Genomic DNA, 57,671 nt, shown 5'->3' on the forward strand with positions numbered 1-57,671 from the left:
TTTGTATTTTGGTCATGGTACTGACAATGCGTGGGATGAAGCGACGAGCCTCGTTATGCAGGCGTTGCATTTACCTCATCCCATTTTTGAGCAGGCGGGTGAAAATGTTCTAAACTCCCGTTTAACGAAAAGTGAACGGGAAAAAATTGCCGAGCTTGTATTAAAGCGTGTTCAAACCCGCATGCCATTGCCTTATATTACTAACGAAGCATGGTTCTGCGGTATGCCATTTTATGTAGATGAGCGCGTGCTTATACCCCGTTCGCCATTTGCTGAACTTATTCAAAATGAATTTGCCCCCTTTGTTGAGTCAACACCCGCCAATATTCTAGATATGTGTACGGGCGGTGCGTGTATTGCTATCGCGCTTGCTCATGCTTATCCAGAGGCCCAGGTGGATGCCGTAGATATCAGCACGGATGCGTTAGAAGTCGCAGACATCAATATTCAGGAGCATGGGCTAAGTCACCGCGTGTACCCCATTCAATCAGATTTGTTTTCAAGCTTAGCTGGGCAAAAGTACGACCTCATCGTGACTAACCCGCCTTATGTAGATGCAGAAGACATGGCTGACTTGCCAGAAGAATATCATCACGAGCCAGAGCTGGCCCTAGCCGCAGGCGATGACGGTTTAGATCTCGTTGATATAATGCTTAAAGAGGCGCCAACCTATCTTAACGACGGCGGCTGGCTATTTGTAGAGGTAGGCAACAGCGAAGTTCACATGAGTGAAAGGTTCTCGGGTTTGGAAGTCATTTGGCTTGAGTTTGAAAACGGCGGTTCAGGTATCTTCGCCGTGCGCAAAGACACACTCGTACAGTATTTTAGTAGTAAGGATTGATAGTTAATTATGTCAGGTAACAGCTTCGGAAAACTTTTCACTGTAACCACGTTTGGCGAAAGCCACGGCATCGCCATTGGTGGCGTGGTAGATGGTTGCCCTCCAGGACTCGAAATTACAGAAGAAGACTTGCAGGTTGATTTAGACCGACGCAAGCCAGGCACTTCTCGCTATACCACAGCGCGAAGAGAAGACGACGAAGTACAAATTCTATCTGGCGTATTTGAAGGCAAGACTACAGGCACTAGTATTGGTTTGTTGATTAAAAATAAAGATCAGCGAAGCCAAGATTACGGCAATATTAAAGACCGCTTTCGCCCAGGTCATGCTGATTACACCTACGATCAAAAATACGGTAGCCGTGACTATCGCGGTGGTGGTCGCTCGTCAGCCCGCGAAACAGCTATTCGCGTAGCTGCTGGCGGTATCGCGAAGAAGTACCTGAAAGAAGTGCATGGTATCGAGGTGTTGGGGTATTTGTCTCAGCTTGGTCCTGTTACGGTAGATAAGGTCGATCACAGCGTTACCAATACCAACCCGTTTTTCTGCCCAGATGAGTCTAAGCTAGATGCGCTGGACGAATACATGCGCGACCTGAAAAAGTCTGGCGACAGTATTGGCGCAAAAGTTTCAGTTGTGGCGAAGAACGTGCCAGTTGGCCTTGGCGAGCCTGTGTTCGATAGGTTAGATGCTGAAATTGCCCACGCCATGATGGGGATTAACGCGGTGAAAGGCGTTGAAATTGGCGATGGTTTTGATGTTATCAATCAAAAAGGCAGTGAACACCGCGATACGCTAACCCCTGAAGGGTTTTCGTCAAACCATGCAGGCGGCGTATTAGGCGGCATTTCTACCGGCCAGGATATTGAAGTGCACATGGCACTTAAACCGACCTCGAGCATTTCGGTACCGGGTAAAACTATCAATAAAGACAATGAAGAGATTGATATTGTTACCAAAGGTCGTCACGACCCTTGTGTGGGTATTCGCGCTGTACCCATTGCAGAAGCCATGCTTGCGCTGGTATTAATGGATCACTTGTTACGCCACCGCGCACAAAATACAGGTGTGCTATCGACGACTAAGCCAATTGCGGGTCAGGCATAGCGTTTTTTAATTACCACTAAGCTTAATCGTATTATCTACGCGATTTGGTAAAACGCGCAGCATTACCTTCGTGTTGCGCTAAATATTCTCACTATTCGCCACTGCCCGTTTTGCGCTAGTGGCGTTTTTGCATATGGAGATGTGAATTGTCACCTAATGGTCAAAACGAAGCAAGAAGCGCTGAGACAGGCGCAGCAAGCAGTAAAACTGCGCTCTTTATCCTTGCTATTACCTACTGGCTTTATTTCGGGCAACTTGGCGTATTAGTGCCTTACTTGGGGATCTTCCTTGATGGGCGGGGCTTTTCTTCTGCCGAAATTGGTGAGCTTTTTGCCGTTATTACGCTTGCTCGTATCTTAGGTCCTGGCTTGTGGGCAGGCGTTGCCGACAAAACCGGCAATGCCATAGGCGTTATGCGTTTAGGCTGCTTTCTTACAGTACTCACTTTCAGTTCGGTATTTTACTTCACCAGTTTCTGGGGGCTTACCCTAGCTTTTGGCTTAATGATGATGTTTTGGACCGCGGTATTGCCTCAACTTGAAGTCATTACCATGAACACGGTGGCGAAAACCAAGGCTACCTACGGCCAAATAAGGCTGTGGGGAAGCGTTGGTTTTATTTGTATGACGGTAGGGGTAGGGAAGGCCCTCGATATTTTTTCTACCGATACCCCCGTACATGCCAGTGTTGGTGTACTCGCACTCTTATTTATAAGTACTTTGTTTATACGCGCACCGAAAGAGGCTGCGCCTGAAGTCTCTGCCGCGGGCAGCATTTGGAGATACGCTAAGCAGAAGCCTTTCGCCATTTTCATTTTTGCTTCTGCGTGTTTGCAAATTAGCTTTGGTGCGTACTACGGCTTTTTTGCGCTTTACATGCGCGACCTTGAATACAGCGGCCAGCAAACCGGTATCTTCATTGCGCTAGGGGTACTCGCCGAAGTGGGAATATTTCTTATTGCCAGAAGATTGATTAGTCAATTTGGCGTATGGAATCTCTTGTTTGTGAGCATTGCGCTCACAGGGCTTCGCTGGTACGTGATGGCGGCATTTGCAGATACCTTTATGGTGATTGTGCTAAGTCAGCTCATTCACGCTTTAAGCTTTGGCTTAACCCATGCGGTATCGGTGCACTTTATTCACCAGTTCTTGCCGAAGGCGTATCATAGCAGAGGGCAAGCCGTGTATATAAGTGTAGCGTTCGGGCTGGGCGGTGCGTTTGGCAATTACATGGCTGGGCAACAATGGCAGCAAGGAACAAACGCCTATGAAACCTTTTTCACCGCAGCGGTTTTCGCTATTGTGGGCGCGTTATCTCTGTTGCTGTGTTCCAAAAAGGACATGGACGAGTCCAAAGCGGTTTAACAGCTATTGAAAAAAAGTAAACCGCAGGCTCAAGCCTGCGGTGTGCGTTTACACTCCGATATTACGTCAACGCCGTCATCACCATTGTCTTGTTCAAGACGTACATCGAACTTCCAAAGCCTGTGTAAATGACGCATTACTTCATCTTTCGAGTCGCCTAGCGGAACACCGCGCTGTGGAATGTAGCGAAGAGTTAGCGACCGGTCGCCTCTAACATCCACATTGTGTACCTGTATATTTGGCTCTAAATTGCTCAGGTTGTATTGTGCCGAAAGTTTTTCTTTAATGGTTTGATAGCCTAATTCATCGTGAATAGCACTTACGCTGATAAAGGGTTGGGAGGTGTCGTCTTCCAGTGAAAAAAGCTTGAAATCACGAATCACTTTTGGCGATAAAAACTGGCTGATAAAGCTTTCGTCTTTAAAGTTTTCCATGGCGAAATGCACGGTTTCCAGCCAGTCTTTACCCGCAATACTCGGTAGATATTTATAATCTTCTTCCGTGGGTGACTGACATACGCGCTTGATATCCATAAACATCGAGAAACCAAGGGCGTAAGGGTTGATGCCTGAATAATAAGGGCTATTGTATTCAGGCTGCATAACCACACTGGAATGGCTGTGTAAAAACTCCATCATAAAGCGGTCGCTTACTAAACCTTCATCATACATCTGGTTTAAAATATGATAGTGCCAAAAACAGGCCCAGCCTTCGTTCATTACCTGGGTTTGTTTCTGCGGATAAAAATACTGTGAAACTTTGCGCACAATACGCACAATTTCACGCTGCCAAGGCTCTAGAAGTGGCGCGTTTTTTTCAATGAAATAAAGCAGGTTTTCTTGCGGCTCTTGAGGAAAACGAATTTTTTCTTTGTGTTGACTGTGCGGGCTATTAGGCAGTGTGCGCCATAGTTCGTTCACCTGGGATTGAAGGTAGGCTTCGCGTTCTTCCTGCCTGTTCTTCTCTTCTTGCAATGAAATCTTTTGCGGGCGTTTGTAGCGGTCAACGCCGTAATTCATCAGTGCATGGCAGGAGTCGAGCATATTTTCTACGTCTTCATAGCCGTACTTTTGCTCGCATTTAGCAATATAGTTTTTAGCAAATACTAAGTAATCGATAATAGAGCTGGCGTCAGTCCATGTCTCAAATAGATAGTTGCCTTTGAAAAACGAATTGTGTCCATAGCATGCGTGGGCCATGACTAAGGCTTGCATGGTAATGGTGTTCTCTTCCATTAAATAGGCAATGCAGGGGTCAGAGTTAATGACTATTTCGTATGCAAGCCCCATCTGCCCGCGACGGTATTGCTGCTCGGTTTGAATAAACTTTTTACCAAAGCTCCAGTGGGTATAGTTAAGCGGCATGCCTATGCTGGCGTAGGCATCCATCATTTGCTCGGCGGTAATGACCTCAATTTGATTGGGGTAGGTATCAAGCTTGAACTTTTTAGCGATGCGATCGATGTGTTCCTCATATTCTTCGATAAGCGGAAATGTCCAGTCGGGGCCGTCGCTCAACAAATGTCGTTGTGATGATTCAGGTTTGCCATTTTCTTTTGCAATTGCATCTGCGGTCATATTAGGCTCCTTGCAGCGCATCTTGTTCCGAGCGTTTGAATAGCTCTCTGAACACAGGGTAGATGTCAGCCTGCGATTGTATGTGCTTACATACAAAGTTGTCGTGAGTAGCGGCAACTTTTTCGTATTCACGCCACAAACTTTGGTGCTGCCTTTCGGTTATTTCGATATAAGCGTAATAGCGAGTGGCAGGTAATAGTTTGGCGGTAAGTAAATCGCGACACTGGGGCGAGTCATCAGACCAGTTATCACCGTCAGACGCCTGTGCTGCGTAAATATTCCAATTTCCATCGCTGTAGCGCTCACGAACCACTTCGTCCATCAGTTTCAACGCACTTGAAACAATGGTGCCGCCGGTTTCTTGCGAGTAGAAAAACTCTTGTTCATCTACCTCCTTCGCTTGCGTGTGGTGGCGGATATAGACCACATCTACGTTTTCATAAGTACGGGTTAAAAATAAATACAGCAGAATGTAGAACCGCTTTGCCATTTCTTTAGTGGCTTGGTCCATAGAGCCCGAGACATCCATTAAACAAAACATCACAGCTTTACTAGAGGGAAGTGGGCGTTTGTCATAGTTTTTGAAGCGTAGATCAAAGGTGTCGATGAAGGACACCTGCGCAATTTTTGCTTTTAATACATCAATTTCTTCTTCTAGCGCTTTTATCGCTAACGTATTGTCGTGCTTATCATCAATAAGTTGCGCCAGTTTTTCTTCAAGCTCTCTAAGCTTTCTTTTATCGCTGCCGCTAAGCGCAATGCGTCTTGCCACTGAACCTTTGAGCGAGCGTACAATATCTAAATTACTTGGCACGCCATCAGTTTGATAACCCGCGCGGTAGGTTTCATACTGCGTGACTTTATCAAATTGGTTTTTCTTCAAATTAGGTAGCGCTAAGTCTTCAAAAAGAAGATCTAAATATTCATCTTTAGAAATGGAAAAAACAAACTCGTCCTGACCTTCTTCTTCGTTACTGGCATCGCCTTCACCACCACCTTGCCCTTTGCCACCAGGCGGCCTGTCAATTTTATCCCCAGCAATAAACTGGTCATTGCCAGGGTGTACAATATCTCTGCTGCCACCGCGGCCGGTATGGAAAATAGGCTCAGAAATATCCCTGGCTGGAATGCTAATCTTTTCGCCAGAATCTAGATCGGTTACAGAACGTTTACCCACAGCATCAGATACCGCGCGTTTTATCTGCTGTTTATAGCGTTTAATAAAACGTTGGCGGTTTACCGTGCTCTTGCCTTTGCTATTAAGCCTTCGGTCAATAAAATGCGCCATACACACCTGCTTGTCTTGTTGTGAACTACAAATACCAGTGCTGAAGCGCGTACGTCTAGCGCTAAGACGCTTTACGTACGCGAAGGTACCATTCACAAAGCAGTCGAACTTGCTTTTGCGTATAGCCTTTTTCGGTCATACGGTTTACGAAGTCGTCATGCTTTTTCTGCTCTTCTGCAGAACCTTTGGTGTTAAACGAAATCACCGGCAATAAGTCTTCCGTATTTGAGAACATTTTTTTCTCAATGACGGTGCGCAGTTTTTCATAACTTGTCCACGCAGGGTTTTTGCCTGCATTATTCGCACGTGCCCGAAGCACAAAGTTTACTATTTCGTTACGGAAGTCTTTGGGGTTGCTAATACCGGCGGGCTTCTCGGTTTTCTCTAACTCTGCATTTAGCGATGCTCTGTCAAACAGCTGCCCGGTTTCGGGGTCGCGATACTCTTGGTCCTGAATCCAGAAATCGGCATACGTCACATAGCGGTCAAACAGATTTTGCCCATATTCAGAATACGACTCTAAATAAGCCGTTTGAATTTCTTTGCCAATGAATTCCACGTAGCGGGGAATTAGGTAGCCTTTCAAGAACTCTAAATACTTATCCGCGGTTTCTTGAGGGAACTGTTCCCGCTCAATTTGGCGCTCCAACACATAGAACAGATGAACCGGATTCGCTGCTACTTCTTGATGATCGAAGTTAAACACGCGAGATAGAATCTTAAAGGCAAAGCGGGTGGATAACCCTTCCATGCCTTCATCAACACCGGCGTAATCGCGGTATTCTTGATAAGACTTGGCTTTTGGGTCGGTGTCTTTCAGGCTCTCGCCATCGTATACCCGCATTTTTGAGAACAAACTGGAGTTCTCTGGCTCTTTCAAGCGAGATAACACGGTAAACTGTGCTAAGCACTCTAGCGTGTCAGGGGCGCAGGGCGCGCCATTAAGCTCACTGCTATCAAGGAGCTTTTTGTAAATATGAATTTCTTCACTTACCCGCAGGCAGTATGGCACTTTTACAATGTAAACCCGGTCAAGAAATGCCTCGTTATTCTTATTATTCCTAAACGCTTGCCACTCCGACTCATTTGAATGGGCAAGAATTAGTCCATCGAAGGGAAGGGCAGAGAAGCCTTCCGTTGGGTTGTAGTTACCTTCTTGTGTGGCGGTTAATAGTGGATGCAGCACCTTAATCGGCGCTTTAAACATTTCGACAAATTCCATTAACCCCTGATTGGCTTTACACAAAGAACCAGAGTAGCTATAGGCGTCAGGGTCATTTTGTGCATACTGCTCTAAGCGGCGAATGTCCACCTTACCCACTAGCGCCGAAATATCTTGATTGTTCTCGTCCCCAGGCTCGGTTTTCGCTATGCCCACTTGGTCGAGTACTGAAGGATAAACCCGAACAACTTTAAATTGAGTAATATCGCCATTAAATTCATGCAGGCGCTTACGCGCCCACGGTGACATGATGGTTTTTAAATAGCGCTTAGGAATGCCGTATTCTTTTTCTAGAATGTCGCCGTCTTCTTTGACATCAAATAAACAGAAAGGATGGTCGTTTACTGGCGAGCCTTTTAGCATGTAAATAGGTACATGCTGCATCAGTTCTTTTAGTCTCTCGGCTAGCGAGGACTTACCGCCGCCCACAGGGCCGAGTAAATAAAGAATTTGTTTCTTCTCTTCAAGTCCCTGTGCGGCGTGCTTAAGATAAGAAACGATTTGCTCTATGGCTTCTTCCATACCATAAAATTCTGAGAAAGCTGGATAACGAGAAATAACGCGGTTTGAGAAAATGCGGCTTAGTGCCGGGTCGTTGGCAGTGTCTACTAGTTCTGGCTCACCGATAGCCTTTAGCAAACGTTCTGCAGCGTTGGCATAAGCGCTTTGATCTTCCTTACAAATTTCAAGGAACTCCCCAATGGTGAACTCTTCCTGTTTTCGCTCTTCATAGCGACTTTGATAGTGTTCAAAAATACCCATGAATACCCCTTAAATACGGAACCCCGTAATTTCAGCTTAGTCGGTATTTGGGAAAACGATAGTAATTAATGTGTATAGTTTTTAATCTTTTCGTCTAATGAAAATTGCAACTTTAATAAGAATTTAGTGTCACTTAAAAGAATGAACACAACAAAAAAAGCCCCGCTGATATGCGGGGCTTTCGTTCGTATTTTAAACGCGTTATAGAACCTATTAAGTTCTATACTGGGGCGTGAGGCTTACGCAAAATTTTTGCTTGCGAATTCCCAGTTAACCAGTGCCCAGAAGTTTTCTAGGTACTTAGGACGCGCGTTACGGTAATCGATGTAATAAGCGTGTTCCCATAGATCAACAGTAAGTACTGGTGTTAGATCATCGCCAGAAATAGGCGTTTCAGCGTTGCTGGTATTAACGATGTCTAGGCTGCCGTCAGCAGTTTTAACTAGCCATGTCCAGCTTGAACCAAAGTTATTAACTGCTTTGTCGTTAAACGCAGCTTGGAAGTCTGCAAATGAGCCCCATTTCGCGTTAATTGCGTCAGCGAGTTCACCTGTAGGTTCGCCGCCGCCATTCGGGCTTAGGCAATTCCAGTAGAACGTGTGGTTCCACACTTGCGCTGCGTTGTTGAAAACACCGCCTTCAGAAGATTTGATGATTTCTTCTAGGCTTTTGTTTTCCATGTCAGTACCTTCAACTAGGCCGTTTAGCTTAGTTACATAAGTAGCGTGGTGCTTGCCGTAGTGATACTCAAGCGTTTCAGCAGAAATATGTGGTTCTAGTGCATTTTGTTCGTATGGTAATGCTGGTAGTTCAAAAGCCATGACGGTCTCCATGTTGGTTTAGTATTGTAATCTAAAGCACACTTATCTTCGCCTGTTCAATAAGTGCATATCAACCCTTGATTGAATATACCGCTTTAGACGCTAAAGCATATCTTAAATGTGGGGATAAAGTTATATAACTCAATGACAAAAATGTGAATTTTTTTTCAAAACCTATTTTGTCTTGGTAAATAGCCATCCAATGTATTGGTAGATAGCGTTGCAGAGAATGAAAAGATCAATCCGCTGTTCGGTTATTAAATATAAATTTATGATACCCTTCGCCTTGATAAATCATTCATGCATTCCCATCTACTGGGAATACACTTTTGTGCTCAGAGGAATCAAATGGATAATACTGAAAATCAATCAACGCTGGATAGAATCAAGCAGCAAATCGAAGAAAACCCAATTTTGTTGTACATGAAAGGTTCTCCTAAACTACCTAGCTGTGGTTTTTCTTCACAAGCATCACAAGCGTTGATGTCGTGTGGCGAACCCTTTGCGTATGTAGATATTCTTCAAAACCCTGATATTCGCGCTGAACTTCCTAAATACGCGAATTGGCCAACATTCCCACAATTGTGGGTTGAAGGTGAGCTTGTTGGTGGTTGCGATATCATTATTGAAATGTTTCAGCAAAACGAGCTACAGCCGCTTATTAAAGAGACCGCTGAGAAGTTCAAAGAAGAAGAGTAAATCTTCTCGACCTTGCCCGATTTTGGGGATTGTAAATGACGATTAGAAAGCCGGCCTTGTGCCGGTTTTTTTCATTAAAAACCGCGTAAAACCCGCCACATTTATTCCCGTAAAACTATATAGACAGGTCAGAAATCAAAATCCTCTACGGCCTGAAAAAATATATTTATTTTGTAGAAAAAGGTTTGTTTTTTAATATCTTGCGTTCTATAAAAAGGTTCATCTGACCGCAAGTAAGTCAGTGTTGAAGGTATAAAATAACAACTACTCTGAGTACTTTTCTTGTTTGTGAAAAACGCTAAAGGCTTATGTGTGAAACACGCAAAAGGTACTCATAGAGAAACTCCGGGAAACCACCATGAATACAACCTTGTCTTTATTGACTAAAAACGTGCGCGGCGTTCTAGCTGCATCTGCTGCGTTTTCAGTAATGGCTACAGCACCTGTTTATGCGCAAGAAGCAGAAGAAAGTGCAAAAGCTGAAGATTACGAACAAATTGCCGTCGTTGGCTCACGCGCAGCGCCTCGCTCTGTAGCTGACTCAGCGGTTCCAATTGATATTATTTCAGACGAAGAGTTTAAGCAGCAGGGTGCCACCGATATGGTATCTATGATGCAAACTGTTGTGCCGTCTTTTAACGTAAACGACCAGCCAATCAACGATGCATCGACGTTAGTTCGCCCAGCTAATCTTCGCGGTATGGCATCTGATCACACCCTAGTGTTGGTTAACGGTAAGCGTCGTCACCGTTCTGCGGTAATCACTTTCCTAGGTGGTGGTCTTTCTGACGGTGCACAAGGCCCAGATATCTCTGTTATTCCGGCAGCGGCACTTAAGCAGGTAGAAGTTCTTCGTGATGGCGCAGCAGCGCAGTACGGTTCAGATGCCATTGCAGGTGTAATTAACTTCGTACTTAATGACGCGTCAGAAGGCGGCTCCTTTGAAGCCCGTTATGGCTCATACTATGAAGGCGACGGCGACATGATTCAACTTTCTGGTAACGTGGGTCTTCCACTATCAGAAAATGGGTTTATTAACCTATCAGCCGAATACCGTACTGCCGACGATACCTCTCGTAGCATTCAGCGTGACGATGCAGCTGCGCTTATAGCGGCGGGCAACACCTTTGTTGCAGACCCTGCACAAATTTGGGGTTCGCCTGAAATAAAACACGACATTAAGCTTTTTGCTAACGCGGGTGTCGAGCTATCTGATACGTCTGAAGCCTATATTTTCGGTAACTTCGCTGAGCGTGAAGTTGAAGGCGGTTTCTATTATCGTAACCCACACAATCGTGGTGGTGTAAACGACGGCGGTACGAATGAAGATGGCGAGCAGCTACTTCTAGTTGGTGATTTAACTGGCGATATGTCAGGTAATTGTCCAACCGATATCGTAGTAGGCGACAACGTTTTAGAAAATCCTACGTACATAAACCAAGTTGCAAATAACCCAGACTGTTTTGCATTTAACGAAATGCTTCCAGGTGGTTTCACCCCTCGTTTCGGCGGTACGGTTACCGATATGTCTCTTGTTTTTGGTACTAAAGGCGAATTAGAGAACGATATCACGTATGACGTGAGTCTAAACCTTGGTCAAAACGAAGTTGATTTCGCGATTAGCAACACAATCAACCCGTCTTTAGGCCCAGAAACACCGTTCGAGTTTAGCCCTGGTCGTTATACACAATCTGAGCAAACCCTTGATATTGATTTTACCAAACCTTTCGATGTTGGTTTGTATGAGCCGCTATTCGTAGCGACTGGTTTCCAATACCGCAACGAAAGTTATGAGAGTTTTGCAGGTGATACTGCCTCTTATGAAATAGGTCCGCTGGCGACACAAGGCTTTGGCATTGGCTCAAATGGTTTCCCTGGCTTGGCGGCCAATAGCCAAGGTCGTGTGTCCCGCAACAACATCGCGCTTTACATTGATGCAGAAGCCTATATCACAGAAAACTTCATGCTAGCCGGTGCGCTACGTTACGAAGACTTCTCTGATTTTGGCGATACCACGAAAGGTAAAATTGCTTTCCGTTGGCAAGCGCTTGAGAACATCGCGTTCCGCGGTGCGTTCTCAACTGGCTTTAAAGCACCTACGCTTGGTCAAAGTAACGTACGTAACGTAACCACAGCGTTTGGTACGGATGGACAGCTAATCGACCGTGCAACACTACCACCCACTGATCCAGTATCACAGCTTAAAGGTGGTGAGCAGTTAACGCCTGAAGAGTCAGAAAGCATTACGTTTGGTGTGGTAGCAGACTTTGAAAATGGTTTATTCATTACTGCAGATTACTACAACATTGAACTTACTGACCGTATCAGTACTGCATCGGGTATTGCGCTAACTGAAGAAGATATTGCGACGCTTCTCGCGCAAGGTATCAACGATGCGTCTAGCTTCTCTGAGATTAGCTTCTTTACTAACGATTTCGACACCACTACTGAAGGTGTTGACGTTGTAGCGAACTATGCGATGGAAATGATGGGTGGTGAAACTAAGTTCTCACTTGCTTATAACTGGACGTCGACAGAAGTAGACCGTGCGTCGGAGAATATCTCTGACTTCCGTATTCGCATGCTAGAAGATAACCTTCCAGCGGTGCGTTACAGTGCGACGGCGAACCACACAAATGGTGATTGGCGCTTCCTTGCACGCTTGAACTATTACGGTAGCATCTTTGAAGACCACTTAGATTCTGCGCTTCCTATTGATAAAGTAGGTTCAGAATTTACTGTGGACTTAGAAGTGGCTTACAACTTCACTGAAGAGCTCACTGTAACCGTAGGTGCGAAAAACGCCTTTGATGAATACCCAGATGAGAATACACAGTACGCCGGTATTGCAGGTTCGTTGTATCCAACAACCTCACCAATCGGTATCAACGGTGGCTTTTATTATCTAAGAGGTGTTTACACTTTTTAATCGCTAGCACTAGCGAAAAACAACTTTCACAAATGTTTCGAAGTGAAGGGGAGCATTAGCTCCCCTTTTATTTTCTTATTCGAGTATCATTTGCGTGAAAAATGATAAAGAAACAGGCATTATTGATGCCAATGTAAGCAAATCGAAACACACAACTTTTATTATTATGACAAGAAAGTCGACAGTAGCTGAAACCTTTTTAAAATACCGCTCTAAGCTAATGCGCGCGGTAGGTTCTATTGTTGGCGCCGACGACATTGAAGATATAGTCCAAGAAGCTTTTATAAAAAGCTACGAAGCAGAATTAAAACAAGAAATACAATACGAACGGACATATATGCTTAAAACAGCGCGTAACCTAGCGCTGAACCATGTTGCTAAAGCTGAAAATAAAAACAAGCAGCAACTCGATGACATGGATATTTTGCCTTATGAGCTTGTAGGGCACAGTTTAGAAAAAAACGTAGAAAGCAAAGAGCGCTTTATTCATTTTTGCCGAGCGACAGACACGCTGTCAGCTGATGTAAAACGCGTATTTTTGTTGAAAAAAGTATATGGCATGCGACAAAAAGAGATTGCAGAGCTTGTGGGGCTAAGCGAAAGCACCGTAGAGAAGCATGTCGCCAAAGGTTTAATGATGTGCTCTAGATATTTAGCTGAGCTTTCAAAGGACAGTGCATCCCCCCGTGCCACTGCTACCGCGACTAAGGACATAAGCCGTAGTTAACATGAACAATATTCGCCAGTTTTCAAGCAAAGAAGATATCCAAGAGCAAGCTTGCCTTTGGATAAGCCGTCTCGATCGCGGCTTAAAAAGTGAAGAAAAAACAGAATTAGACGCGTGGTTATCCGAAAGTAACGCACACCGGCAGGCGCTGCTTGAAGCCGCAAGCTTGTGGGATGATATGTCGGTGCTGAATGAACTAAGTGGTCTATTCCCTCAACCGACGTCCCGTCAATCAGCGAAAAAACACAGCGTTTCTAAAAGCGCAATGTGGGGGATAGCGGCGACGTTTTTAGTAATGGCAATCGCCGTAGGCGTTGTGGTTCAACGCACATGGTTAGACGCTACTCCTGAGTTTGCAGCGGTAAGTCAAAAAGTACAAACCGGTGTGGGTGAACAGAAAAATGTCACTCTTGCCGATGGTTCAAAAATGCACCTAAATACTAACTCAGTGGTTACAGTGGACTTTTCGTCAGCGGTGAGAAACATTGTGCTGCTTAAGGGCGAGGCGCATTTTGAAGTCGCCCACGATAAAACGCGGCCTTTTTCTGTTACTGCCGGCAACAATACCGTTACTGCAGTGGGTACAGCGTTTAATATGCAGTATGTAGATGATAACGCTTTTGAACTCGTAGTGACCGACGGAAAAGTATTAGTTAAAGATCGTTTTAAAGCTTCAGCATCTAATCAATCGCTGTTCACAAAGCGCCCTGTTGCCGATGAAGGTTTACTTATGTTTGCGGGTGAAAAGGCTAAGGTACAAGGCAAAGTTGAAGCCCGTGAAAGTTTGTCTCAAAACGACATCGATGATGATTTAGCTTGGCAACAAGGCATGATCGTATTTAAAGGAGAGCCTTTAGACGCGGTTCTCGCTGAAATAGGCCGCTATACGCCGGTACGCTTTCATATTTCTGATGAGAGCTTACGCAAACGCCGCGTAGCCGGTTATTTTAAAGTAGGTGACATTGACGGCCTACTATCGGCGTTAAAAAGTAGCTTTAACATCAACTACGAGAAAGTCACCGACACGAGTATTGAGCTTAAACTAGCGGAGAGTTAAAAACTTCTGAAACTTAGGGGCTTTCTCCTATTCCTAGTTGGCATCAAATTATTTAATGTGACAATATAATCAGAATAATAAGCACATCGAATTTAAATCGTGCAACAGAGCAACATTGCAACAAACAGGCAACCTAATAAAGCAATAGAAAAGCTGCATGCTTTTGCATGGCTGGCTTGGTGCTTTTCGCAAAATAGAGGCAAAATAGTGATGTTTCGCTTAGTAAAAGCGCCTCTGCACATTGCGCCTACTTTGTTTTTGCTTCTTACACATGCCCCTCTTGTGTACGCACAAACCACTCAAGTTACAGCCACACAACCACAAACATCAATTAACGAGTTTAGTTTTTCGATTCCTGCGCAAAATGCCAACGAGGCCCTTACGGAGCTTGCAAAACAGGCCAATACCACTTTGTTATTTCCGTTTGATTTAGCTAAAAAAGTGAAAACGAATGCACTTGAAGGCACGTTTACGCTTAACGAAGCCTTGTCTCAACTTTTAAAAGATACGGAACTTGCCGTTGTTGTGGATGAAGCGGGTATGCTGAGTATTCGCTCCCGCTCGTCGTTACTAGCGAAGGCTAACCAGGCGAACAAGGAAGAAAAAGCGTCAGAAGAGGGCAATAATGGCTTGGAAAAAATTGCGGTAGTTGGCACCAGAAATGCGCCGCGAAGTGCAGTAGACTCTCCGGTTCCCCTTGATGTTATTGGTTCGAAGGCGCTGCGTTCGCAAGGGAATAGTGACGTGCTTTCTATGCTTAGCGTGATGGTGCCGTCATTAAATGTTAATGACCAGCCGATTAACGATGCCAGTAGCCTTGTAAGACCTGCGAATTTAAGAGGCATGTCGTCAGATCACACGTTGTTATTACTTAACGGGAAGCGTAGACACCGATCTGCGGTTATTACCTTTCTCGGCGGTGGCCTGTCTGACGGTGCACAAGGGCCTGATATATCAATTATACCTGCTTATGCGTTAAAGCAAGTTGAGGTGCTGCGAGATGGTGCATCCGCACAATATGGTTCCGATGCTATCGCAGGCGTTATTAACTTTGTGCTAAAAGATGCGCGAGAAGGGGGGAGCGTTGCCCTTAAGTTAGGTGGGTACAGTGAAGGTGATGGCGAGCTTTTTCAAATACAGCTTAACAATGGGTTTGCCATAGGCGATAAAGGCTTTTTAAATGCGACGGCTGAGTACAGGCAGCAAAACGGCACCTCTCGTTCTGTACAACGCAGTGATGCACAAGCGCTTATCGAACAAGGTAATACATTTATCCAAACGCCGTCTCAAGTTTGGGGCGCATTAGACGTTAACGAAGATATCAAACTAGCCTTAAATGCCGGCACTGCTATTTCTCAATTAACAGAATTTTATAGTTTTGCTACAGCAGCTAGACGGAAAATAACCGGTGGTTTCTATTTCCGAAACCCGCAAACTCGAGAAGGCGTGTTTAGCCGAACTGACCCCAACACGGGGGAAAGCCGTTTAATTGTGGCGGATTTAGATGGATTGGAAAACGGCATAGCGTGCCCGTCTATTACGCTTTCTACTAACAACGTATTGCAAGACCCTGATTATCAGCGAATAGCTGATAACACCACCGAACTTGGGGCAAATTGTTTTGCTTTTAATGAGTGGTTTCCAGGCGGTTTCACGCCAAAATTTGGCGGCACCATTACCGATGCCTCGCTGGCCATGGGAATAAGACATGAATTGCCCAAAGGCTGGGCGATGGATGCGAGTGCCACTTTAGGTTACAGTGATATCGAGTACACCATATCGAATACGGTAAACCCGTCGTTAGGGCCCCGGACACCCACTTCCTTTTCGCCAGGCGGTGTATCACAAATAGAGCGAACCCTTAACCTCGATTTTAGCAAGCTTATTCAATCCATTTTTGAAGACCCAATTAGCATAGGCCTCGGTGCTGAATGGCGCAAAGAAACCTATTTCCAGAAAGCCGGTGATGAAGCGTCCTACATTGCTGGGCCTTTTGCCCTTGAGCCTCCGTTGGGGTTAAGCGAAGGGTTTTCGATTGGGTCGAACGGTTTTCCAGGGTATCAGCCTCAGTCAGCTGGGCATTGGAGCCGCAATAACTGGGCATTGTACGCCGACGTAGAGCTGTTCCTAACTGAAGCGATGCAGGTTGGACTGGCTGCTAGAGTTGAGCATTTTAGTGACTTTGGCTCTACCTTTGACGGCAAATTGAGCATGCGTTATAAACTTAACGACACCTTTGCATTGCGAGGGTCAGTTAATACAGGCTTCAAAGCCCCGACAGTGGGCCAGAGCAACGTGATTAATGTAACAACTGCTTATGGCGTTAATGGGCTTGAAGACCAAGCCACCTTGCCGCCAACGGACCTCATTTCATTACAGCTCGGCGCGACACCACTTACACCAGAAGAATCGGTCAATTTCAGTCTGGGCATGGTCATGCAGGCAAGCGACAACTTTTTCGCAACGCTCGACTATTTCAATATTCGCCTCTCAGATCGCATCAGTACCACCTCAGCGATTCCGTTGACTGAACAAGATATTAGCGCGCTGGTTGCACAGGGAAGGCCAGATGCAGTTAAGTACAATGCAGCAAAATACTTTACTAATGATTTTGATACTAAGACCCAGGGCGTAGATTTAGTTGTAAACTACAGTTTTTCATACAATGACTGGGCTAACGCGTTATTACTCGCTTACAACTGGACAGATACGCAGGTGGAACGCCTTACGCTTTATCCTGCACTAGTTAACGATGAAATGCAGCTTTTGCCTAACTTAACGCCGTCGCGCATTCGTATGCTAGAAGATAACCTCCCGGCTCACAGGGGAAGCGTTACCCTTGAGCAAGTCAAAGATAACTGGGCGCTAACATGGCGATTAAACTACTATGGTGAGTTTTACGAAGACCACCTCGATGCATCGGCGGGAATGGATATATACGGCAGTGCATTAACGACGTTTGACGCGCAACTCGCTTGGAAAGTACAACCACACATTCAGCTTACGTTAGGCGCGCAAAACTTGTTCGATGCACTGCCTGACGAAAACCCGTTTCAAGGCGAGGTTGGCGCGCTTTATCCACCTACATCTCCAGGCGGCATTAACGGCGCTTTTTATTACGCAGGCATCGAATACACCTTTAATTAACACTGCGGTAATGGCCGGTGCTTTTGGTGTCAATATATATGCTGAATGTGTCGTAGCAAAGAAACGCGTTACAAGAGGGAGAAGGGACCGGAAAGGTTAAGTATTAGGTTGCTGACCTTAACCTACGTCTTTAAATAATGATTCATCAATGATGGTTTGGTCAATAATTTGTTGAGCCATAGTAATGCACTTACCGCACTGCGAGCCAAGCTCTAAATGTTGACGTAACTCACGCATATTTCCCACGCCGTTTTCTTCAACCGCCGCGCGAATGCTTTTATCTGTTACCCCATAGCACATGCAAACAAACATTAAACGTACTCCAAATGAATCTGTAAATGATAATAATTGCTATTCATTAATTTGGCAAGTAGATATTGGCAAATTTAATAAAGGGTAAATGATGAAAATCTGTGCTTAAAGTTTAGCGAATGAACCCCTATTGGTAGGATCAGTGAAAAAACACATTGTTTAATATTGTTATTTTAGTAATCGTACCTATCTCCCAAGCTAGCAATATCTATTTTAAGTGGTCGCGCAACGCAATCACTTCTATTATTACAATCCACATATAAATGGAGAGACTCATGAGTGTATTAGTTGGCCGTCCGGCACCTGATTTTACAGCTGCAGCGGTACTAGGTAGCGGTGAAATTGTTGATTCTTTTACGTTAAGCGAAGCAATCAAAGGTAAAAAAGCGGTTGTGTTCTTCTATCCGCTAGACTTCACTTTCGTTTGCCCTTCTGAACTGATCGCTTTTGACAAGCGTTTTGACGAGTTCAAAAAACGTGGTGTTGAAGTGATCGGTGTTTCTATCGACTCTCAATTCTCACACAATGCCTGGAGAAATACCCCAGTAAATCAAGGTGGTATTGGCCCAGTTAAGTACACTCTCGTGGCTGATGTTAAACACGATATCTGTCAAGCTTACGATGTTGAGCATCCGGAAGATGGTGTTGCATTCCGCGGTTCATTTTTAATCGACGAGGCAGGTATGGTGCGTCACCAAGTGGTTAACGATCTTCCTCTTGGCCGTAACGTTGATGAAATGCTTCGTATGGTTGATGCACTGGCGTTCCACGAAGAGCACGGTGAAGTTTGCCCTGCAGGCTGGACTGAAGGTAAATCTGGTATGGACGCCTCACCTGAAGGTGTAGCTAAGTACCTATCTGAAGAAGCAGACAAGCTGTAAGCTAGCTACTTGAAGAGTAGAAAAAACAGCGCTTTTAGGCGCTGTTTTTGTTTGAGCTTATAAATAAAAACGTGTTGGGTGAGCCCAGTATGAATACCAGTATCTCAAATACCTTGTTCAGTTAATCATTTTCTACCGGCCATCCGCCTAATGCTTTGTACCGGTTAACCATAAAGCAAAATAGTTCGGTTGTTTTTTGGGCATCGTATAGTGCGCTGTGCGCTTCACTTTGATCAAAAGCGATTCCCGCTGCGCGGCAGGCTTTAACCAACACCGTTTGCCCTAACGCAAGGCCGGCAAGGCTGGTGGTATCAAACGAGACGAACGGGTGAAACGGCGTGCGTTTGATGTTACAACGCTCTATTGCCGCATTTACAAAGCTCTGGTCGAAAGTGGCGTTGTGGGCAACAATCACCGAGCGCTGACAACCAGCGTTTTTTTGCGCCTTTCGGATACCTTTGCATAAGTCCTTCATGGCTTCACTTTCTTCAATTGCCCCGCGCAAGGCGCAATTCGGATCGATGCCATTAAATTCCAACGCTGCGGGTTCTAGATTAGCGCCCTCAAACGGATCTATATGGTAGTGAAAGGTTTCATCGGGATGGAGAATGCCGTCGTCATCCATTTTTACCGTAACTGCCGCGAGCTCCAGCAAGGCGTCGGTTCCCGCATTAAAGCCCGCAGTTTCAACATCAATAACTACAGGGAAATAACCTCTAAAGCGCTGGGAAAGAAGGGGCGGGTTGGCAGACATAAACACTCTTGTAGACTAGATTGAGAAAACTGGCTGGTGGCGTTAATGCGCACCAACATGCGAAATGTATGTAATAGCTGAATTATCGCAAGGATGCCACCGAGTTGCCAGTTTCAATTGAAACACTATTGTTTATAAATCAGGATAGTAGCAAAAACCTGAAACGCGAATGGTATTAAACGCTAAACTTTTCTACACTTTGGACGATAGTTATGTAGAGCGTCTTAACGTGCGTCGCTATTTCTTGTTCTTTTAGTACCTGTCTTGAAATAGATATGCCGACGAATGCTCACTTGCTTGTGTGCGCTCTCGCAAGTTGTTGAAAACGTGGTTGACGGTTAACGTAACCCATACCCGTGTTAGTCTGATTTTCGTTATGGTGTCGAAGTATGGTGTCTAAATTAAAATATATCGCTTTGATGGGGATTGTGGGGTCGCTATCTTCCCACGCTGCTATGCGACAATATTCTGCGACCATTGAAAGCTCCAACTGGCGCATCGATTCCGACACACGTCTTCAGTGTACACTGAACCACGAATTACCAGGTTATGGCGAGGCTATGTTTACCAGCACGGCGTCAAAGCAATTGAATATGGAATTTGAGCTAGACATGCATTTACTACCGAGTAAATTCGATATGGCTGCTGTTTATTCCGTTCCACCAAAGTGGATGCCGGGCGTAGCGCCAAAACCTATAGCCGATATGTCTATCCGCAAGCAGTACAACGGTGACTTACCGCAGGACGCCGCTTGGACAATGCTGTCTGAACTTGAAAAAGGTTTCTGGCCCACTATTTATTACCAAGATTGGTACAACAAGTACGATCAGGTGAGTGTTGCATTAAATGCGAGTAACTTTTCTGGGGTATACCAAGAATTTGTAAAGTGTGTGTCTAACTTACTGCCATTCAATTTCGACGACATTGCTTATACCGTACTGTCATATCAAAACAACAGTACAGAACTGACCAAATACTCGCAAAAACGCTTAACCATGATAGGTGAGTATTTGAAAGAAGACAGTGAGCTAGAACTTGTACTATTAGACGGCTATACCGATAGCTATGGTGGCCGATGGAACAATGAGCAGCTTTCTATACGTCGGGCTAACGAAGTGAAGAGCTACTTGACCACGCTAGGTGTGCCAGAAGACAGAATTCAGTTGACCGGACATGGCGAAAAACGTCACATCGCGCCTAACGATACACGTGAAAGCCGTGCCCAAAACCGTCGCGTAGTGGTTAGGCTTTCTAAGTCGTAGCTTTTTAAGTTACAGTGCCTAACCGCCAGACGCTTTAACTCAATATGCGCATACACACTGCATTTGAATATAAAGCGCCCATACCTTTAATACTTAGTCCTTTTGTGCACGCCACCTGGTAACCGGTACAACATGGTCGGTGAACACGCCGTCGACGTTAGCTACATTCTCTAACGCTTCTAACAGCTGTGTCCCTGTCATGCCTGCAGGCAAAGCGTCTTCGCGATAGGTGTAAGGATGAATGGTCAGCGAATTATCATGGGCGTATTCAAGCCATTTTGCCGCTTCTAATTTTCCTTCTGCCATTGCTTTCTTGTTCAGTAAGTGGCCTAGCCATGGGCCAATGCCATCAGCATAAGAAGCTACCTCGCCCATACCCTCTTTAGTGCGAAGCCAGTCATAGTCGGTGTCGCTTTCGCCCCAATCATTTTCGCCAATAAGCATAACCACTTTGCCTTTATAGCCTAGTGTTTCGCGAATGCGTTTCACCTCTTTGAAGTCGAAACACTGAAGATAGCTGTTGCCACTTTCTCCACCAAAGCCATAGGTATTCAGCATATCGATAACAATTTTGCTAGCGTCGACCCCTTCGTTACTATGAAAAGCAGGCGATTTGACTTCGGGGTAAACGCCTACTGAAGTACCAAATTGGCGATTTAGTTCGCTGATTAATTCAAAGTGCTCTGCTAATGTAGCAAGGGTAAACTGAGCCTGTTGGCCGCGATAACGATTTTCAAATACTTGTTTCCCATCGCTGTTTGCTCGCTCGTGAACCCGTAGGTTTCGTAACTCTTCTAAGGTAAAGTCTCGCGCGTAATACCTGCCATCGGCTCTGTGGCGCTTAGGGTAGACAGCTTCAACGTTCGTCACGGTTTCTAAATGAATATCGTGAAGTACCACGGGAACATTATCTTTGCTAATAACTACATCTTGCTCAATAAAGTCAGGTTTCAAAGAAAAGGCGAGGGTAGCGGCTTCAAGAGTATGCTCAGGTAGGTAGCCAGAAGCACCGCGGTGAGCGATGACTGAGAAGCGTTGAGCACTAGTCAGTTCGTGAGTGTCGGCATGCAAAGTTGGAGCTGCTATGTAGCTTGAAACAGCCAGTGCAATTGCGGGCATTATGTTACGCGCTTTAGCGCTAACACAATAAATACAGCGCCCAAGCCAATCACCATGTGTTTGCTGTGTTGAATTTACGTGTGACGTGGCAATTGCCGTCGTGCTCTTAAAAAAGCCTAAGCGTTTGCGTAGCATGACAATATCGCTCCATGTTGTCATTTATCTCTGCCGTGTAACCTATGAACTTACATTGTGCCCATAAATCCGAAGCCATAATTCGTGCCTGAAAAAATGCTTTCAATGCAAGCCACAGGCACGAATAATTAGTGCGACTGTTCTAGCGAGATTGATTTGTTTTGAATAAGCTCTATGGCGTAACCATCGGGGTCGCGCACAAAGGCTATAACAGTGGAACCGCCTTTTACCGGCCCTGGTTTTCGATAAACATCGGCGCCGTTTGCTTCGAGGTTCTCACAGAAGCGATAGATATCATCAACTTCAATGGCGATATGGCCATAAGCGTCGCCTTTTTCGTAAGTATTGTCGCCCCAGTTGTAGGTAAGCTCTAACACTGTGCTATCAGACTCATCACCGTAGCCTACAAACGCCAGCGTGTATTCGTACTCTTTGTTCTCAGACTGGCGCAATAGGCGCATCCCCATAAGTGAGGTATAAAAGTGTAAAGACGCTTCCAAGTTTTCAACTCGAAGCATGGTGTGAAGCATTCGCATAACAAACTCCTATTTGTGACGAAAGTAAAAGCTAAGGACATAATACAATATTAGCGCGTGTTGAATGTTGCTTACGTCAAGAAACCGTATTAGAAACAGCTTTTTAGTATAATCACCGAGTTAGCTAAAGACACCACGTGCTTATATTAAGAGATGAATGTTAACGCTTTAAGACAGCATTACAATTTTTCCTAGCCTGTTAAAAAGTACGTGTATCGATGAATAAAATACGTTAACAAGCGCCGTGACTAAAAATAATCGAGAAAAGGTTGGACATCGCGTTGGTTTACCTGTACCTTCAATCCCGCTCTAGATATGTTTTATGCTTTACCTAATACTGCGCTGTACCTTTCTTTATTCCTTCAAATTGAAGTTCTATTTAGATATACAACTGCTTTACTAGCTTGGTTATGTCTATTGCTATTCGGTGACTTTCACCACAACATCAATTTTTTTAAAAAAGGTTTTTATTATGTCTAATTCAGTAAACGGCACAGTTAAATGGTTCAACGAAGAAAAAGGTTTTGGTTTCCTAACACCTGAAGCTGGCGGCAAAGATGTATTCGTACACTTCCGTTCAATTGCTTCTGACGGTTTCAAAACTCTTGCTGAAGGCCAAGAAGTTAGCTTTGAAGTTGAACAAGGCCAAAAAGGTCCACAAGCTGCTAACGTAGTTGTTCGATAAGACCATAAAGCTTATCTAATAAAGATGGGCTCTTTTTATCGCTAAGCGATGTTAAAGGGCCTAATTTTCGTTTTAAAATTTCTTAACACAACCTGCGAGGAATTCAAAACAAACAATATCAATAAAGAAGTACTTAATATGCAATTTCAAAATTCTATTTCTACCACCATTGACGCAATACCTCCTGCGTTAATTTCAAATATCTCCACAAATAAAACCACCGTTGCCTTTAAACAAGCAAATACTTATCGACACGTAGTCTTGTCATCGCGTGAAGAAGTTAGGCGATTTGTTGACGAGTTAGTTCAAGCATCTTAAACGTCCGTCAGCCTTGTATTTGAGTGGAAAAATTATCAATTATCACGCGCTTATATAAGAGCAATAATCTTCGCTCCTAGTCGCATTGTCAGATTATTCTTAATGCTGTTGGCAGTGGCGGTAAAAATACGTTTTTAAAGCCCATTGGAAAAAGCTTAGTGCGTTCAAGCAACAAACATAAATAAGAAAAAGTCGTGGGTTAAAACGCTTAGGTCAGCACACCGATTAGCATGCTGACCGAAAAATAGCGTCTCTTGTTAAAACAACGTATAGCGACGAACCACTATTTGGTTTTTAACTTTACGTCTGAATCTGCAAGTAAATAGATACTAGCTGCATAAGCCGCAATATTCTGTGCAAGTTCATCCGGGTTAATTTTGTCGAGGGTATCATCTGGCGTGTGGTGCAAATCGAAGTAATCTCTACCGTTTTGATTTAGTCTAATAGTGGGTACGCCTTTAGCTGCCAGTGGAATGATATCAGGGCCGCCACCAGCGACGTCTGAACCACCGCGAATTATGCCCAGTGGTGATAAGATTTTGGCGATTTCATCGACCAACACCGTAGCTTCAGGGTTAACATTAGACACAAGTTGCCAAATAGTTTGCGCGCCAAAATCAGACTCAGTCGCCAAAACGTGATTGCTTAGATTTTTCTCATGCTGCTTTGCATAAGCAAAAGCACCTAATAAACCGACTTCCTCTGCGCCAAACATAACCACGCGAATAGTGCGTTTTGGGCGCTCAGGTAAAGAAGCGATTAACGCTGCCGCCGCGGTAGTTATGGCTATGCCTGCACCGTCATCAACCGCACCTGTACCTAAGTCCCAGCTGTCTAAGTGGCCGCCTATAAGTACGATTTCTTCAGGCTTTTCACTGCCCACTAGATCTAAAATTACGTTGCCGCTGCTTACTTCGCCTTTCCACTTTGATTCAGAATGTAGTGACAGAGACAATGGTTTACCTAAGTTGTGTAGGCGGCGCAGGTGATCAGCATCTGGGTTTGAAATTGCTACCACTGGAATATCGGCCCAGCTATCACCGTCTGAACTCATCATGCCTGAATGAGGAAAACGGTGTGAATCTGAACCTACCGAACGTACCACTAACGCCTCAGCACCACCGCGCTGGGCATGCTGCCAGCCGATGCGTCGACGCTGATTTGCTTGTCCGTAGCCCGCGCCAGTTTGACTTTTTACCATGGCATCGCCATCTATAAACGCGATCTTACCGTTAAGTGCGCCGCCTTTAACCGCAGTTAACGCATGAATGTCTCTAAAGTAAACAATATCAGCATTAATTTCACTTTCAGATGGCGCAGCACCACCTAATGCTGTGCCATAAAGGGGTTGTGCATAGGGGGCGGTAAGCGCAATGTGTAAATGACCTCTATCCCAAAAGGGCATAGTGAATTCTTCTATACTGACTTTATCAAAACCTAAACGTTTACCAACTTCTACACCCCACTCTCTAGCGCGTTTTTCCGCTTCAGAGCCACCTAAACGAGGGCCAATCTCAGTAGTTAGCGACTCTACAATGCTATAGCCTAAGTCACTATTAAGTGCCTTTTGTATAAGTGTTTCAGCATTTTTCTTTTGCTGCGGCGTAATTGGCGAGGTTTCAGCAAATACGCCTAAACTGCATGCAGTTACTAAGGCACCAACCGCTAAACGTTTAGCGATAGTATTTAATCGAGACATGTGTTCTCCGTGGTTTATTTTTATATTTCTAAATTATTTTCGCTTTTTCTTAAGCGCTATTTTTTGCTTTTTTTCTTGTTCTTTTAGCACTTCGTTTATAAAACGCTTTCTGCCGAATTCGCGCGTAATAATACATTTATTTAGATCGAAACCGCGAGCAGGGCAGTACTCTCTTCCGTACAGGATTATTTGGAGATGGAGGTCGTTCCATCTTTCTTTTGGGAACAAGCGTTTCGCGTCTCGCTCGGTTTGCTCTACACTTTTTCCGTTTGACAGCCCCCAACGATACATTAGGCGATGGATATGGGTATCTACAGGAAATGCTGGGATGCCAAAGCCTTGAGACATAACTACCGCAGCGGTTTTGTGGCCCACCGCAGGCATGGCTTCTAGCGCTTCAAAACTGGCGGGAACTTCACCATTATGCTGCTTGATTATCATATCAGACAGATGCCAGATGCCTTTAGATTTCATCGGCGATAAACCACAAGGGCGAATAATGTCTTGAATTTCTTCAATAGTCATCATCACCATATCGTAAGGATTATCTGCGCGAGCAAATAGCTTTGGTGTAATTTGGTTTACGCGTTCGTCGGTACATTGAGCGGATAAAAGCACGGCAATAAGCAAGGTATAAGGATCTTTATGATCGAGAAAAATTGGAACTTCTGGATAGAGTTCATCTAGAATACGCATGATTTCACGTACTTTTTCTTGCTTAGAAATGGGCTTCACTACGTCAGTCATTAATGCTGTCTCTTACTTTGTTCTTGCTTTATTAATACGAGCTAGTTAGCTTTCCGCTGTAACCCGAACACGCGCTGCTTTTTCTGTCGGGGCAGTCTGCTGCGCCGCTATTTTGGCATCGATACTATTTTTTATTGCAATTAACAGGCCCATGCCTAAAAAGGCGCCAGGGGGTAATACGGCAAGTAAGAATGGATTTTCTGTATTAAATAGCACAATGGTCCAGTTTTCAGCAATCGGGCCAAATAAACGATCTGCGCCAGTTAACAGTGTGCCAGCGCCCAATATTTCGCGCATGCCGCCGAGAATAACCAGTACTGCGGTAAAGCCTAGCCCCATCATTAGACCGTCATACGCCGATGCAAGCGGGCCATTTTTCGAGGCGAACGCTTCTGCCCGACCTATAATGGCACAGTTAGTCACAATCAAAGGGATGAATATACCTAATGCCAGGTAAAGTTCGTAGGTGAACGCGTTCATTAACAACTGAACAATAGTGACAAACGCAGCTATGATCATCACGAAAACGGGAATACGAATTTCATTTCGTACCACGTTTCGCACTAACGATACCGTTACGTTGCTGCCAATTAAAACCAGCATAGTGGCAAGGCCTAACCCTAAGCCATTGATAAACGTAGCCGTAACCGCTAAGAGGGGGCATAGGCCTAATAACTGAACGAGGGCAGGGTTGTTTTTCCAAAGCCCCTGTAGTGATAAATCGCGAAAATCAGTCACGTTTAAAGCTCCTCTACACGTTGAGGGTGCGCCTCGTTAATATCAGTAGGTTCGGTTGTGTTAACGTTATCTTTGCTTTCACAAGTATTTGGCGCGGAGAATAAGGCCGACTTATTCGTGTGTGCATAAAGCAATGCTTCACGCACAGCACCCACCACTGCTCTTGGAGTAATGGTTGCACCGGTGAATTGATCAAACTCACCGCCGTCTTTTTTAACTTGCCACGGGGCTAAATTGTCTTTTGAAAAGGATTTACCGTTAAACGAAGTAATCCAGTTACTTACCGCAAGCTCAATTTTATCGCCCAACCCTGGGGTTTCTTTGTGCTCAATAACCCTTACGCCAAGTACAGTCATATCAGCGTTCACACTACTCGTGTTGTCAATTGCGGTAACGTCATCGCTGTTTTTCGCAGCTGAAAAAGCGGTGGCCTTAACATTCACCCCCACAACAATATCGATATCACCGCTGTAGCCATCGGGCGCTGTAGCTTCAAGCACTAAGGCGCTGGGGCTGCCATTTAACGTAGCGCGATAAACCTTATGACTTTTTTTGCCACCTAATTCAACGGCATTCACTTGGGTACAATTTGCATATAAGGCGTTATCGTGAAACTCACTGGGAACGACTTCGTTTAATACGCTTAGCAGTTTTTGCTGCTTTTGCTGTTCTATCTTATCGCTGGTGCCATAAAACGTTAGCGCAATCAGCGCCGTGGTAACCACGGCAAATGCGCCTAACATCAGGCCGTTTTTGGTTAAGCTTTCTTTCATCATTGCGGCTTACCTCGACCTTTGCTCACATTTTTCCCGTATACCCGCGGGCGGGTGTAATAATCGATAAGAGGTACGGCCATATTCATAATAATAACCGCAAAGGCCACAGCGTCGGGATACCCGCCAAAAGTACGAATAATCACAACCCAAAAACCAATGGCGGCTCCAAAGATGATTCTGCCTTTCGGTGTGGTCGATGCTGATACAGGGTCGGTTGCAATAAAAAATGCACCAACCATCACTGCGCCATTGAATAAATGAAACAAGGGCGAGGCATAGTAATCGGCGTTAACTAAATGAAGTAATGATGCGCACACAGCTACGCTTATAAGCATGCCGCCTGGAATATGCCAGCTAATTACGCGGGTTTTCCACAAATACAGTCCACCTAATAGATAGGCAATGCTAACGATTCCCCACCCTGCGCCAGCAGCGTCAAAAAATCCGCCGTTAAAAATTGGCTTGCTCAATGACTCTGTATAGGTAACGCCTTGTGTTAAATCTGTCTTTAATGTGTCTAGCGGCGTCGCCATCGTAACCCCATCTGCGATGGTTTTAAGCTGAGTAACATCGTAGCCGCTGGTGGTAAAACCGGTGAAAATAAGCGATACCGAATCGAGGAAGCTTGGCGTTATGCCCGCATGTGTCGCCGGTGGCAGCCATAAACTCATAGCGGCTGGGAAAGAAATGAGTAAGACGACGTAAGCAATCATCGCAGGGTTAAAAATATTAAACCCGAGTCCGCCATAAACTTGCTTAGCCACAGCGATGGCAAAGAATACGCCAGTTACCGTCATCCACCAAGGCAGGGTAGGTGGGATACTGATGGCTATTAGTAGCCCAGTTAATACTGCGCTGTAATCTGTTAGCGTGCGCTCAATAGGACGTTTTCTTAAAAATAATATAACGCCCTCGATTAATAATGCGCTCACTACAGCAATAAATGCTTGTATCAGCATGCCCCAGCCGAAGAAGAAGGATTGCGCAATCATGCCTGGTAGCATGGCGTATATCACCATGCGCATGACTTGACCGGTATCGCGTCTAACCCTTTGGTGTGGTGAGCTCGATAAACTTAACTTCATTGTGATTCTTTCTCTTTGTCAGCGGCAGCTTTTTTCACTTTCGCTTTAGCAATAGCGGCAGCAATTCGCGCTTTTTTTTCATCTTTTTCATCGCGCTGTTGTTCTTGCGCTGGTTCAGCCCTTGATGTGTCTGGTGCCTGTGAATCAGATGAAACAACGTGGGTTGACGCACCTTTCAATGAAGCGTCTTCAGGCTCGACCTCAGTATTTTGTGCCGCTTTTTTGGCTTTGGCTTTCGCTACGGCAGCCGCAATGCGTGCTTTTTTCTCGTCAGCCTGATTTACAGGTGGCATAGATTCTTCCGTTGCTTCTTCTGCATTTTGTGCCGCTTTTTTGGCTTTCGCTACGGCAGCCGCAATGCGTGCTTTTTTCTCGTCAGCCTGGTTTGCAGGTGGCGCAGGTTCTTTCGTTGTTTCTTCTGCATTTTGTGCCGCTTTTTTGGCCTTCGCTTTTGCAACGGCAGCCGCAATGCGGGCTTTCTTTTCGTCAGCCTGATTGGCAGGTGGCGCAGGTTCTTTCGTTGTTTCTTCTGCATTTTGTGCCGCTTTTTTGGCCTTCGCTTTCGCAACAGCAGCCGCAATGCGGGCTTTCTTTTCGTCAGCTGGGTTCAATGCTGGCTTTTCATCGACCTGCGAGGGCGGCTCTTCGCTGTCTTCAGTATTTTGTTCTGCTTTTTTCGCTTTAACTTTCGCTACGGCAGCAGCAATTCGCGCTTTCTTTTCATCGGCAGCGGATTGTGCGCCTACCTCAGTTGCTGGCTGTTCATTTTGTGACGACTGGCTTGATTGACCTGCTTGAGCGGCCTTCTTTGCTTTTGCTCTCGCTATGGCGGCAGCGACCTGGGCCTTTTTATCGTCTGGTGATGGCGTATTCTCAAGTGATGTAGAGGTTTCATTAACATCATCGCGCTGAGGCTGTACGTGCGACTCGCCATTAGCACTGGTTTGCATAGCCGCTTTTTTCGCTTTAGCGCGAGCTAAGGCGGCGGCGACCTTGTCTTTTGCTTGTGAGGCACCCTCATTGGCGCTATTAGTATTATCTACTGATGCCGCGCTTTGCTCTTTTGCTTTATTCGCCGCCAATCGCGCTTCTTTGGCTTTCCTATGCTTCTCTTCACGCTCGCGCTTTTCTCGTTCTAACCGCTCTTTACGCGCTTCAAAGCGCTGCTTTGCTTTCTCTGCTTTATTCTTTTCATCGCGCTGCAAACGTATTTCAGCTTTAGCTTGACGATAATAATGCACTAGCGGTATTTCACTTGGGCAAACGTACGCACATGCCCCGCATTCAATACAGTCGAAAAGGTCATACTCTTCGGCTTTGTCGTATTCTTTCGCTTTGGCATGCCAAAACATTTGTTGGGGCAAGAGCGAAGCCGGGCAGGCATCAGCGCAAGCGCTACAACGTATACACGGTCGCTCGGCATTGTCGTCTACTAACTCTTTTTTTGCAGGAACTAATAAACAGTTAGTGGTTTTTATTACTGGAATAGTGGCGTCAGATAGCGTAAAGCCCATCATAGGGCCACCCATGACGACTTTTGGTTTTTTTTGTTTTTTCGGGTTGTACTTAGCTTCATCTAACAAATGTGAAACCGGCGTACCGATTAACGCTCTAAAGTTACTGGGAGATTCAACCGCTTCACCGGTAACGGTCACAATGCGTTCTATGAGCGGTTTGCCATGCAGGATTGCATCTGCAATTGCAAAGCAAGTACCTACATTAAACATCATGACGCCGATATCTGCAGGTAGGCCGTTTCTTGGCACTTCGCGACCCGTAATAACTTGAATAAGCTGCTTTTCTCCGCCAGCAGGGTATTTGGTTTCAACGTTTACTACGCGGTATTCTTTTTTATCTTGGCAGGCAATACTCAACGCTTCAAACGCTTCTGGTTTGTTGTCCTCGACAGCCACTATGATGGCTTTAGGGCCAATAAGATGCGTAAGAATGTCTAGCCCTTGGCGTATTTGCCACGCATGCTCACGCATCAGGCGATCATCAGAAGTGATATAGGGCTCACACTCAATGCCATTTAATATAAGGAACTCAACAGGCTTAGATGTTGATGTTTTTATATGAGTGGGGAAGCCCGCGCCTCCCATGCCCGAAATGCCCGCCTGGCAAATGGCTTCTATCAGCTCATTACTATGAACGTCGCTGTAATTAGCAATAGGAGACAGCTCGCACCACGTATCTTTACCGTCTGGACGTATCGAAATACACATTTCTGTCAGGCCACTTGGGTGGGCTACCACATGAGGCGCAATAGCGACAATTTCACCTGAAGTAGGCGCGTGTACAGGGACTGAGAATGGCGATGAACTCTGGGATAACACCTGCCCTTTTAATACGGTATCACCAACCTGAACGCAACATATGCCATCTGAGCCTATGTGCTGCCTAAGAGGAACCACCAACAGCTCGGGCATGGAGGGTTTTTTAATAACAGATGTATTAGAAAGCGACTTCTTATCGTCTGGGTGCACGCCACCTGGGAACGAGAACGTCTTTCCCGCATTGAGGGTTTCTATAATTGAATCAAAACTGGGGTACATCACAATTACGACACCATTTTTATGGGGATATCACCCTTTGGAGATGAAGAGAAGTCCCACTTCCACGTAGAAGTTGTTTGAGTAATAGGTACCATGTCAATACAGTCAACGGGGCAGGGGTCTACGCATAAATCACACCCGGTACATTCATCAGTTATCACGGTATGCATATGTTTTGCAGCACCTAGGATGGCATCTACCGGACATGCTTGAATACACTTAGTGCATCCAATACATTCATCTTCGCGGATAAACGCCACTTTTTTTACGTCTTCCTCGCCGTGAGCGGCATCAAGCGGTTTAGGCTCTACGCCCATTAAATCAGCAAGCTTTTTAATAGTGCTTTCACCGCCTGGAGGGCACTTATTTATATCATCACCCTCAGCAATAGCTTCTGCATAAGGTTTACACCCTGGGTAGCCGCACTGGCCACATTGGGTTTGTGGAAGCACCGCGTCTATTTGCTCTACAAGCGGATCACCTTCTACTTTAAAGCGAATGCTGGCGTAGCCTAAAACAAGGCCGAAAATCAGGGCAAGTGCCCCGATAGCGATAACGGCAAAAATAATAGCAGTAGATATCGTCATTACACTTTCACCAACCCGCTAAAGCCCATGAATGCAAGAGACATGAGACCGGCGGTAATCATCGCAATGGATGCTCCTTTAAAAGCCACTGGTACGTCGGCCGCCGCTAAACGTTCGCGCATTGCTGCAAATAAAACCAACACAAGGGAAAAGCCAACCGCTGCACCGAAACCGTATATAAGACTTTGCATAAAGTTGTGTTGCTCAGTGAGGTTTAGTAATGCGACACCGAGCACGGCACAGTTTGTAGTAATAAGGGGAAGAAAAATGCCTAGCAGTCTATATAAGGTAGGGCTGGTTTTATGCACCACCATTTCTGTAAATTGTACAACCACCGCGATAACCAGGATAAAAGCAAGGGTTCTTAAGTAGCCAATACCTAATGGGGCCAGCAAATAGGTTTCAACTAGATAGCTTGACGCAGAGGCAAGGGTAAGCACAAAAGTGGTTGCCATAGACATACCCATAGCGGTCTCTAATTTGCCTGAAACACCCATAAATGGGCAAAGGCCAAGAAACTTAACCAACACAAAGTTGTTAACCAGTACTGTACCAATCAATAGCAGTAAAAATTCAGTCATGAATATCGCTATTCCTTCGAGGAATTTTGACGGACATCGCCCGTGATTTAAAAAGAAAAACAGATTGCGTCTATTATCCCTTTTTAGAACGGGTTTAACAACTTGATTGAATTAGGGTTATTTAATGTCTAAACGCGCTGTTTTAGGAATTAAAATAGAATGATGAGGGTGAGGCGATTTAAGAGCCAACTAAGTGGCTCCCCCTCCCCGACTCGAACGGGGGACCTGCGGATTAACAGTCCGTCGCTCTAACCAACTGAGCTAAGGGGGAATCGACACCTAAGTTGTTTGCTGAAGTTGGCTCCCCCTCCCCGACTCGAACGGGGGGACCTGCGGATTAACAGTCCGTCGCTCTAACCAACTGAGCTAAGGGGGACCTGTGCTTCAACGGAGGCGAATATTAAAGACGTACTTAGGAACTGTCAACAATATAAATGAAATATTTGTACTGACTGCGCAAAAAATAGCTTTTTAGGGCTTTTGTGTTTAATTTGTCATCAATGAGACGAAAGTAATGGTTAATTAGTGTGCATTATTACTCAAACACCGGTGTGATGAGGATGTTTACGTTATACGTTGTCTATAATCTTCTTATTGGTAACGATATCTCTTTAAACCTATTTTCTATAACTAAATAGAATAAAAAATATCTTTCACACTGTTATTATGTACAGTGTTTAATAAATCTGTAACCTGTACCTGAGGACTAAAAGGTTAGTCATCACTTACGTGCTGAGAATTTAAACGAGCACGAAATCCCGCCGAATATGGTCTGGCGTTAGTTATCCACTAAATCTGTGGATAACTATGTTGATAGCTTAGATTTAACGAGTTGCATGGCGAGATCGGGGGTAGAGTGATCTTAGTCTTAAGTCGTAAGTTTAATAACTTTTATCTTTTATAACATAGCGTTAAGTTGTTTTCTTGGATCGTATTTGGTGATCGAATAAGATCTCTTGAACAAAAAGTAGCTTGTGTGTTAATTCAACGAATGCCTAAATGCTATTCAAGGTAATCCACTATATTTCTCAATGTTTTACAATTTTTTAACGCTGATGCTGGTTTTGTTTACGATTACTGACACTATTTAAATAGCGCACAATATGCAAGTGGGTAATTATTTAGTGGCTTCACTGTTTGTATATAAACTGAAACGTAACGGAAACCAAACTGTCATCAAAAAGCGGTGATGTGAGTAAGGGCATATAAAACTATAAACGTTGATAAAGTACAGTTTTCACTGGGTTTCGAAAAATAACAAGGGTTCATGTACTTTTTTTAAAAGAAGAGGCCTATTCTCAGCCCTCTCACGCAATGTTTTGTTTATCGAATACGCATAGCTAAATACACCTTACTCTTTTACACTAGCGCGCTATAAATAAGGGGATTTTTAGTTTGCCGGAGCTCAAGTGATAAAAAGTAACGCTAAACAACGTACTTCCGACTTATTGGAAGGAGAAATTGGTGCTACGTTAAAGCGTATAACCATTCCAATGATATTGGGGATGGTTATGATGATGAGCTTTGGGCTTATCGATACTTTCTTTGTAAGTTTGTTGGGTACCGACCCACTAGCCGCAATTAGTTTTACCTTTCCTGTTACGTTTACCGTTATAAGCCTGAACATAGGGCTAGGTATTGGTACGTCTGCCATTATAGGTAAACTACAAGGCAGCAAAGCGCTCACCAAGTCACAGCACTATGCCACAGGCTCGATAATGCTGTCTGTTTTATTGGTAGGCGCATTGGCGCTAATTGGTTTTTTTACCATAGAGCCTGTGTTCAAAATGCTCAATGCAACAGAGAACTTGATGCCTTATATCTTCGATTATATGGGGCTTTGGTATTTATCGAGCATTTTTTTGGCAATGCCCATGGTAGGAAACAGCGTGCTGCGCGCGTGTGGTGATACGCGCACGCCTAGTATAGTGATGGCGGCAGGAGGTGGGTTGAATGCATTGCTAGACCCTATTTTTATTTTTGGGCTAGGCCCTGTTCCTGCGATGGGAATAAAAGGGGCCGCATTAGCAACCTTTATTGCATGGATAGTGGGTGCTTTATGGATTCTATACATATTGGCAGTGCGCCGGAAGTTAATGCTGCCTCGACTACTCTCGCTTAGTGAATTGCGCGAAAGTAGCCGCGAGATCCTTAAAATAGGTTTACCTGCCGCTGGGGCAAATATGCTAACTCCGGTTGCCGGCGGAATCATGACTGCGGTAGTCGCAAGCTACGGCGCCGAAGCCGTCGCCGCGTGGGGAGTGGGTAACCGAATGGAGTCCATTGCCAGTATTGTCGTGTTAGCACTGTCTATGACGCTTCCGCCTTTTATCAGTCAAAACGTGGGTGCTGGGCAGGTCAGTCGGGTTAAGGAAGCCTATTCACTGACGTTAAAGTTTGTGCTGATTTGGCAATTTCTTATTTTTCTCGTTATGTGGGGGCTCTCTAGCTGGATTGCGGTAGCGTTTGCAAACGAAGTTGAAGTGAGTGTGCTGATACAACTGTTTTTAATGATAGTGCCGCTTGGATATGGCATGCAGGGTATTATTATCCTCACTAATTCATCGTTAAATGCGATGCACCGTCCTATGACAGCGCTCACATTAAGTGTCATCCGCTTATTTGTTTTCTTCGTACCCATCAGTGTCGCCGGAAGCTTTTTCTTTGAACTTAAGGGATTATTCGCAGGTACTGTCATTGCCAATGTTGCAATGGCATGTGTTTCTTTGTTTGTCTTTAAACGCGCTATCGCTGACTTTGAGAACGATACGTCACCTGTCAGTGAGCAATAACGCAGTGTGACAGTGAAATGCAAAGCGTAGTGCAAAGTCAGTTCAGTAGACTTGCACAATCAATTGGATGCTAGGTTAGTCAACGAGCTATATAAAAGGTTATATAAATGAGTAGAGGGTTTGAGCTTCATTCTAAATACAAGCCAGCGGGCGACCAGCCTAAGGCGATAGAAGCTTTAGTGGACGGTTTAGAAAGCGGGTTGGCGGGTCAAACACTCTTAGGGGTGACGGGGTCGGGTAAAACCTTCACCATGGCGAATGTTATTAAAGAAGTTCAGCGCCCCACGCTTATTCTTGCGCACAACAAAACCCTGGCAGCACAGCTATATGGGGAAATGAAGGAATTCTTTCCTAATAATGCGGTGGAGTACTTTGTTTCTTACTATGACTATTACCAGCCCGAAGCTTATGTACCAAGTACAGATACCTTTATAGAGAAAGACGCGTCTATTAATGACCACATTGAACAAATGCGACTATCGGCCACCAAAGCGCTGATGGAGCGCAGAGACGTTGTTATTGTGGCAAGTGTGTCTGCCATTTATGGTTTGGGCGACCCTGAATCTTACATGAAAATGTTGTTGCACCTACGTCAGGGCGACACCATGGACCAGCGTGATATCTTACGTCGCCTTGCAGAGTTACAGTACAAACGCAACGATTTAGCCTTTGAGCGAGGCACGTTTCGAGTTCGAGGCGATGTGATAGATATCTTCCCCGCTGACTCAGAGAAGCAAGCGGTAAGGGTGGAATTGTTTGACGACGAAATTGATAAGATTAGTTTATTCGACCCTTTAACTGGGGCGGTAGATAAGTCAGTGATCCGCGCCACCGTTTTTCCGAAAACTCACTACGTAACACCACGAGAAAAAATATTAAATGCCATTGAGCATATTAAGGATGAACTCGGAGGGCGCAAAAAGCAGCTTCAAGAGGCAAATAAACTTATTGAAGAGCAGCGCATTTCTCAGCGAACTCAGTTCGATATCGAGATGATGATGGAACTAGGCTACTGCTCGGGCATAGAAAACTATTCTCGTTATCTTTCTGGCCGCGCTCCGGGCGAGCCGCCACCTACATTATTGGACTATTTTCCGGCTGATGGTTTGATGTTTATCGACGAGTCTCACGTTACGGTTTCTCAAGTCGGTGCTATGTATCGAGGTGACCGGTCGAGAAAAGAAACGCTAGTGGAGTTTGGGTTTCGACTGCCGTCTGCCCTAGATAATAGGCCGTTAAAGTTTGAAGAGTTTGAGCAAATTTGCCCTCAAACGATTTATGTGTCGGCGACACCGGGTGATTACGAACTAAGGAAAACAGAGGGCGAGATTGTCGAGCAGGTCGTACGCCCAACAGGCTTACTCGACCCCATTATTGAAGTTCGCCCCGTTGCTACGCAAGTTGACGATGTACTGTCTGAAATTAAAAAACGTGTTGAGCTAGATGAACGGGTACTCATCACTACGCTCACTAAGCGCATGGCCGAAGATTTAAGTGAATATTTAAATGAACACGGCGTTAAAGTGCGTTATCTGCACTCGGACATAGATACCGTTGAACGTATTGAGATCATTCGCGATCTACGCTTAGGTAAATTCGATGTGCTGGTGGGGATTAACCTGTTGCGTGAAGGTTTGGACATGCCCGAGGTATCATTGGTTGCTATTTTAGATGCAGACAAAGAAGGCTTTTTGCGTGCAGAGCGCTCTCTTATTCAAACCATAGGTCGTGCCGCGCGACACATAAACGGTCGTGCCATACTGTATGCAGACACGATTACCAAGTCGATGAAAAAAGCGATGGACGAAACCGAACGTCGTCGTGAAAAGCAAATGGCTCACAACGAAGCAAATAACATTACCCCCATGCGACTTAATAAACCTATTACCGATATCATGGATTTAGGGGAAAGTGCGCATCCTGCATCAGGTAAGGTAAGGCTTAGAAAAGTTGAAGAGAAGAAGAGTAAACAAAAAGCAGCGAGTGCGACTGAGTTGATGGATCAAATTACCGAACTTGAAAAGCAAATGTTCGAATATGCCCGCGAGTTAGAGTTTGAAAAGGCTGCATCGCTACGCGACGATATTGAAGCACTACGCAAGCAAGTTGTCGCGCTCTCCTAAACGCTTAAAATAATAGTATCGCCCTGTATGTGGGCTATCCGTATATAAACGGATAACCCACATCAGCACTACCTTTTACCCTGTATTAAATTCAGTTTTTCCCTAAGGTAAATGCCTAACAAACAAAATATTTTCGGTAGCATAATAATCAGCTTTTTTAATAAAATTGAGACGAAAAGCCGCAAAATGTCGTTGTAATAACACAATTAGTTTCATATAGTTCTAAATTGAGTATCGATAACTATACCTATAAACAGGTGCTAATATGCTTAATCGTCTTCAGGAGTCAGATATAAAGCTACTTCGTGTATTTTACGCTGTAGCGAGCTGCAACGGATTTACTGCGGCAGAACCCGTGTTGCGCATGCAACGCCCTAATATCAGTGCAGCGATCAAGAAACTGGAAGAGCGTCTAGATTTGGTGCTATGTCATCGCGGTCGTGGTGGCTTTCAGATGACAAAAGAAGGTGAAGTCGTTTTTCAGGAAACAAAACGCATCTTCAATGCCTTCGATAACTTTGTATTCAATCTCAAGTCGCTTCACGATGATTATTCTGGCCATATAACGCTTGTGTTAATGGCAGGTCTTCCGCTATCAATGCACCTTGCTGTAAGTAAAGCAGTGAAAAGCACCATGAAGAAGTTTGATGATATTCACGTCAATATCCAAACCCGTCTCTATAATGAAGTTGAACATGTGGCGTTGTCTGGTGAATGTCACCTTGTGGTTTCAACGTATGACATGGTTAAACCCGAATCAGTGACCTTCCACCCAATAGGTATTGAAACTGAAGGGCGCCTTTACTGTGCACCGACCCATCCACTGGCGAAATATCGTGATACAGACTTGCCAGAAGGGGTAAAAATAGGCGATTACCCAGCGATTGGTATTGCCGGGCTCTCTTCGGCTAACTATATTGAAGACGAAACTCGATTATCGATACAAACATTTTCTGACTCTTTCGATGCGGCCATGTCCGCAATCATGACAGGGGAATATATCGGGTTGTTACCTGATTATATGGCAAAAGAGCAGGGCGCTGCGTTAGGACTAGTGCCTATTGCTAAAGGAAGTTTGTTTAATTTCAGCCACGAATTGTTTGTAATGAATGGCAAAAACACGCGATTAAACCCAGTGCTTCGCCACTGCATTAAAGAGTTAAGTTACTTTATCTCTGAGAGCCAAAAGTAAATTTCAGCTTGCCTATCTAGAGGTAAGGTTGTGGGTGATAACACCTCTCATTCGACGCTTTGCTCACGTGGGTGAGTGCGCTAGCAATAAGAGGTGTTTTTTGTTCTAAGTGACTGCTAGTTATTCGTATTCAAGCGGGTCGGTTGCACCGTTATCTTTAAAGGCTTCTAAGCGCTCTTCACAGGCACCACACTTCCCACAGGCTTTTTCTCTGCCGTTGTAGCACGTCCACGTTTGCCCGTAATCAAGTCCCATTGACAACCCGTCAGTCAAGATGGCGGTTTTACTGTCTTTGATATAGGGGGTCATAATAGTCACTGGGGTATAGTTCGCAATGCCGCATACGTCATTCATTTTGTGCACGAACTCGGGGCGACAGTCAGGGTAAATAGCATGATCGCCAGAGTGGGCGCCGTAATAGACCTCGTTGGCATCAAGACTGACGGCGTAACCAACAGCAAGAGAAAGCAATATCATATTGCGATTAGGGACAACTGTTTGCTTCATGCTTGGTTCTTCGTAATGCCCTTCGGGCACGTCGATGTCTGACGTTAGCGCAGAGCCACCAATCAAGGTGTTGATTGCACTTATATCCACAATTTTATGGGGTACACCGAGAGACGTACACACAGCGGCCGCGTAATCGAGCTCTTTTTTATGGCGCTGGCCATAATCAAAACTAAGGGCGTGAACTTTTTTTCCGGCTCTTAATGCTTTGTGCAATACTGTGAAGGAGTCCATGCCTCCTGAATAGATAACAACAACGTTTTCTGACATAGTTTTCGAAGATTTAAGAAATTATGCCCGAATTTTATGTGATCCTTGGTAAAATCCCAACATACAATCGTTAAAGGGTGTCAAATTGTCTGTAATGTCCACATTAAACATCAATGAGATGTTTGAAACTATCCAAGGAGAGGGTGCTCACACAGGTGTTCCTTCTATTTTTGTTCGCTTACAAGGTTGCCCCGTAGGTTGCCCCTGGTGTGATACAAAACACACGTGGGAAATAAAGCCGGATTTAAGCGTTACGCCAGAAGCGGTAATTACCAAAGGGCAAGAATCGGAAACCTATTTCATTTCTAATGAAAGTGATTTGCTGACACAGTTCGGCCATGAAGGGTATGTTGCTAAGCATGTGGTTATCACCGGCGGTGAACCTTGTATGTACGACTTGCGTCCACTGACTACCCTATTGCACGATAAGGGCTATACCACGCAAATAGAAACCAGCGGGACCTTTGAGATACTTTGCGACGAGCGTACTTATGTCACAGTTTCGCCAAAAATTAATATGAAAGGGGGCTATGATGTATTGATTAGCGCCCTTGAGAGAGCGAATGAAATTAAGCACCCCATTGCCATGCAAAAGCATATCGACGAGCTTGATGCACTGTTGGCTAATGTGTCTTCATTAAAAGGGAAACAGGTCTGTTTACAACCTATTAGCCAACAAAAGCGGGCAACAGAGCTAGCCGTTCGTACTTGTATTGAGCGTAACTGGCGGCTATCTTTACAAACACACAAATACATCGGTATTGAATAAATGTTTCTTAGAAAACCTAACGCAAGGCGCAGCTTCAACGTGTTTAAGCAGGCAACTACCGTTGCATTTGCGTTATGTTCTTTGTTGATGGTGTCATCTGCACAGGGAGCCTTGTGGACTATTACTTATCCGCGGCCTATCGACGATTCAGATGCGCGCGCCCAATACCCTATAGCGGTACTGAAACTCGCACTTGATAAAACCGGAGTGAACTACGAACTTCGCCCGTCAGATCGTATATTACTTACGGGTAAAGCTATGCGTCAACTTCGCGAGAATAGAGAAGTAAACGTTGTTTGGAGCATGACTGACAGCCAACGTGAAAAAGAACTTACGCCAATTAGAATACCTATTGCCAAAGGCCTTATCGGCTTGCGTGTTTTCGTTATAAACGAAAACAAGAAGCCAAAATTTACAGATGTGTTGTCCCTTGCGGATATGCGTAAGTTGACTCCTATTCAAGGTGAAGAATGGCCCGACACGAAAATTCTGCAAGCGAATGGTTTTAATGTATTCACGGTTCCTGAATTTCGTGAGGCCTACGACATGATAAAGCAGGGCAAAGGAGACTTTTTTCCACGTTCCGTAATGGAAGTGACTGCTGAACTCGATGCTGAAGGGCGAGGTCGAAGTAACCTTCATCTTGAGCCCACCATGGCGTTGTATTATCCCACTGCGATGTACTACTTTGTTAGTTCGAGTAATAAAACTTTGGCTAATTTGATAGAAACAGGGCTGAATAGAGCGATAGACGACGGGTCTTTTGACGAGCTATTCAATTCAACCTACTCGTCAATTCTAGCGTCGTTAAATGTGAAGGACAGAAAAATCTTCACTTTAGAAAACCCTTTACTGCCACTGGAAACGCCGCTGACAAACTCGTCACTGTGGTATAGACCGAATCAGGTAAAAAACCAATAGAGAAAAAACGCGGCAACTGCCGCGTTTTTTTATGAAGATGTTTACCGCTTAGGAGCGTTATGATTCGCCCGCGTGAACGTCTTTCATTGAGCGACCAGAAGGGTCTGCATTGTTCTTAAAGCTTTCGTCCCACTCAAGGGCTTCTGCGGTACTACACGCAATAGATTTACCGCCAGGCACACAACGCGCTGCGCTTTCTTGAGGAAAGTACCCTTCGAAGATAGTGCGGTAGTAGTAACCTTCCTTCGTGTCTGGCGTATTAACAGGGAACCTGAATTCGGCCGTTGCTAGCTGTTGGTCTGTTACTTCGTTTTCCACGAAATCGCGAATTGAGTCAATCCACGAGTAACCTACACCGTCACCAAACTGTTCTTTTTGACGCCACAATACTTCCGCCGGAAGTGTCTCGCCGTTATCAAATGCTTTACGCAAGATCCACTTCTCCATTTTGCCGTCAAGACACATCTTGTCTTGTGGGTTTAGGCGCATGGCGACGTCAATGAAGTTCTTATCTAAGAAAGGAACGCGCGCTTCTACACCCCAGGCTGAGGTCGCTTTGTTAGCACGAGCACAGTCGAACATGTGGAGGCGATCTAGCTTACGTACGGTTTCTTCGTGGAACTCTTTTGCGTTCGGTGCTTTGTGGAAATACAGGTAGCCGCCAAAGATTTCATCTGAGCCTTCCCCAGATAGTACCATTTTGATACCCATCGCTTTAATCTTACGGGTCATTAGATACATAGGAGTAGCTGCACGAATCGTTGTCGTATCGTAGGTTTCTAGATGGAAGATAACATCGCGGATGGCATCTAAACCTTCTTGAATGGTGAAATGGATTTCATGGTGAACAGTACCAATCATATCCGCCACTTTCTTCGCCGCTTTTAAATCTGGCGCACCTTCAAGACCCACCGCAAAGCTGTGTAAACGAGGCCACCACGCATCGGTTTTGTCTTCATCTTCTACACGCTTTGCTACGTACTGTGCAGCAACAGCGGATACCAGAGATGAATCTAAGCCGCCAGATAATAGTACAGCGTACGGCACGTCAGACATCATGTGAGACTTCACCGCTTTTTCAAACGCTACACGTAGTTCGTCTAAATCGCTGGTGTTGTCTTTTACGTTGTCGTATTCCATCCAGTCGCGCTTGTAATACTTAGTGATTTTACCTTCTTTGCTCCACAGATAGTGGCCAGGAGGGAATTCGCTAATCGTTTTACACACGCCTGCTAGCGCCTTCATTTCAGATGATACGTAGAAGTTGCCGTGCTCGTCGTAACCGGTATAGAGCGGAATAATTCCGATATGGTCGCGGGCAATCAGGTAGGCATCTTGCTCTTCGTCGTAAAGAATGAAGGCGAACATACCTTCTAGTTCGTCAATGAAATCCACGCCTTTTTGCTGGAAAAGAGGAAGAATAACTTCACAATCTGAACGGGTTTTAAACGGATAAGGCTCATCTAAGTCAGCAGCAAGTTGCTTGTGGTTATAAATCTCGCCGTTAACCGCAAGGATTTGCTTATCGTTTTGGCTGATAAGAGGCTGCGCACCTGTGTCTACGTCGACAATCGCCAATCTTTCGTGACAAAGAATGGTATTGTCATTATTCCAGATACCCGACCAGTCAGGGCCACGGTGGCGCAAAAGTTTAGATAAATCGAGGGCTTGGGTTCTGAGTTCAGACACATCGGTTTTGATATCAAGGATACCGAAAATACCACACATATAACGGATTCTCTCTGTTCACTTGTTGAAAAAAATAATTGAAGTTTTTTCTGTCGGTACTCGCGTACGAGTGAGCGAAGGATTGTTTTTATTCTTTTTTCGCGTGCCTTGAATGTGCCAGTCTGACAGGAAATTGCAAGTACAATATGATGAGAAAATGGAAATTCTTATTCCTTTTATCTCAAAACCGACTTTTATTAACATTTTTATCCTAATACAGCGGAAAAATGTAAAAGAGATAGATTAAATAATTGTGTCGTCACCAGTATTTTTTTAACGAATGAAAACCCTATTCCCCTGCGAGTTTTGAGCGCATAATTCTGCCGTTTTTAATCTCATTGGTTTGGGTATGCACATTTCTAACGACCGAGTGTCGGCTTTTATTATTCCTGACTTCGATATGCCTGCAGAGCAATTTGCATCATTGGGCTCGCAATATCGAGATGCGGTTCAAATTGATGTATTTGGTGGGGAGGCGTGGCTTTTTGACTATGGGGTGATTGTGTTTTGGGGCGTAGATGAAGATGAAAAGCTCGCGCTTCTGCACAGACTTAAACTGAATGATGCAGTGCTAGGTGGCGAGCATCAAGAGCACCTAAGATTTGCCATTGAAGGTGATACGCTAAAGCTACAGCGGGATACGATTGTATTACCCAGTAACGACGATTTGCTCAGGCTTTCTATCAGTCATGCGCTGGCCCAGTCTGTAAAGCTCGATGAATATGAAGAAAAGGCGCAAGAAACTATTGCGTCCTATGCGCATTTACCTAAAGCCTTAGCTGAAACGGGTAAAATAAAGTTAAGTAGAAGGGCATTAGCGAAAATTCGTGGTCACTTGTTTAGTACCAAAAGTGATATCTTTTTACACTACGGCTTGTTAGATACCCCTGAGTTTTTCTGGGAGTACCCAGATTACGAGTTCGCCTATACAATGACATCCCGTTATCTGGATATCCGGCCTCGTGTAGAATTGTTATCTAATAAGTTAGACGTTATTCACGAATTATTTGAAATGCTAGCCGATGACTTGAATCACAAACACTCATCATTCTTAGAGTGGATAATTATAATTTTGATCGCGTTTGAAATTGCCACGTTTGGTGCTGAGGAGCTTAAAGCCATACTGATGTGATATCAGGGCAGGATAAAGCCGAACGAATGAAAAGGGCCTCATCTGAGGCCCTATTTAGCGAGCGTTAGGCATTGATAAACCTTCCGCTCTAATCAAAGGTTTAGTTTTGACGCTGAAACTCGCTCGCTTCGTTCCACTTTGGCCATGCGTCTGCATTCGCTACATTAACACCTACGTCAAACAACATCTGTGTATCTTGAACGATACCGCTTAAATCCCAGTCATCGCGATATTGGTCACATACCTGATGATAGCAACCGGTAACGATAACGTTCATGCGCTTTCTGTATTTGGCGGTTTCTTCATCGGCCGGCTCATTGCCGCCTTCTGCGTAAAGTGCGGGTACACCCTGCTTGGCAAAGCTAAAGTGATCAGAGCGATAGTAATAACCCGCTTCAGGTCGGTCTTCTTGCGTTAACGTGCGGCCTTGTTTCACAGCTGCGTCTTGAAGGTAGTCTTCCATTTCAGATTTACCCATACCCACAACCGCGACGTTTTTAGTCTTACCGAGTACATTCATGGCATCCATATTGATGTTTGCTACGGTATTTTCAATCGGAATGACAGGGTTACTTGCGTAGAACTTACTGCCCAACAGGCCTTGCTCTTCTGCTGTTACTACCAAAAATGAAACAGAGCGCTTTGGCGCTGGTGAAAGTGCTGAGTAAGCCTTAGCCATAGCTAGCATAGCGGCAGTACCGGTGGCATTATCGTGCGCGCCGTTATAAATCTGATCGCCTTCCTTGCTTTCATCTTTACCTAAGTGATCCCAGTGCGCGGTATAAATGATGTGCTCATCAGGAAATTCAGCGCCGGGTAGGGTAGCAATAACGTTATTACTTTCCGATTTTTTGAAGGTGTTTTTTACCGTTACCGATGCTTTGAGGTCCATCGCTTTGTTGTAAGGCCCTTTCATCGCGTTGGCTTTTTCGGTATCGAAATCAAGGCCTGCATCTGCGAACACTTTTTTCGCCGCATCTAGCGTCAGCCAGCCTTCAACGGCAACGCGGCTTGCACCTTTATCAGCACTGACTAAGCCATATTGTGGGCCGCTCCAGCTGTTCGCGACGACCGACCAGCCGTAAGAGGCCGGTGCCGTTTCATGAACAATAATGGCGCCAGCCGCACCTTGACGGCTTGCTTCCTCATACTTGTAGCTCCAGCGACCGTAATAGGTCATGGTGGTGCCTTGGAATTTGCCGCTGTCCGGATTTTCAAAGCCTGGGTCATTAATTAGCATAACCACAGTTTTGCCTTTAACGTCTAACCCTTCGTAGTCGTTCCAGTCGTACTCTGGCGCATTAACGCCATAGCCTACAAAAACGAGCTCGGACTCTTCTAGCGACACAGCCGCTTGCTCACGCTTAGACGAGGCAACCATGTCCTCTTTATAGACAAAGTTATTGTCGCCAATCGTCATGGTCATGTCTGAAGAGGCGGTAATTTCCATTAGTGCCACTTTTTGTAAAAAGCTGTCTCCGTTGCCTGGTTTAAGCCCGGCTTTAGTAAACTCACTGACTAAATAGTCGATGGTTTTCTCTTCGCCTTCGGTGGTGGGTAAGCGGCCTTCGAATTCATCTGAAGAAAGTATTTTTAGCGGTTCGCGTATATCGCTATCTGAAATGCTGTTATAAACACTGTCGAAGTTAGAGGCTGCTGATAGCGCTTTTTCAGCCGTTGGGTTTTGTGACGCGCTGTCGTTTGAAGGAGTGCATGCACTTACACCTAAAAGGGTAGGTACAAGCAATGGCAAAAACATTTTTTTCATTGTTAGTCTCTGTTTGCTCTACAATACCGTCCCAGTATAGAGAAAACCCCAAAGCGAACCAATAGTTGATATGCAATCAGACGCGATCCCTTTCTGTAAAGACTACCTGTTAAACCACGCCAGTATGCCTGTTAATGCGCTTCTTGACGAATTAGGTCTCTTCACATGCAGTGAGTTTCCTACCCCTGAATTGCTTAACGAAAAAGTCGCCGAATATCAGGCAAGTTGGCAAGGCCCGACGTTTAAAGGTCAACGCTTATTCAAAGACGACGAGCAGCGCTATTACGAAACAATTATTAGCGAAGACAAAGTCATTCCGACCCGCGAACTTAGCTGGCACGACTTATTCAATGCACTTATTTGGCTACAATTTCCTAAAACGAAATCTTTGCTCAATGAGTTACATGTTGCCGATATTAACCGCTATGGCGTTAACCCAAGAACGGCGCGGCGAAACCGTATTACTCACTTTGACGAATGCGGAGTGGTGCTCGCTGTTGAATCACCTAAAGGAAGTGACTTACCCGTTGTGAAACAGTCGGCACGGGCTTGTCGCGAAGAGTTTCTATACCGCCTTGCTCAGCATGAGTGGAAAACAGTGTTTATTGCCAATCGAGAGATGTGGTACACACAGGTCAGCCCCTTTATTTTTGGTCATGCAAACTTAGAAATGATGTTGAACCCTTTTATCGGTTTAACGGGGAAATGGCTGGCAGTGTCTGTGCCCTATGGTTTTAGTCAGCTCGATAGGTGGCAGCAGCGTGCGCAGTTAGACGAGGCTATGGTCGCACGTATTAAAGATTTAGATTGCTTTGAGTGTGCACCATTGCTGAAACCTTTACCGCTGTTGGGTGTTCCTTCATGGCACCATAAGCAAGATGAAACATTTTACAGTAATAGTGACTACTTTAGGCCACTAAGAGCGGGAAGTAAGCCTACCAAACAACTGCCACTGTGGACCTAGCTTGAGACTTTTTATTTTTGTGGTTTAGTGCAGCGCGGCTTATAAATTTACATAACGTTAAAACGCGAGGGCATATTGCGCTCTAGTATCAAAAAGAATGACTAGAGCGCAGCATCACTAGTAAAGACGTGACTTAAAAGACAGCCAGCGCTAGCAGCCAAATGCTGTAGATAATTAAATAAGGCGCGCTGGCAATGAGCGCCGATTTTTTAAGAGAAAACGAGGTCCATTGAGTAATACCTACCGTTGCAAGGTAAATTCCCCAGAACAGTTCTAACCTTACCGCTTGGCCGAAGGCATACCACGGAGAGTCCATCGGAATGCTGGCAATAAAACCTAAAGAAGCCGGTGACAAGATAGAAGGTGCAACTTGGTGATCGCCGGTAAAGAGCAAAAGCGCTACCCCCACTAACCCGGTTAATACGTAAGGCATAGATAACCACCATGCAAAGCCGTACCAGTCTGTAAAGCCAAATACATGGCTGTCGTCAGAACGGGTCGCAAGGTTTACGTAAACAGCGTAAACGGCATTGATAACAATAGGGATAAAGAAAGCACCAATAACCGATGACCAAAGCAACGCGCTTCTGGTGAAGAAAGCTTTCATTTGCTCTTCTTCTGCCGGGCTCATGTCACCTTGCGCTGCAATGTTCATTTCAGCAAACCATTCAATATCAACAAAGTTAACGTAGAGATATTGAGAAACCAGAGAAATAGCCATAATCAAAATAAAGGGCATCCAACTCCAGTTATTGTGTTCACCCACGGCCTTAAATACGCCGTTCGGTTTAAAAAATATATCGTTACACGCTTGGAAAGGGTTCGATACGTTATGCATCCCTTGCTCCTTATAGTTTTGTTGCTCGAACACAGTGTGACGCTATCGCTGAACAATAACGCTGTAGGTTTAGTTTTATAATCTTAGCGATATAGATTACTGAGGGCTAAAGACCTTGTACAGCACAAGATTCTGATTAGAGAGGTTTTTTGTAAGAGAAAGTGAATATAGTTGATACGGAATAGGTAACTCATTGTACCTACACGAAAAGCACAACGAATAAGAGGAGCCTTGGCTCCTCTTATTTATCGCAACTAAAGGTAAGTCACATTCAATAAAGTAAGTACGATAGAACTGTATACAATGGAAATAGGCAGGCCTATTTTTATGAAATGTGAAAACCGGTAGTTGGCGGCATTATAAACCAACAGGTTAGTTTGATATCCGAAAGGCGATATAAAGCTCGCGCTAGCAGCAAAGGCGACGGCCAACGCAAATGGCATAAGAGGCGCGCCAATAATCTGCACAAGGCCATAGGCAAAAGGGAACATCAAGGCCGCTGCCGCATTATTGGTAACAAACTCGGTTAACAACAGCGTAATTAAGTAAATAATCACTAGCGCAATAAACCAGTTGGTACCAGACAGCACAGGCATTAATGCCTCTGTCATTGTCATTATAACGCCCGAGTTTTCAAGAGCAGTGGCTAAACTTAAGGCTCCAACAATGACAACAATGAGGTTAAGCGGTAGATTTCGCTTCATTTCGCCGTTCGACGTTACTCTTACCCCAATAAGTACTGCGGCCAAGAACAGCAGCCCAATGGCAAGTGAGATAACGTTTGCAGCTGCCAATAAAACAGTAGTAAGAAAGCCACCGAGTGTGATCCACTCCTGTTTATTCGTAAGCGGGCGAGCGATCTTTTGCTCTGACAGAATAAAGAAGTTTTTATTCAAATTTTGACGGGTGGCAAAATCGGGGCCCGTCGCCAGTAGCAAAAAGTCACCGGCCTGCAGTTTGATCTCGCCTAATTTGCCAGAAAGTTGCTCGCCATCGCGGCGAATGGCTACTACAGCGGCATCAAACAGTGCTCTAAAACCAAGTTTTTTAATGGTTTGGCCAATAACCTGCGCACGGTTGGCAACAACGACCTCCGTTAAACTTTCGCGCAACACGCCGTCTGACTCAGCGAACATACTTAACCCTTTAATATGGCTTAAGTTATCGAGCTTTTGTACATTGCCAGAAAAGATCAGTTTATCGCCTTCTAAGATAACCAGGTCAGGGCCCACGGGAGAGATTAAATTGCCATCGCGTACCACTTCCACTAGAAAGAGCTCAGGAAGGTTTCGCAGGTGGTTCTGCTCAACAGTCTTGCCAATTAGCTCAGATCCGGGTTCAACTTCAGCTTCAACCATATACTCGTGATAGTTATTGTTTTTGTTGCCAATATTGGGCAGCAAAGGCAATAGCATAAACATAAGTAAGCCACAGGTAAGACCGGCCACGGTGCCATACAGGGTGAAATCAAAGAAATTGAAACCAGGGTGTCCGTGTTCTTGTAAGAAACTGTCAACGATAAGGTTAGTAGAAGTCCCGATTAGGGTAACCGTACCACCGAGTATCGCGGCGTAAGAAAGCGGAATGAGTAGTCGTGATGCAGGGTGATATTGGTTCTGTTTAATAGGACCAATAAGACTTGCCACAATTGCGGTGTTATTTAACAGCGCAGAAGAGACAAAGGTTAACGAAAATAATCGCCAATAGGACTGCGTGAAATTAGCGCTAACTAACTTTCTACCAAGTCGCTTAATCAAAGCGGTTTTATCAATAGCACTACTCACTAAAAGCAACAAAACAAGGGTGATAAGGCCCTTGTTTGTTAAATTTAGCAAGATGTCATCAAGAGATAACTGCTGGGTAACCAGTAAAGCCAATACTGCACCTGAAAATACAGTAGAAGGGCGCTGACGGGTCAAAATCAGCGCGCATATCGTACCGGCAAAAATTGCCAGTACGATGAACTGGGTCACATCCATAATGCTCCAGTCCTGCTTATAGTTTACTGATGTCCACAGAGTTCCAATGCGGGAAGTGCTTGCGTACTAGCGCATTGAATTCAAGCTCAAACTCAGAGAAGTTAGGCGATGTATGCTGTGCGTCACCGGCAATTTCGTCGATGATCATACCCGCACCCACTGTACCATTGGTTAAGCGGTCGATAACGATAAATGAACCAGTAGGGCGGTTGCGCTTGTACGGGTCGCACGCTACAGGCTGTGTAAACTTAACGTCAACTACACCAATTTCGTTAAGGTTTAGGTGCATTGCATCAGCTTCTTCAAGGGTATTCACATCAATTTGGTTATCGATATGCGCCACAACGCCAGGCGTAGATTTGGTCGCAAACTTAAACAAGTATTGCTTGTTTGGCATTAGCGGCTCTTCAGACATCCACACAAGGTGAGTTTTAAACTGCGTGTTAAGCAGCGGCAAGTTGTCTGATTTTACAATCATATCGCCACGAGAGATGTCAATTTCATCTTCAAGGGTTAGCGTAACCGCTTGAGGCACATAAGCACGCTCTTGGTCGCCTTCAAACGTAACGACTTGCTTCACTTTTGATTTCTTACCAGAAGGTAGGGCAGTCACTTCATCACCTGGCGCTACCTGGCCTGATACCACGGTACCCGCAAAACCACGGAAATCTAAGTTAGGACGGTTAACGTATTGAACTGGGAAGCGGAAATCTTCAAGGTTATCGTCTTCACCAATTTCAATGTTTTCTAGCATTTCCATTAGTGGCGTGCCGTCAAACCAAGGGGTCTTTTCGCTTTTACCTACCACGTTGTCGCCTTCCAATGCTGAAATAGGCACAAACTGAATGTCAGGAATATCAAGCTGCTCAGCAAACTTCAGGTAGTCTTCTTGAATTTGTTTGTAGACCTCTTCTGAATAATCCATTAAGTCCATTTTGTTGATAGCAACAATAACGTGCTTAATACCGAGAAGAGAAACTAAGAACGAGTGACGTTTAGTTTGTACTTTAACGCCGCCACGAGCATCAACAAGAATGATGGCGAGGTCGCAAGTAGACGCACCCGTTACCATGTTGCGGGTGTACTGCTCGTGCCCTGGCGTGTCAGCGATGATGAACTTACGCTTGTCGGTAGAGAAGTAGCGGTATGCTACGTCAATCGTAATACCTTGTTCACGTTCAGATTGAAGACCGTCTACAAGTAATGCAAGGTCTACTTTTTCGCCCGTAGTCCCAACTTTTTTGCTGTCTTTAGTGATTGCAGCAAGCTGGTCTTCATAAATCATTTTTGAATCGTGAAGTAAGCGACCAATTAAGGTGCTCTTACCGTCATCTACGCTACCGCAAGTAAGGAAACGTAGCATGTCTTTCTTTTCGTGTTGCTCTAGGTAAGACAGAATGTCCTGTCTCAATAATTCGTTTTCATTGTTCATGTTATGCGCTCACAAGGAAAAAGGGGTTTAACACAGACTCTTTTTGGTTATAGGTAAGAGCGTCAGCGTTGTCATCTAATGGATTTTCAGGGTCAAGTACGGTCACGTTCGCACCCGCCGCTAATGCGACTGCATGTGCAGCACCCGTATCCCATTCAGACGTTGGGCCTAAACGAGGGTAAAGGTGTGCATCGCCCTCGGCCACTAAGCAAAGCTTTAGTGAGCTGCCCATCGCCACTAGCTCAGTATCACCATCAAGCTGTGCCAATAAATTTTGAATTTCAGGGCTTTGGTGAGAACGGCTGCCTACCACTTTCCACACTTCTGCACCGTCGTGCTTGCGTGCAGAAATAGCGGTGAATTCACCATCTACTTCAGTCCATGCACCGTCACCCACAATGCCTACGTAGCTTTTGTTGAGTGCTGGCGCATAAACTACGCCCATAGTCGGTTTACCGTTTTCGATAAGTGCAATGTTTACCGTAAACTCACCGTTTTTCTTAATAAACTCTTTGGTGCCGTCTAGCGGGTCAACCAGCCAGTATGACGACCACGTCTTGCGCTCATCCCACGAAATATCTGCTGATTCCTCAGAAAGGATTGGCAGATCAGACTCCGCTTCAAGGGCATTTACAATAACGTTGTGCGCGGCAAGGTCAGCTTCAGTTAATGGGCTGGTATCCTGCTTTTCGTAAATGGCAAAATCTTTCTCGTAAATCGCCATTATCTTATCGCCCGCTTCTTTAGCGATAGTCAGCACTTTCTGTGCAAGAGAATTAATAGGCTGTGTCATTACACCAATCCCTTTTCTTGAAGCAAAGCATACAAACGCTCAGCGGTTTGCTCTGCCGGTTCATCCTGATATGTTAGGTGTACTTCTGGTGCTTCAGGCGCTTCGTACGCTGAATCAATACCAGTGAAGTCCTTGATTTCGCCGCTACGTGCTTTTTTGTACAAGCCTTTCGGGTCGCGCTTTTCGCACACTTCAAGCGGGGTATCAACAAACACTTCTACAAACTCGCCTTCTTCCATTAAGCTGCGGCAATAATCGCGGTCAGCTTTAAACGGAGAGATAAACGCAGTCAGTACCAAGGTTCCAGCGTCAACAAAAAGCTTGGCGACCTCGCTGATGCGGCGAATGTTCTCAACCCGATCTTTGTCGCTAAAACCTAAATCGCCACATAACCCGTGACGTACGTTGTCGCCATCTAACAGGTACGTGTGTTTATTTTGCTCGTGAAGTTTTTTCTCAAGCAAGTTAGCTAACGTAGATTTACCAGAACCACTTAACCCGGTAAGCCAAAACACGCGAGGTGTTTGACCTAACTTCTCAGAGCGGGTGGTCTTGTTGACTTCGTGTTTGTGCCAAACGACGTTGTCTGTGGCCATTAGAAGTACCCTTCCATTTTCTTCTTCTCCATAGAGCCCGCGCTGTCATGGTCTATAACGCGGCCTTGACGCTCAGAGGTCTTGGTAAGCAGCATTTCTTGAATAACCTCAGGAAGGGTTGCTGCTTCTGATTCAACGGCACCGGTTAGTGGGTAACAGCCAAGGGTACGGAATCGCACAGAGCGCATTTCTGGTACTTCACCTTCTTCTAAAGGCATACGGTCGTCATCAACCATAATAAGAATGCCGTCACGCTCAACAACTGGGCGAGGCTTAGAAAGGTAAAGTTGTGGTATATCGATATTTTCCAGGTAGATATATTGCCAGATATCTAGCTCTGTCCAGTTAGACATTGGGAATACGCGGATACTTTCGCCTTTGTTAACCTGCGAGTTGTAGATATTCCAAAGCTCTGGACGCTGGTTTTTCGGGTCCCAACGGTGATTGCTGTCGCGGAATGAGTAAACACGCTCTTTTGCACGTGATTTTTCTTCATCACGACGGGCACCACCAAACGCAGCGTCAAACTTATATTTGTTCAATGCTTGCTTAAGGGCTTGGGTTTTCATGATATCCGTGTGTTTTGCTGAGCCGTGGCTAAATGGGCCAACGCCAGCTTCAACACCTTCTTCATTAATGTGAACAAGCAAATCAAAGCCATGCTTCTCTGCTTGCTCATCACGGAATTTGATCATTTCACCGAACTTCCACGTGGTGTCAACGTGAAGGAGTGGGAAAGGAATTTTACCTGGCGCAAAGGCTTTACGAGCAAGGTGAAGCAATACAGAAGAGTCTTTTCCTACAGAGTAAAGCATTACTGGGTTTTCAAACTCAGCAGCCACTTCACGGAAAATTTGGATACTCTCGGCTTCGAGTTGTTTCAAATGCGTTACAGACGGGATACTAGCAGTCATTTTGAAGTCCGAATTTATGTTATATATAAAAAAGTTATATGCGGGTTATTTTTCTGCATAGAACGATAACATATTTAAATTAAAAAGTAGTATGCGATTTTGCTATTTAAAATAGCTATCTTATTCCTTTAAATAAAAGTGTCATGCAAATGAAGCATAAGCCGTTATTTAAAGGCCTGGGAAAAAGAAAAAAGCCCTGCTTAGTTACCTAAACAGGGCTTTTAAATGCTGTTTTTTTAAAAGTTCAAGGTGCGTTATCTCTCGTCAAGTTTAGCTTGAAACGCATCAAAGGTATCTACAACACCCTCTCGTGGGGTACCTGATTTACTTAAAATTAAAATTGTTAAGCTAGATAGTATAAAGCCCGGTACGATTTCATACATCCAGTCGCCTAAGGGCTGGCCGCCAATTTCAATAGGAAGGTAAATCCAAAGTAATACGGTAACTGCACCTACTATCATTCCACCTAGTGCGGCGCGACGAGTCATTTCCCGCTTAAATAAGCTAAATAATACCAAAGGACCAAAAGCGGCACCAAAGCCTGCCCACGCATTACTCACCAGGGTTAGGATAGTGCTGTCTCTATCATAGGCAAGGTAGATAGCAACTAGTGCGACTATCACAACGCTCACACGACCCGCTATAACTAGCTCGCCGTCCGATGCATCGCGGCGCAAGAAAGCTTGATAGAAGTCACTGGTTAATGAACTAGATGTTACCAATAGCTGAGAAGAAATAGTGCTCATTATCGCGGCCAAAATGGCGGCAAGTAAGAACCCACCCACTAGCGGGTGGAATAAAATTTGTGAGAGATAAATAAAGACGGTTTCTGGGTCAATGTCATTGCCGTTACCGGTAACATAAGCTAACCCAAATAAACCGGTCATTAACGCGCCGATGATAGATACGATCATCCAGCTCATGCCGATATTGCGGGCTGTAGGGATGTCTTTAACCGAGCGGATAGCCATAAAGCGCACAATGATATGCGGCTGACCGAAATAGCCTAGCCCCCAAGACATAAGAGAAATTATCCCAATAACAGTGAGCGCTTCATTGGAAGATGCATCCATAAAGGCGTCAAACAACGCGGGGTTGATGTTATCTAGCGCGTCGATTGAGGCACCTAGGCCGCCTAATTCACTGATAACAACAGCAGGGACCATAATAAGCGACACGAACATAATGCAGCCCTGAACAAAGTCAGTCATGCTCACTGCCATAAAGCCGCCCACCAGGGTATAGGCCACTACAACGCCTGCGGTTACATAGAGTCCAGCTTCGTACGATAGGCCAAATGACGTTTCAAATAACTTGCCGCCTGCGACTACGCCCGAAGAGGTATATAGGGTAAAGAAAATAACGATAACCACTGACGCTATAACGCGTAGCATGCGAGAATTATCGGCAAAGCGATTTTCGAAATAATCGGGCAGGGTAATCGAGTTATTGGCAACTTCGGTGTAAACGCGAAGACGTGGTGCCACTAACATGTAGTTAGCAAGAGCGCCTAAGGTCAACCCCACTGCAATCCAGCCAGCCGAGAGTCCGGAAACATACATTGCGCCCGGTAAGCCCATAAGCATCCAACCGCTCATGTCTGATGCACCTGCTGATAGTGCGGTTACCGCTGGACCAAGTTGGCGGCCGCCAAGCATGTAGCCCTCAACGTTGGTATCTGTTTGCCGATAGGCGAAAAGCCCTATCCCCAACATTACCACAAAATACAAACCCAACGAGATTATCGTGCCAGTAGCCATATAAATTCCCTATGTTTTTTCTCTCATGCTAACACCTATGACGTAGAGTCTCTACGTCTGTCAGTGACCTTGCATGTTTTCTATACGGTTACGTGTTGAAAAAGTTTGGGCTAATTTAAAATGAGAAAGCGGCAACGCGAGCACGGCCTTCGCGTTTTGCTTTATACAAGAGGTCGTCACAGGCTTTGATAATTGTGTCTAAGTTTGTTTCTCCGTTCACATCTAGAAGGCCAGAAGAAAAGCTGACTGAAAATTTTTGGTCGGTTCCGCTCCACAGCTTTTGACGAGATAAGCTAGCGTTAAGTTCATCAAGTATGCGCTTGGCTGATTGTTGATCCGTGTCTGAGAAGTAAATTAAAAACTCTTCGCCACCGTATCGGCAAAGCTTGTCTGATTTACGAATTCGTTTTTGGATAGTTCGAGTAAGCGTTGTTAACACTTCATCTCCTACTAAATGCCCATGTTTGTCGTTAATTTTTTTGAAGTTATCTACGTCTAACAGCGCAACACAGGATGTGCTGTCACTTTTTAATGCTTTTTTAAGGCTTTTAAGCATCGCTCTGCGTGTTAATGCGCCGGTTAGTGAGTCTCGCTCAGCAAGCGTGTCGCTTTGGCGTTTAGCAATCCACAACCATAGCGCCAGAATAATTAAAATGGTCGTTATCAATGCGAAAATGGTTGTTTTCATGGCTTCTTTATCGGTAGACAGCCCGATTTTTTCATCGCGAAGTGCAGCAAGCTCTTGCTGGCGATAGCGTGCCAACGCAATATTTCTTGCTATACCATCGGTGAGCGAAGGAGATGAAAGCTTAAACTGCTCGGTATTTTTCTTAACTAAAAGCTGATTGTAGGCTTTGGTATGTTTATAGGCCTTTTCATAGTCGCCCACGATGTCGTAAAGTCTCGAAAGTTCGAGTTCTATACTTAATAAGTGTTTAGTTTTAAACCCAGTTGAGGGCAGGGTGTCGAGCATCACTTGTTTATATTTTTCACTTGCTGCAGAAAGCCGTTCCTTGTCGTTTTCAGCAATAGCTTTATAAGATTGGTAAAGGTAAAAAAGCTCTTCAGCTCTGGATTTAACCTTATCTAAATCCATCGCATCCATCTTTTTTACAATAGTATGTATTTCGTTTTTATTCTGCCATCTAAAACCCGTTAGGAGCACCCTTAGCTTTTGATATAAGGTTAAGAAAACCTCGTGTTCTGAATCTCGATTTTTCACGTGTTCCAGAGCTCTATCTGACAGTAGCAAGGCTTCTTCGTATTTACCTTGAAGTAGTAAAGAGTCAACCGCGGTAAAGTATGCCCATGTTACAAACTCATCATTTCGGTTTCTTTCTTCTATAACCTTCATTGAGTGAAAATAAGCTCTACTAGGCACCGATAGCTCTGTGTAAGAAACACGAAGCCATTGATGAGCAGTCGAGCTATCTAACGCATTTTCCAAAGAAAGAGTTGAAGAGCGCGTGGGTAAGTAAGCAAGTGCATATTCAATCTCATTAATGGCCTGTATTGGACTTGCTAAAGTAAGCTCCATTGATAACCAGATACTGGCGATTGCTGTAGCGACTCTATCACCGGTATCTAAAGCTTCTAATTTTAAACGTCTAAGTGCTGGGACTGTGGTGGTGATTCGTTGTGCTGAACCGTCAAAGTCGTTTACTGCTCTAGCATAGATATAATAGGCCTTTGCCGCGGAAAATAGTTTGGCATTGAGTACTTTTAACTCTTCCCAATGCTCTTTTAAAAGCGGGTGCTTTACATAGATTGGAAGGCGGGGCTTAACCGTTTCTTTTGCGGTTCCTGTGGCGAGTAAGTGCCTGAAAATAATGCCTTCACTGGAATCATCATTTTGAATGCCCGCACTCTCTAACATAGATACAATCTGTCGGTTGTCTATTTCAGTATCTTCATTCCAATTGTAAATTGCCACAGCAGTAACATGGCTATAGGTTTCAAGTTTCTTTAACCTTAGTGCATTAGAGGAATCGAGACTTCGTGCATATGCGGTAAAGCAAATATTTGTAGTGATTAGTAGGCAAAGTACTAGCCTTGCAAAACGACACCAAGCGCTCATTGTGATTGCTACCTCTGAACTGCGGATAAGCGGAATGTTTATTTGAATTAAAACGAGCGTTTTAACATTAGTCCGAAAGTATAAAGTTTATCGTTTAACGTTTCATCTTAATTTTGGGTAAAAAAATCGGCCCGAGTGGGCCGAAGAAGGGAAGTGCATAAGATAAGCACTTTTTTGGAACGAATTACCAGCGTTGTCAAAAGTTAGGCAGAGAACTGAATTCTTTCTGAAACCGCTTTTTTCATCTCACTTAGGTCGGCGCCTTTATCACCCACTACCATTACATTAGCGCGTCGCATCTTGATGCTTTCCCCGTGATATTGGCTGTCCTCAAATTCACTAGGCACGCTGATATCACCTCTTTGTGGAACCACAAAAACCGACATTTTTCCCTGCGGGGTATTAACAATGAGGTGCAGGCTTCTCACCGTGCTTAAGTGGCAATAATTAGCAACCTCTACGCCGTCTAACATTTCGCTTAAACTGCCCCCAAAACTCGCGAGTTTTGCATTGACCATATTTAAATCTACCGGAAGCAGTGAGTGAGCATGTTCCATTTCCGCATATTGCATATGAGCAAGCGCTTGACCGCCAATGCTAAGTGGCTGGTGATACCACATTGTTAAGCCAATGCCTATTGTGAATGCCACAGATGCTGCCATCGCCACATACCAGCGGCTTCTGCGCTTATATCGGGTGAACTCATCAGCTGACTGCTGCCAAATTAATTTACTGGCTAAATCATCAGGCACCTCAACTTTTAGCGCCTGCTTAAACTGTTTGTCTAACTGTTTTTGTTCATTCC

The 57,671-nt window shown here is 44.8% G+C and carries 47 protein-coding genes and 2 tRNA genes (2 of these 49 running past the window's edge); 19 read left to right on the top strand and 30 right to left on the bottom strand.

Annotation, left to right across the window (positions count from 1 at the left end; translation table 11 throughout):
- The 3 genes from prmB to MADE_RS06070 form a co-directional block, all read left to right on the top strand.
- Positions 1 to 841, top strand: partial view of a 50S ribosomal protein L3 N(5)-glutamine methyltransferase gene (gene prmB, locus MADE_RS06060; RefSeq protein ID WP_041703094.1) — the 3' portion only. Its footprint begins 95 nt before the window's first position; 841 of the gene's 936 nt are visible here — the last part of the coding sequence; its start codon lies beyond the left edge, outside the window; it ends in the stop codon at positions 839 to 841.
- A 9-nt stretch (positions 842 to 850) separates the two neighbouring features.
- Positions 851 to 1,948 carry a chorismate synthase gene (gene aroC, locus MADE_RS06065; RefSeq protein ID WP_012517790.1) on the top strand — a complete coding sequence of 366 codons (1,098 nt, stop codon included), beginning with the start codon at positions 851 to 853 and terminating at the stop codon, positions 1,946 to 1,948.
- Positions 1,949 to 2,094: 146 nt separating this feature from the next.
- Complete coding sequence (locus MADE_RS06070; RefSeq protein WP_012517791.1) at positions 2,095 to 3,312, top strand: MFS transporter; 1,218 nt, start codon at positions 2,095 to 2,097, stop codon at positions 3,310 to 3,312.
- Between the two features lie 29 nt (positions 3,313 to 3,341).
- Here the strand turns inward: MADE_RS06070 and MADE_RS06075 are convergent, their stop codons facing one another.
- From MADE_RS06075 to sodB, 4 genes are all read right to left on the bottom strand, one after another.
- Positions 3,342 to 4,889 carry a SpoVR family protein gene (locus MADE_RS06075; protein ID WP_012517792.1) on the bottom strand — a complete coding sequence of 516 codons (1,548 nt, stop codon included), beginning with the start codon at positions 4,887 to 4,889 and terminating at the stop codon, positions 3,342 to 3,344.
- Position 4,890: 1 nt separating this feature from the next.
- The gene (locus MADE_RS06080; RefSeq protein ID WP_012517793.1) at positions 4,891 to 6,177 is read right to left on the bottom strand and encodes a YeaH/YhbH family protein; all 1,287 of its coding nucleotides are present in this window, start codon (positions 6,175 to 6,177) and stop codon (positions 4,891 to 4,893) included.
- A gap of 61 nt (positions 6,178 to 6,238) precedes the next feature.
- Positions 6,239 to 8,161, bottom strand: a complete 1,923-nt coding sequence (locus tag MADE_RS06085; protein WP_012517794.1) for a PrkA family serine protein kinase — start codon at positions 8,159 to 8,161, stop codon at positions 6,239 to 6,241.
- Positions 8,162 to 8,400: 239 nt separating this feature from the next.
- Positions 8,401 to 8,982, bottom strand: coding sequence for a superoxide dismutase [Fe] (sodB, locus tag MADE_RS06090; RefSeq protein ID WP_012517795.1), 582 nt, complete (start codon positions 8,980 to 8,982; stop codon positions 8,401 to 8,403).
- A gap of 348 nt (positions 8,983 to 9,330) precedes the next feature.
- Between sodB and MADE_RS06095 the strand changes: the two genes are divergently transcribed.
- The 5 genes from MADE_RS06095 to MADE_RS06115 all read left to right on the top strand — a co-directional run bounded on the left by MADE_RS06095 (position 9,331) and on the right by MADE_RS06115 (position 17,541).
- Positions 9,331 to 9,681 carry a Grx4 family monothiol glutaredoxin gene (locus tag MADE_RS06095; protein ID WP_012517796.1) on the top strand — a complete coding sequence of 117 codons (351 nt, stop codon included), beginning with the start codon at positions 9,331 to 9,333 and terminating at the stop codon, positions 9,679 to 9,681.
- Positions 9,682 to 10,039: 358 nt separating this feature from the next.
- Positions 10,040 to 12,610, top strand: coding sequence for a TonB-dependent receptor plug domain-containing protein (locus MADE_RS06100; RefSeq protein ID WP_012517797.1), 2,571 nt, complete (start codon positions 10,040 to 10,042; stop codon positions 12,608 to 12,610).
- 166 nt (positions 12,611 to 12,776) lie between these two features.
- The gene (locus MADE_RS06105) at positions 12,777 to 13,337 is read left to right on the top strand and encodes an RNA polymerase sigma factor (RefSeq protein WP_411918788.1); all 561 of its coding nucleotides are present in this window, start codon (positions 12,777 to 12,779) and stop codon (positions 13,335 to 13,337) included.
- A 1-nt stretch (position 13,338) separates the two neighbouring features.
- Positions 13,339 to 14,394 (top strand): FecR family protein, encoded by a 1,056-nt coding sequence (locus MADE_RS06110; RefSeq protein ID WP_012517799.1) that lies wholly within the window; start codon positions 13,339 to 13,341, stop codon positions 14,392 to 14,394.
- A 99-nt stretch (positions 14,395 to 14,493) separates the two neighbouring features.
- Positions 14,494 to 17,541: a TonB-dependent receptor gene (locus tag MADE_RS06115; RefSeq protein ID WP_012517800.1), complete on the top strand. Its 3,048-nt coding sequence runs from the start codon at positions 14,494 to 14,496 to the stop codon at positions 17,539 to 17,541.
- Between the two features lie 117 nt (positions 17,542 to 17,658).
- Here the strand turns inward: MADE_RS06115 and MADE_RS06120 are convergent, their stop codons facing one another.
- On the bottom strand, positions 17,659 to 17,853 hold the full coding sequence (locus MADE_RS06120; protein WP_012517801.1) for a bacterioferritin-associated ferredoxin: 195 nt from the start codon (positions 17,851 to 17,853) through the stop codon (positions 17,659 to 17,661).
- 275 nt (positions 17,854 to 18,128) lie between these two features.
- Here MADE_RS06120 and MADE_RS06125 point away from each other — a divergent pair, with 275 nt between their 5' ends.
- A complete protein-coding gene (locus MADE_RS06125; RefSeq protein WP_012517802.1) occupies positions 18,129 to 18,734 on the top strand; it encodes a peroxiredoxin in 606 nt (201 codons plus the stop codon).
- Positions 18,735 to 18,855: 121 nt separating this feature from the next.
- Here MADE_RS06125 and rnt read toward each other — a convergent pair whose 3' ends face one another.
- Entirely contained in the window at positions 18,856 to 19,488 is a 633-nt protein-coding gene (rnt, locus tag MADE_RS06130) for a ribonuclease T (RefSeq protein ID WP_012517803.1), read from the bottom strand.
- Positions 19,489 to 19,877: 389 nt separating this feature from the next.
- Here rnt and MADE_RS06135 point away from each other — a divergent pair, with 389 nt between their 5' ends.
- Positions 19,878 to 20,750, top strand: coding sequence for a flagellar protein MotY (locus MADE_RS06135; RefSeq protein ID WP_012517804.1), 873 nt, complete (start codon positions 19,878 to 19,880; stop codon positions 20,748 to 20,750).
- Between the two features lie 93 nt (positions 20,751 to 20,843).
- On the opposite strand, the gene glpQ is transcribed toward MADE_RS06135, so the two are convergent.
- Together glpQ and gloA are read right to left on the bottom strand one after the other, a co-directional pair.
- Positions 20,844 to 22,004 (bottom strand): glycerophosphodiester phosphodiesterase, encoded by a 1,161-nt coding sequence (gene glpQ, locus MADE_RS06140; protein ID WP_012517805.1) that lies wholly within the window; start codon positions 22,002 to 22,004, stop codon positions 20,844 to 20,846.
- A gap of 128 nt (positions 22,005 to 22,132) precedes the next feature.
- Complete coding sequence (gene gloA / locus MADE_RS06145; RefSeq protein ID WP_012517806.1) at positions 22,133 to 22,540, bottom strand: lactoylglutathione lyase; 408 nt, start codon at positions 22,538 to 22,540, stop codon at positions 22,133 to 22,135.
- Positions 22,541 to 23,012: 472 nt separating this feature from the next.
- Between gloA and cspE the strand changes: the two genes are divergently transcribed.
- Together cspE and MADE_RS06155 are read left to right on the top strand one after the other, a co-directional pair.
- Positions 23,013 to 23,225: a transcription antiterminator/RNA stability regulator CspE gene (cspE, locus tag MADE_RS06150; RefSeq protein WP_012517807.1), complete on the top strand. Its 213-nt coding sequence runs from the start codon at positions 23,013 to 23,015 to the stop codon at positions 23,223 to 23,225.
- Between the two features lie 138 nt (positions 23,226 to 23,363).
- Positions 23,364 to 23,543: a hypothetical protein gene (locus tag MADE_RS06155; RefSeq protein WP_041912846.1), complete on the top strand. Its 180-nt coding sequence runs from the start codon at positions 23,364 to 23,366 to the stop codon at positions 23,541 to 23,543.
- A gap of 283 nt (positions 23,544 to 23,826) precedes the next feature.
- Here MADE_RS06155 and MADE_RS06160 read toward each other — a convergent pair whose 3' ends face one another.
- From MADE_RS06160 to MADE_RS06205, 10 genes are all read right to left on the bottom strand, one after another.
- Entirely contained in the window at positions 23,827 to 25,242 is a 1,416-nt protein-coding gene (locus MADE_RS06160; RefSeq protein WP_012517809.1) for a M20/M25/M40 family metallo-hydrolase, read from the bottom strand.
- 33 nt (positions 25,243 to 25,275) lie between these two features.
- Entirely contained in the window at positions 25,276 to 25,989 is a 714-nt protein-coding gene (locus MADE_RS06165) for an endonuclease III domain-containing protein (RefSeq protein WP_012517810.1), read from the bottom strand.
- 45 nt (positions 25,990 to 26,034) lie between these two features.
- Complete coding sequence (locus MADE_RS06170) at positions 26,035 to 26,727, bottom strand: electron transport complex subunit E (protein WP_012517811.1); 693 nt, start codon at positions 26,725 to 26,727, stop codon at positions 26,035 to 26,037.
- A gap of 2 nt (positions 26,728 to 26,729) precedes the next feature.
- Positions 26,730 to 27,503 carry an electron transport complex subunit G gene (locus tag MADE_RS06175; protein ID WP_012517812.1) on the bottom strand — a complete coding sequence of 258 codons (774 nt, stop codon included), beginning with the start codon at positions 27,501 to 27,503 and terminating at the stop codon, positions 26,730 to 26,732.
- A complete protein-coding gene (rsxD, locus tag MADE_RS06180; protein WP_012517813.1) occupies positions 27,500 to 28,588 on the bottom strand; it encodes an electron transport complex subunit RsxD in 1,089 nt (362 codons plus the stop codon). The genes MADE_RS06175 and rsxD overlap by 4 nt, the downstream gene beginning before the upstream one ends.
- On the bottom strand, positions 28,585 to 31,143 hold the full coding sequence (gene rsxC, locus MADE_RS06185; RefSeq protein WP_012517814.1) for an electron transport complex subunit RsxC: 2,559 nt from the start codon (positions 31,141 to 31,143) through the stop codon (positions 28,585 to 28,587). The genes rsxD and rsxC overlap by 4 nt, the downstream gene beginning before the upstream one ends.
- Positions 31,144 to 31,148: 5 nt before the next feature.
- Positions 31,149 to 31,730 carry an electron transport complex subunit RsxB gene (rsxB, locus tag MADE_RS06190; protein WP_012517815.1) on the bottom strand — a complete coding sequence of 194 codons (582 nt, stop codon included), beginning with the start codon at positions 31,728 to 31,730 and terminating at the stop codon, positions 31,149 to 31,151.
- Entirely contained in the window at positions 31,730 to 32,311 is a 582-nt protein-coding gene (gene rsxA, locus MADE_RS06195) for an electron transport complex subunit RsxA (RefSeq protein WP_012517816.1), read from the bottom strand. Before rsxA ends, rsxB begins: the two co-directional genes overlap by 1 nt.
- 194 nt (positions 32,312 to 32,505) lie before the next feature.
- A tRNA-Asn gene (locus tag MADE_RS06200) sits at positions 32,506 to 32,582 on the bottom strand.
- Positions 32,583 to 32,609: 27 nt separating this feature from the next.
- Positions 32,610 to 32,687, bottom strand: a tRNA-Asn gene (locus MADE_RS06205).
- Between the two features lie 1,033 nt (positions 32,688 to 33,720).
- On the opposite strand from MADE_RS06205, the gene MADE_RS06210 reads away from it, so the two are divergent.
- From MADE_RS06210 to MADE_RS06220, 3 genes are all read left to right on the top strand, one after another.
- Positions 33,721 to 35,103 carry an MATE family efflux transporter gene (locus MADE_RS06210; RefSeq protein WP_012517817.1) on the top strand — a complete coding sequence of 461 codons (1,383 nt, stop codon included), beginning with the start codon at positions 33,721 to 33,723 and terminating at the stop codon, positions 35,101 to 35,103.
- A gap of 107 nt (positions 35,104 to 35,210) precedes the next feature.
- A complete protein-coding gene (gene uvrB, locus MADE_RS06215; RefSeq protein WP_012517818.1) occupies positions 35,211 to 37,226 on the top strand; it encodes an excinuclease ABC subunit UvrB in 2,016 nt (671 codons plus the stop codon).
- Between the two features lie 265 nt (positions 37,227 to 37,491).
- Entirely contained in the window at positions 37,492 to 38,418 is a 927-nt protein-coding gene (locus MADE_RS06220; protein WP_012517819.1) for a LysR family transcriptional regulator, read from the top strand.
- A gap of 120 nt (positions 38,419 to 38,538) precedes the next feature.
- On the opposite strand, the gene queC is transcribed toward MADE_RS06220, so the two are convergent.
- The gene (gene queC, locus MADE_RS06225) at positions 38,539 to 39,195 is read right to left on the bottom strand and encodes a 7-cyano-7-deazaguanine synthase QueC (protein WP_012517820.1); all 657 of its coding nucleotides are present in this window, start codon (positions 39,193 to 39,195) and stop codon (positions 38,539 to 38,541) included.
- Positions 39,196 to 39,289: 94 nt separating this feature from the next.
- Here queC and queE point away from each other — a divergent pair, with 94 nt between their 5' ends.
- Complete coding sequence (gene queE / locus MADE_RS06230; protein ID WP_012517821.1) at positions 39,290 to 39,964, top strand: 7-carboxy-7-deazaguanine synthase QueE; 675 nt, start codon at positions 39,290 to 39,292, stop codon at positions 39,962 to 39,964.
- On the top strand, positions 39,965 to 40,885 hold the full coding sequence (locus tag MADE_RS06235; RefSeq protein WP_012517822.1) for a type 2 periplasmic-binding domain-containing protein: 921 nt from the start codon (positions 39,965 to 39,967) through the stop codon (positions 40,883 to 40,885). It begins immediately after the preceding gene.
- A 57-nt stretch (positions 40,886 to 40,942) separates the two neighbouring features.
- Here the strand turns inward: MADE_RS06235 and asnB are convergent, their stop codons facing one another.
- Complete coding sequence (gene asnB / locus MADE_RS06240; protein WP_012517823.1) at positions 40,943 to 42,613, bottom strand: asparagine synthase B; 1,671 nt, start codon at positions 42,611 to 42,613, stop codon at positions 40,943 to 40,945.
- 349 nt (positions 42,614 to 42,962) lie between these two features.
- Here asnB and MADE_RS06245 point away from each other — a divergent pair, with 349 nt between their 5' ends.
- Complete coding sequence (locus MADE_RS06245; protein WP_012517824.1) at positions 42,963 to 43,745, top strand: RMD1 family protein; 783 nt, start codon at positions 42,963 to 42,965, stop codon at positions 43,743 to 43,745.
- A gap of 100 nt (positions 43,746 to 43,845) precedes the next feature.
- Here the strand turns inward: MADE_RS06245 and MADE_RS06250 are convergent, their stop codons facing one another.
- Positions 43,846 to 45,513: a M28 family metallopeptidase gene (locus MADE_RS06250; RefSeq protein ID WP_012517825.1), complete on the bottom strand. Its 1,668-nt coding sequence runs from the start codon at positions 45,511 to 45,513 to the stop codon at positions 43,846 to 43,848.
- Positions 45,514 to 45,583: 70 nt separating this feature from the next.
- Here MADE_RS06250 and MADE_RS06255 point away from each other — a divergent pair, with 70 nt between their 5' ends.
- Positions 45,584 to 46,477, top strand: a complete 894-nt coding sequence (locus MADE_RS06255; RefSeq protein WP_012517826.1) for a DUF3025 domain-containing protein — start codon at positions 45,584 to 45,586, stop codon at positions 46,475 to 46,477.
- A gap of 133 nt (positions 46,478 to 46,610) precedes the next feature.
- Here the strand turns inward: MADE_RS06255 and MADE_RS06260 are convergent, their stop codons facing one another.
- The 9 genes from MADE_RS06260 to MADE_RS06300 form a co-directional block, all read right to left on the bottom strand.
- Complete coding sequence (locus tag MADE_RS06260) at positions 46,611 to 47,315, bottom strand: YIP1 family protein (protein ID WP_012517827.1); 705 nt, start codon at positions 47,313 to 47,315, stop codon at positions 46,611 to 46,613.
- Between the two features lie 254 nt (positions 47,316 to 47,569).
- Positions 47,570 to 49,294 carry an SLC13 family permease gene (locus MADE_RS06265; protein ID WP_012517828.1) on the bottom strand — a complete coding sequence of 575 codons (1,725 nt, stop codon included), beginning with the start codon at positions 49,292 to 49,294 and terminating at the stop codon, positions 47,570 to 47,572.
- A 16-nt stretch (positions 49,295 to 49,310) separates the two neighbouring features.
- Complete coding sequence (gene cysN / locus MADE_RS06270; protein WP_012517829.1) at positions 49,311 to 50,726, bottom strand: sulfate adenylyltransferase subunit CysN; 1,416 nt, start codon at positions 50,724 to 50,726, stop codon at positions 49,311 to 49,313.
- 1 nt (position 50,727) lies between these two features.
- A complete protein-coding gene (gene cysQ, locus MADE_RS06275; RefSeq protein WP_012517830.1) occupies positions 50,728 to 51,519 on the bottom strand; it encodes a 3'(2'),5'-bisphosphate nucleotidase CysQ in 792 nt (263 codons plus the stop codon).
- Positions 51,519 to 52,115, bottom strand: a complete 597-nt coding sequence (gene cysC, locus MADE_RS06280; protein WP_012517831.1) for an adenylyl-sulfate kinase — start codon at positions 52,113 to 52,115, stop codon at positions 51,519 to 51,521. Before cysC ends, cysQ begins: the two co-directional genes overlap by 1 nt.
- Complete coding sequence (gene cysD / locus MADE_RS06285; protein ID WP_012517832.1) at positions 52,115 to 53,029, bottom strand: sulfate adenylyltransferase subunit CysD; 915 nt, start codon at positions 53,027 to 53,029, stop codon at positions 52,115 to 52,117. The genes cysC and cysD overlap by 1 nt, the downstream gene beginning before the upstream one ends.
- Positions 53,030 to 53,283: 254 nt before the next feature.
- Positions 53,284 to 54,789, bottom strand: a complete 1,506-nt coding sequence (gene putP / locus MADE_RS06290; protein ID WP_012517833.1) for a sodium/proline symporter PutP — start codon at positions 54,787 to 54,789, stop codon at positions 53,284 to 53,286.
- A gap of 115 nt (positions 54,790 to 54,904) precedes the next feature.
- Positions 54,905 to 56,722 (bottom strand): GGDEF domain-containing protein, encoded by a 1,818-nt coding sequence (locus MADE_RS06295; protein WP_232363103.1) that lies wholly within the window; start codon positions 56,720 to 56,722, stop codon positions 54,905 to 54,907.
- A 347-nt stretch (positions 56,723 to 57,069) separates the two neighbouring features.
- On the bottom strand, positions 57,070 to 57,671 hold the 3' portion of the coding sequence (locus MADE_RS06300; RefSeq protein ID WP_012517835.1) for a DUF3379 family protein. 103 nt of this gene lie beyond the right edge of the window; the window shows 602 of its 705 coding nt (coding positions 104-705); the start codon falls outside the window, past its right edge; its stop codon occupies positions 57,070 to 57,072.

Origin of the sequence: Alteromonas mediterranea DE, assembly GCF_000020585.3 — a bacterium.
Classification (GTDB): Bacteria; Pseudomonadota; Gammaproteobacteria; order Enterobacterales; family Alteromonadaceae; genus Alteromonas; species Alteromonas mediterranea.

Bases quoted from the DNA above. Each gene is read 5' to 3' on its own strand.
- rsxD (WP_012517813.1), bottom strand. From the start codon at position 28,588: ATGAAGTTAAGTTTATCGAGCTCACCACACCAAAGGGTTAGACGCGAT.
- aroC (WP_012517790.1), top strand. From the start codon at position 851: ATGTCAGGTAACAGCTTCGGAAAACTTTTCACTGTAACCACGTTTGGC.
- cysQ (WP_012517830.1), bottom strand. From the start codon at position 51,519: ATGACACAGCCTATTAATTCTCTTGCACAGAAAGTGCTGACTATCGCT.
- cysN (WP_012517829.1), bottom strand. From the start codon at position 50,726: ATGAACAATGAAAACGAATTATTGAGACAGGACATTCTGTCTTACCTA.
- MADE_RS06260 (WP_012517827.1), bottom strand. From the start codon at position 47,315: ATGCATAACGTATCGAACCCTTTCCAAGCGTGTAACGATATATTTTTT.
- uvrB (WP_012517818.1), top strand. From the start codon at position 35,211: ATGAGTAGAGGGTTTGAGCTTCATTCTAAATACAAGCCAGCGGGCGAC.
- MADE_RS06085 (WP_012517794.1), bottom strand. From the start codon at position 8,161: ATGGGTATTTTTGAACACTATCAAAGTCGCTATGAAGAGCGAAAACAG.
- sodB (WP_012517795.1), bottom strand. From the start codon at position 8,982: ATGGCTTTTGAACTACCAGCATTACCATACGAACAAAATGCACTAGAA.
- MADE_RS06255 (WP_012517826.1), top strand. From the start codon at position 45,584: ATGCAATCAGACGCGATCCCTTTCTGTAAAGACTACCTGTTAAACCAC.
- MADE_RS06080 (WP_012517793.1), bottom strand. From the start codon at position 6,177: ATGGCGCATTTTATTGACCGAAGGCTTAATAGCAAAGGCAAGAGCACG.
- MADE_RS06100 (WP_012517797.1), top strand. From the start codon at position 10,040: ATGAATACAACCTTGTCTTTATTGACTAAAAACGTGCGCGGCGTTCTA.
- cysD (WP_012517832.1), bottom strand. From the start codon at position 53,029: ATGACTGCTAGTATCCCGTCTGTAACGCATTTGAAACAACTCGAAGCC.
- rnt (WP_012517803.1), bottom strand. From the start codon at position 19,488: ATGTCTGCCAACCCGCCCCTTCTTTCCCAGCGCTTTAGAGGTTATTTC.
- MADE_RS06250 (WP_012517825.1), bottom strand. From the start codon at position 45,513: ATGAAAAAAATGTTTTTGCCATTGCTTGTACCTACCCTTTTAGGTGTA.
- MADE_RS06160 (WP_012517809.1), bottom strand. From the start codon at position 25,242: ATGTCTCGATTAAATACTATCGCTAAACGTTTAGCGGTTGGTGCCTTA.
- MADE_RS06245 (WP_012517824.1), top strand. From the start codon at position 42,963: ATGCACATTTCTAACGACCGAGTGTCGGCTTTTATTATTCCTGACTTC.
- MADE_RS06175 (WP_012517812.1), bottom strand. From the start codon at position 27,503: ATGATGAAAGAAAGCTTAACCAAAAACGGCCTGATGTTAGGCGCATTT.
- cysC (WP_012517831.1), bottom strand. From the start codon at position 52,115: ATGGCCACAGACAACGTCGTTTGGCACAAACACGAAGTCAACAAGACC.
- MADE_RS06235 (WP_012517822.1), top strand. From the start codon at position 39,965: ATGTTTCTTAGAAAACCTAACGCAAGGCGCAGCTTCAACGTGTTTAAG.
- glpQ (WP_012517805.1), bottom strand. From the start codon at position 22,004: ATGCTACGCAAACGCTTAGGCTTTTTTAAGAGCACGACGGCAATTGCC.
- MADE_RS06120 (WP_012517801.1), bottom strand. From the start codon at position 17,853: ATGTTTGTTTGCATGTGCTATGGGGTAACAGATAAAAGCATTCGCGCG.
- gloA (WP_012517806.1), bottom strand. From the start codon at position 22,540: ATGCGAATGCTTCACACCATGCTTCGAGTTGAAAACTTGGAAGCGTCT.
- queE (WP_012517821.1), top strand. From the start codon at position 39,290: ATGTCCACATTAAACATCAATGAGATGTTTGAAACTATCCAAGGAGAG.
- MADE_RS06155 (WP_041912846.1), top strand. From the start codon at position 23,364: ATGCAATTTCAAAATTCTATTTCTACCACCATTGACGCAATACCTCCT.
- asnB (WP_012517823.1), bottom strand. From the start codon at position 42,613: ATGTGTGGTATTTTCGGTATCCTTGATATCAAAACCGATGTGTCTGAA.
- MADE_RS06265 (WP_012517828.1), bottom strand. From the start codon at position 49,294: ATGGATGTGACCCAGTTCATCGTACTGGCAATTTTTGCCGGTACGATA.
- queC (WP_012517820.1), bottom strand. From the start codon at position 39,195: ATGTCAGAAAACGTTGTTGTTATCTATTCAGGAGGCATGGACTCCTTC.
- MADE_RS06075 (WP_012517792.1), bottom strand. From the start codon at position 4,889: ATGACCGCAGATGCAATTGCAAAAGAAAATGGCAAACCTGAATCATCA.
- MADE_RS06135 (WP_012517804.1), top strand. From the start codon at position 19,878: ATGGTGTCTAAATTAAAATATATCGCTTTGATGGGGATTGTGGGGTCG.
- putP (WP_012517833.1), bottom strand. From the start codon at position 54,789: ATGGCTACTGGCACGATAATCTCGTTGGGTTTGTATTTTGTGGTAATG.
- cspE (WP_012517807.1), top strand. From the start codon at position 23,013: ATGTCTAATTCAGTAAACGGCACAGTTAAATGGTTCAACGAAGAAAAA.
- MADE_RS06220 (WP_012517819.1), top strand. From the start codon at position 37,492: ATGCTTAATCGTCTTCAGGAGTCAGATATAAAGCTACTTCGTGTATTT.
- rsxB (WP_012517815.1), bottom strand. From the start codon at position 31,730: ATGACGATATCTACTGCTATTATTTTTGCCGTTATCGCTATCGGGGCA.
- rsxC (WP_012517814.1), bottom strand. From the start codon at position 31,143: ATGTACCCCAGTTTTGATTCAATTATAGAAACCCTCAATGCGGGAAAG.
- MADE_RS06095 (WP_012517796.1), top strand. From the start codon at position 9,331: ATGGATAATACTGAAAATCAATCAACGCTGGATAGAATCAAGCAGCAA.
- MADE_RS06110 (WP_012517799.1), top strand. From the start codon at position 13,339: ATGAACAATATTCGCCAGTTTTCAAGCAAAGAAGATATCCAAGAGCAA.
- MADE_RS06165 (WP_012517810.1), bottom strand. From the start codon at position 25,989: ATGACTGACGTAGTGAAGCCCATTTCTAAGCAAGAAAAAGTACGTGAA.
- MADE_RS06125 (WP_012517802.1), top strand. From the start codon at position 18,129: ATGAGTGTATTAGTTGGCCGTCCGGCACCTGATTTTACAGCTGCAGCG.
- MADE_RS06105 (WP_411918788.1), top strand. From the start codon at position 12,777: ATGACAAGAAAGTCGACAGTAGCTGAAACCTTTTTAAAATACCGCTCT.
- rsxA (WP_012517816.1), bottom strand. From the start codon at position 32,311: ATGACTGAATTTTTACTGCTATTGATTGGTACAGTACTGGTTAACAAC.